Source organism: Paenibacillus lautus NBRC 15380, from assembly GCF_004000945.1.
GTDB classification, from domain to species: Bacteria; Bacillota; Bacilli; order Paenibacillales; family Paenibacillaceae; genus Paenibacillus_AQ; species Paenibacillus_AQ lautus.
On the sequence record NZ_BIMF01000025.1, the window covers coordinates 1 to 57671 of the forward strand.

The 57671-nt window shown below is 51.4% G+C and carries 53 protein-coding genes (1 of these 53 running past the window's edge); 38 read left to right on the plus strand and 15 right to left on the minus strand.

The window, feature by feature from the left end:
• The coding region (gene nadE / locus PLA01S_RS27785) for an NAD(+) synthase (RefSeq protein WP_246059890.1) at window positions 1–759 on the plus strand (759 nt) is incomplete at its 5' end.
• Window positions 760–828: 69 nt separating this feature from the next.
• Here the strand turns inward: nadE and PLA01S_RS27790 are convergent.
• Window positions 829–1380, minus strand: a complete 552-nt coding sequence (locus PLA01S_RS27790) for a dihydrofolate reductase family protein (RefSeq protein WP_127595120.1) — start codon at window positions 1378–1380, stop codon at window positions 829–831.
• Window positions 1381–1570: 190 nt separating this feature from the next.
• On the opposite strand from PLA01S_RS27790, the gene acpS reads away from it, so the two are divergent.
• From acpS to PLA01S_RS27805, 3 genes are all read left to right on the plus strand, one after another.
• Window positions 1571–1966: a holo-ACP synthase gene (gene acpS, locus PLA01S_RS27795; protein ID WP_100540174.1), complete on the plus strand. Its 396-nt coding sequence runs from the start codon at window positions 1571–1573 to the stop codon at window positions 1964–1966.
• Window positions 1967–1990: 24 nt separating this feature from the next.
• Complete coding sequence (gene mutY, locus PLA01S_RS27800) at window positions 1991–3139, plus strand: A/G-specific adenine glycosylase (RefSeq protein WP_127595122.1); 1149 nt, start codon at window positions 1991–1993, stop codon at window positions 3137–3139.
• A 65-nt stretch (window positions 3140–3204) separates the two neighbouring features.
• Entirely contained in the window at window positions 3205–4440 is a 1236-nt protein-coding gene (locus PLA01S_RS27805; RefSeq protein WP_127595125.1) for an MFS transporter, read from the plus strand.
• 135 nt (window positions 4441–4575) lie between these two features.
• Here the strand turns inward: PLA01S_RS27805 and PLA01S_RS27810 are convergent, their stop codons facing one another.
• Window positions 4576–5184, minus strand: a complete 609-nt coding sequence (locus tag PLA01S_RS27810; protein WP_071220888.1) for a superoxide dismutase — start codon at window positions 5182–5184, stop codon at window positions 4576–4578.
• 327 nt (window positions 5185–5511) lie between these two features.
• On the opposite strand from PLA01S_RS27810, the gene PLA01S_RS27815 reads away from it, so the two are divergent.
• The 9 genes from PLA01S_RS27815 to folE all read left to right on the plus strand — a co-directional run bounded on the left by PLA01S_RS27815 (window position 5512) and on the right by folE (window position 15995).
• Window positions 5512–8079, plus strand: coding sequence for a hypothetical protein (locus PLA01S_RS27815; protein WP_127595127.1), 2568 nt, complete (start codon window positions 5512–5514; stop codon window positions 8077–8079).
• Between the two features lie 27 nt (window positions 8080–8106).
• Window positions 8107–8874, plus strand: a complete 768-nt coding sequence (locus PLA01S_RS27820; RefSeq protein WP_127595129.1) for an ABC transporter ATP-binding protein — start codon at window positions 8107–8109, stop codon at window positions 8872–8874.
• Window positions 8875–8924: 50 nt separating this feature from the next.
• A complete protein-coding gene (locus PLA01S_RS27825) occupies window positions 8925–10220 on the plus strand; it encodes an ABC transporter permease (RefSeq protein WP_127595131.1) in 1296 nt (431 codons plus the stop codon).
• A gap of 33 nt (window positions 10221–10253) precedes the next feature.
• The gene (locus PLA01S_RS27830) at window positions 10254–11342 is read left to right on the plus strand and encodes an efflux RND transporter periplasmic adaptor subunit (RefSeq protein ID WP_127595133.1); all 1089 of its coding nucleotides are present in this window, start codon (window positions 10254–10256) and stop codon (window positions 11340–11342) included.
• Window positions 11343–11779: 437 nt separating this feature from the next.
• A complete protein-coding gene (locus PLA01S_RS27835; RefSeq protein ID WP_100540181.1) occupies window positions 11780–12205 on the plus strand; it encodes a GNAT family N-acetyltransferase in 426 nt (141 codons plus the stop codon).
• Window positions 12206–12406: 201 nt separating this feature from the next.
• Window positions 12407–13009, plus strand: a complete 603-nt coding sequence (lepB, locus tag PLA01S_RS27840; RefSeq protein ID WP_100540182.1) for a signal peptidase I — start codon at window positions 12407–12409, stop codon at window positions 13007–13009.
• A 43-nt stretch (window positions 13010–13052) separates the two neighbouring features.
• The gene (gene queG / locus PLA01S_RS27845) at window positions 13053–14900 is read left to right on the plus strand and encodes a tRNA epoxyqueuosine(34) reductase QueG (protein WP_127595135.1); all 1848 of its coding nucleotides are present in this window, start codon (window positions 13053–13055) and stop codon (window positions 14898–14900) included.
• Between the two features lie 141 nt (window positions 14901–15041).
• Complete coding sequence (locus PLA01S_RS27850) at window positions 15042–15278, plus strand: YneF family protein (RefSeq protein ID WP_009594912.1); 237 nt, start codon at window positions 15042–15044, stop codon at window positions 15276–15278.
• Window positions 15279–15401: 123 nt separating this feature from the next.
• On the plus strand, window positions 15402–15995 hold the full coding sequence (gene folE / locus PLA01S_RS27855) for a GTP cyclohydrolase I FolE (protein ID WP_071220880.1): 594 nt from the start codon (window positions 15402–15404) through the stop codon (window positions 15993–15995).
• A gap of 108 nt (window positions 15996–16103) precedes the next feature.
• Here folE and PLA01S_RS27860 read toward each other — a convergent pair whose 3' ends face one another.
• The 5 genes from PLA01S_RS27860 to PLA01S_RS27880 form a co-directional block, all read right to left on the minus strand.
• Window positions 16104–16376 carry a hypothetical protein gene (locus tag PLA01S_RS27860; RefSeq protein WP_076325903.1) on the minus strand — a complete coding sequence of 91 codons (273 nt, stop codon included), beginning with the start codon at window positions 16374–16376 and terminating at the stop codon, window positions 16104–16106.
• Window positions 16377–16408: 32 nt separating this feature from the next.
• Complete coding sequence (locus PLA01S_RS27865) at window positions 16409–17683, minus strand: lipase family protein (RefSeq protein WP_127595137.1); 1275 nt, start codon at window positions 17681–17683, stop codon at window positions 16409–16411.
• Window positions 17684–17751: 68 nt separating this feature from the next.
• Window positions 17752–18030, minus strand: a complete 279-nt coding sequence (locus tag PLA01S_RS27870) for a hypothetical protein (protein WP_076325901.1) — start codon at window positions 18028–18030, stop codon at window positions 17752–17754.
• Between the two features lie 467 nt (window positions 18031–18497).
• The gene (locus PLA01S_RS27875) at window positions 18498–19673 is read right to left on the minus strand and encodes a Fe-Mn family superoxide dismutase (protein WP_127595139.1); all 1176 of its coding nucleotides are present in this window, start codon (window positions 19671–19673) and stop codon (window positions 18498–18500) included.
• Between the two features lie 134 nt (window positions 19674–19807).
• Window positions 19808–20800, minus strand: coding sequence for an alpha/beta fold hydrolase (locus tag PLA01S_RS27880; RefSeq protein WP_127595141.1), 993 nt, complete (start codon window positions 20798–20800; stop codon window positions 19808–19810).
• Between the two features lie 220 nt (window positions 20801–21020).
• Here PLA01S_RS27880 and PLA01S_RS27885 point away from each other — a divergent pair, with 220 nt between their 5' ends.
• Complete coding sequence (locus PLA01S_RS27885; RefSeq protein WP_071220874.1) at window positions 21021–21761, plus strand: IclR family transcriptional regulator; 741 nt, start codon at window positions 21021–21023, stop codon at window positions 21759–21761.
• 215 nt (window positions 21762–21976) lie between these two features.
• Here the strand turns inward: PLA01S_RS27885 and PLA01S_RS32165 are convergent, their stop codons facing one another.
• On the minus strand, window positions 21977–22120 hold the full coding sequence (locus PLA01S_RS32165; RefSeq protein WP_164817527.1) for a hypothetical protein: 144 nt from the start codon (window positions 22118–22120) through the stop codon (window positions 21977–21979).
• Between the two features lie 183 nt (window positions 22121–22303).
• Window positions 22304–25021, minus strand: a complete 2718-nt coding sequence (acnA, locus tag PLA01S_RS27890; RefSeq protein ID WP_127595143.1) for an aconitate hydratase AcnA — start codon at window positions 25019–25021, stop codon at window positions 22304–22306.
• Window positions 25022–25337: 316 nt separating this feature from the next.
• Here acnA and PLA01S_RS27895 point away from each other — a divergent pair, with 316 nt between their 5' ends.
• The 13 genes from PLA01S_RS27895 to PLA01S_RS27955 all read left to right on the plus strand — a co-directional run bounded on the left by PLA01S_RS27895 (window position 25338) and on the right by PLA01S_RS27955 (window position 39177).
• Window positions 25338–26360, plus strand: a complete 1023-nt coding sequence (locus PLA01S_RS27895) for an amidase domain-containing protein (protein WP_127595145.1) — start codon at window positions 25338–25340, stop codon at window positions 26358–26360.
• A 45-nt stretch (window positions 26361–26405) separates the two neighbouring features.
• Entirely contained in the window at window positions 26406–27500 is a 1095-nt protein-coding gene (locus PLA01S_RS27900) for a D-alanine--D-alanine ligase (RefSeq protein WP_127595147.1), read from the plus strand.
• A gap of 98 nt (window positions 27501–27598) precedes the next feature.
• Entirely contained in the window at window positions 27599–27916 is a 318-nt protein-coding gene (locus PLA01S_RS27905) for a hypothetical protein (RefSeq protein WP_127595149.1), read from the plus strand.
• Window positions 27913–28914: a UV DNA damage repair endonuclease UvsE gene (gene uvsE, locus PLA01S_RS27910; protein WP_127595151.1), complete on the plus strand. Its 1002-nt coding sequence runs from the start codon at window positions 27913–27915 to the stop codon at window positions 28912–28914. Before PLA01S_RS27905 ends, uvsE begins: the two co-directional genes overlap by 4 nt.
• A 264-nt stretch (window positions 28915–29178) precedes the next feature.
• The gene (locus PLA01S_RS27915) at window positions 29179–30042 is read left to right on the plus strand and encodes an inositol monophosphatase family protein (RefSeq protein ID WP_127595153.1); all 864 of its coding nucleotides are present in this window, start codon (window positions 29179–29181) and stop codon (window positions 30040–30042) included.
• 62 nt (window positions 30043–30104) lie between these two features.
• On the plus strand, window positions 30105–30371 hold the full coding sequence (locus PLA01S_RS27920) for a hypothetical protein (protein ID WP_127595155.1): 267 nt from the start codon (window positions 30105–30107) through the stop codon (window positions 30369–30371).
• A 238-nt stretch (window positions 30372–30609) separates the two neighbouring features.
• Window positions 30610–30888 carry a hypothetical protein gene (locus PLA01S_RS27925; RefSeq protein ID WP_246059894.1) on the plus strand — a complete coding sequence of 93 codons (279 nt, stop codon included), beginning with the start codon at window positions 30610–30612 and terminating at the stop codon, window positions 30886–30888.
• A 74-nt stretch (window positions 30889–30962) separates the two neighbouring features.
• Window positions 30963–32225: an SGNH/GDSL hydrolase family protein gene (locus tag PLA01S_RS27930; protein WP_127595157.1), complete on the plus strand. Its 1263-nt coding sequence runs from the start codon at window positions 30963–30965 to the stop codon at window positions 32223–32225.
• Window positions 32226–32546: 321 nt separating this feature from the next.
• A complete protein-coding gene (locus PLA01S_RS27935) occupies window positions 32547–34379 on the plus strand; it encodes a cache domain-containing sensor histidine kinase (protein WP_127595159.1) in 1833 nt (610 codons plus the stop codon).
• The gene (locus PLA01S_RS27940; RefSeq protein WP_127595161.1) at window positions 34379–35698 is read left to right on the plus strand and encodes a response regulator transcription factor; all 1320 of its coding nucleotides are present in this window, start codon (window positions 34379–34381) and stop codon (window positions 35696–35698) included. The genes PLA01S_RS27935 and PLA01S_RS27940 overlap by 1 nt, the downstream gene beginning before the upstream one ends.
• A gap of 96 nt (window positions 35699–35794) precedes the next feature.
• The gene (locus tag PLA01S_RS27945) at window positions 35795–36730 is read left to right on the plus strand and encodes a carbohydrate ABC transporter permease (protein ID WP_127595163.1); all 936 of its coding nucleotides are present in this window, start codon (window positions 35795–35797) and stop codon (window positions 36728–36730) included.
• A gap of 1 nt (window position 36731) precedes the next feature.
• Window positions 36732–37598: a carbohydrate ABC transporter permease gene (locus PLA01S_RS27950; RefSeq protein WP_127595165.1), complete on the plus strand. Its 867-nt coding sequence runs from the start codon at window positions 36732–36734 to the stop codon at window positions 37596–37598.
• Between the two features lie 130 nt (window positions 37599–37728).
• Window positions 37729–39177, plus strand: a complete 1449-nt coding sequence (locus tag PLA01S_RS27955) for an ABC transporter substrate-binding protein (RefSeq protein ID WP_127595167.1) — start codon at window positions 37729–37731, stop codon at window positions 39175–39177.
• A 286-nt stretch (window positions 39178–39463) separates the two neighbouring features.
• On the opposite strand, the gene PLA01S_RS27960 is transcribed toward PLA01S_RS27955, so the two are convergent.
• From PLA01S_RS27960 to PLA01S_RS27980, 5 genes are all read right to left on the minus strand, one after another.
• Window positions 39464–40450: a DUF4367 domain-containing protein gene (locus PLA01S_RS27960; protein WP_127595169.1), complete on the minus strand. Its 987-nt coding sequence runs from the start codon at window positions 40448–40450 to the stop codon at window positions 39464–39466.
• Window positions 40401–41000 carry an RNA polymerase sigma factor gene (locus tag PLA01S_RS27965; RefSeq protein WP_127595171.1) on the minus strand — a complete coding sequence of 200 codons (600 nt, stop codon included), beginning with the start codon at window positions 40998–41000 and terminating at the stop codon, window positions 40401–40403. Before PLA01S_RS27965 ends, PLA01S_RS27960 begins: the two co-directional genes overlap by 50 nt.
• Window positions 41001–41295: 295 nt before the next feature.
• Window positions 41296–42168 (minus strand): aminoglycoside 6-adenylyltransferase, encoded by an 873-nt coding sequence (locus tag PLA01S_RS27970; protein ID WP_127595173.1) that lies wholly within the window; start codon window positions 42166–42168, stop codon window positions 41296–41298.
• A 172-nt stretch (window positions 42169–42340) separates the two neighbouring features.
• Window positions 42341–43657: a glutamate-1-semialdehyde 2,1-aminomutase gene (locus tag PLA01S_RS27975; protein ID WP_127595230.1), complete on the minus strand. Its 1317-nt coding sequence runs from the start codon at window positions 43655–43657 to the stop codon at window positions 42341–42343.
• Between the two features lie 81 nt (window positions 43658–43738).
• A complete protein-coding gene (locus PLA01S_RS27980) occupies window positions 43739–44812 on the minus strand; it encodes an LCP family protein (protein ID WP_127595175.1) in 1074 nt (357 codons plus the stop codon).
• A 156-nt stretch (window positions 44813–44968) separates the two neighbouring features.
• On the opposite strand from PLA01S_RS27980, the gene bcp reads away from it, so the two are divergent.
• Complete coding sequence (bcp, locus tag PLA01S_RS27985) at window positions 44969–45424, plus strand: thioredoxin-dependent thiol peroxidase (RefSeq protein WP_174819269.1); 456 nt, start codon at window positions 44969–44971, stop codon at window positions 45422–45424.
• An 89-nt stretch (window positions 45425–45513) separates the two neighbouring features.
• Here the strand turns inward: bcp and PLA01S_RS27990 are convergent, their stop codons facing one another.
• Window positions 45514–46374 carry a pirin family protein gene (locus tag PLA01S_RS27990; RefSeq protein WP_127595179.1) on the minus strand — a complete coding sequence of 287 codons (861 nt, stop codon included), beginning with the start codon at window positions 46372–46374 and terminating at the stop codon, window positions 45514–45516.
• Window positions 46375–46610: 236 nt separating this feature from the next.
• On the opposite strand from PLA01S_RS27990, the gene PLA01S_RS27995 reads away from it, so the two are divergent.
• From PLA01S_RS27995 to PLA01S_RS28040, 10 genes are all read left to right on the plus strand, one after another.
• Complete coding sequence (locus tag PLA01S_RS27995) at window positions 46611–47918, plus strand: polysaccharide deacetylase family protein (protein ID WP_127595182.1); 1308 nt, start codon at window positions 46611–46613, stop codon at window positions 47916–47918.
• Between the two features lie 270 nt (window positions 47919–48188).
• Complete coding sequence (locus tag PLA01S_RS28000; RefSeq protein WP_127595184.1) at window positions 48189–48659, plus strand: DUF1641 domain-containing protein; 471 nt, start codon at window positions 48189–48191, stop codon at window positions 48657–48659.
• Window positions 48660–48691: 32 nt separating this feature from the next.
• Entirely contained in the window at window positions 48692–49867 is a 1176-nt protein-coding gene (locus tag PLA01S_RS28005; RefSeq protein ID WP_127595186.1) for an NAD(P)/FAD-dependent oxidoreductase, read from the plus strand.
• A gap of 318 nt (window positions 49868–50185) precedes the next feature.
• Window positions 50186–51964 carry a sensor histidine kinase gene (locus PLA01S_RS28010; RefSeq protein ID WP_127595188.1) on the plus strand — a complete coding sequence of 593 codons (1779 nt, stop codon included), beginning with the start codon at window positions 50186–50188 and terminating at the stop codon, window positions 51962–51964.
• Window positions 51939–53492 carry a response regulator gene (locus PLA01S_RS28015; protein ID WP_127595190.1) on the plus strand — a complete coding sequence of 518 codons (1554 nt, stop codon included), beginning with the start codon at window positions 51939–51941 and terminating at the stop codon, window positions 53490–53492. Before PLA01S_RS28010 ends, PLA01S_RS28015 begins: the two co-directional genes overlap by 26 nt.
• A 140-nt stretch (window positions 53493–53632) precedes the next feature.
• Window positions 53633–54955, plus strand: coding sequence for an ABC transporter substrate-binding protein (locus PLA01S_RS28020; protein WP_127595193.1), 1323 nt, complete (start codon window positions 53633–53635; stop codon window positions 54953–54955).
• 30 nt (window positions 54956–54985) lie between these two features.
• A complete protein-coding gene (locus tag PLA01S_RS28025) occupies window positions 54986–55939 on the plus strand; it encodes a carbohydrate ABC transporter permease (RefSeq protein WP_127595195.1) in 954 nt (317 codons plus the stop codon).
• Window positions 55940–55970: 31 nt separating this feature from the next.
• Window positions 55971–56804 carry a carbohydrate ABC transporter permease gene (locus tag PLA01S_RS28030; protein WP_127595197.1) on the plus strand — a complete coding sequence of 278 codons (834 nt, stop codon included), beginning with the start codon at window positions 55971–55973 and terminating at the stop codon, window positions 56802–56804.
• 34 nt (window positions 56805–56838) lie between these two features.
• Complete coding sequence (locus PLA01S_RS28035) at window positions 56839–57045, plus strand: hypothetical protein (protein ID WP_127595199.1); 207 nt, start codon at window positions 56839–56841, stop codon at window positions 57043–57045.
• Window positions 57046–57102: 57 nt separating this feature from the next.
• Window positions 57103–57671, plus strand: the start of a protein-coding gene (locus tag PLA01S_RS28040; protein ID WP_127595201.1) for a helix-turn-helix domain-containing protein. Its footprint extends 982 nt past the window's final position; 569 of the gene's 1551 nt are visible here — the first part of the coding sequence; its start codon is at window positions 57103–57105; its stop codon lies beyond the right edge, outside the window.

Below are 57671 nucleotides of genomic sequence, written 5' to 3' on the forward strand. Positions count from 1 at the left end.
AATGTGGAGGAAGAGGTACGCAAGCGCGTTGATTTTCTGAAAACCTATGTAAAGAACTCGGGCACTTCCGGACTGCTGATCGCCATTAGCGGGGGGATTGATTCGGCCGTGGCTGCCGGTCTGTGCAAGCGGGCTACTGACGAGCTTACGGAGGAGATCGGTAAGGAATACAAGACACTCGGGGTGTTCCAGCCATACGGCGAGCAGGCTGATATTTCCGACAGCTACGCGACGGCGAAAGCCTTCGATTTGAAATATACCGTCGAGACCAATATCGAGGAAGCCGTGAACGAGGTTGCACTGGAGGTTGAGCACGGCCTGAAAAATATCGGCGTCCATAAGCATATGAGCATTCCCGGTAAAGGCAATGTGAAAGCCAGAGTGCGTATGGTGGTACAATATGCGCTGGCATTCGAACAGAATTTGATCGTTGTCGGCACGGATCATGCTTCCGAGGCGATTACCGGCTTCTATACCAAGTGGGGCGACGGAGCAGTGGACATTACGCCGCTGAGTTCCCTGAACAAGCGTCAGGTCCGTATGCTCGCATCCTATTTGGGGGTTCCGCAATCGATTCTGGACAAGGCGCCTTCTGCCGGCCTTTGGGAAGGTCAGACGGACGAGAAAGAGCTCGGAATCAGCTACGAGGATAACAGCGATTATCTGGAAGGCAAGACGATCAACCCTGATGTTCAGCAGAAGCTCGAGAGTTATTACGTCAAAACCGCGCACAAGCGCAATACGATTCCAGGCATCTAACATACGAATACCAGAAGCCAAGAGCCTTCCGGAGAATCCCCTCCGGAAGGCTTTTTGTTTAGCGAGGGACTAGGTATACATAATATTGTAGGTCGGTTTGAGAACGCCGTTGGCATATTGCTTCATATTGACCAGTTCGAGTCTTATCCGCGGCTTGACACTGCCGAACAACGGAACGCCGTCACCAACCATTACCGGATTCACCTTCAATACAAGCTGATCGATCAGTTGATGCTGAAGCAGGCTTCCTGCCAATTCTCCGCCGCCGCACAGCCACAGCTTGCCGTCTGTTTGTTGTTTGAGATTATGGATGTACGGGATGGCGTCCTCCTTGACTAATTCAACTTCATCATTGGATTCGAATTCTAATGACCGTGAGAATATATAATGTTTGAGTCCTTTGTAACCAGGCTCCCCCGGCTTAGCGCCCATTTTAAATCCAAATTCATACGTTTTACCGCCCATCAGCACAGCCTCAAACTCCTGAATGTCGGCCAAGAAGTCCGGAACATGTTCCCCGTCGAATAAAAAGAGGGTACGGTCGATTCTTCCATCCATCATGGCTTGATCGGCGATAAAAGAGTCAAGCGAAACGGCAACGTGATAAATCAATGAACCCATAACATGATTCCCCCTTAAGCTATGCTATTTTGTACAGTCTATATGGATAAAATTTGAAATACAACAAATTTATTTAATTCAAGGTGTTGTAACACCGTTGGTCTCGCGTTGACGTACATCGACTGATACAATAAGTAGGAGTATATTTTTTGGACAGGAAGACTGGACCCATGAAGGAGAGCGGACGATTGTGATCTACGGAATCGGACATGACGTGCTGGACATGAAGCGAATGGAGATGTTGATGACAGGCCCGCATGGCGAGAGGTTCATGAAGCGCGTGCTTACGCAGGACGAGCAGGTCATTGCGGCCGGCAAGGGGGCGAAACGGACGGAGTTTGTTGCCGGGCGCTTTGCTGCCAAAGAGGCGATATCCAAAGCCTTCGGCTCCGGAATCGGGGGTGTAATCGGGTTCCGTGATATCGAAGTGCTGCCAGGTGCTCTTGGCAGGCCTGAGACCCGTCTATCACGGGAAGCCTGGGACCGTCTCGGAATGGAAGAGTCCGCACATTATGCGATTCATCTGACGATTTCGCATCAGGCCACGCTGGCTTCCGCTTTCGCTGTGGTTGAGAAGATAAAGTAAGGATGACGAAGGAGATTTTTATAGATGCATAATACGGAACACAAACCATACTTCAGCCACGAGCTGCTGAATTGGTATGAGATCAACAAAAGGGATTTGCCATGGCGCAGGCATCGCGATCCTTACTATATATGGGTATCTGAAATTATGCTGCAGCAGACCAGGGTGGACACGGTAATCCCGTATTTCCACCGGTTTATCGAGCGGTTTCCAACGATTCAGTCGCTTGCGGATGCGCCGGAGGACGATGTATTGAAATGCTGGGAGGGCCTCGGCTATTATTCCCGGGCACGCAATCTTCAGGCAGCCGCAAGGCAAGTGACAGAGCAGTATGGGGGCGTTATGCCGTGCGGCAAAGATGAAGTGTCGGGACTTAAGGGCATTGGTCCTTATACCTCGGGCGCCATTCGCAGCATCGCATTCAACATTCCTGCCGCAGCAGTGGACGGTAACGTGATGCGCGTGCTGTCCCGCTATTTTTTAATTGAAGAAGATATTATGAAGGTGAAAACTCGCACCAAGATGGAGGAGCTGGTGCTGACGCTGGTTCCGGACGGTCGAGCCTCGGATTTCACCCAGGCGTTGATGGAACTGGGGGCGTTAATATGTACGCCAAAGTCGCCCAAATGTCTGGTATGCCCGGTGATGGAGCATTGTACAGCGCGTCTTGAGGGCAAAGAGGAGTCTCTTCCTATTAAGACGAAGGCCAAGCCGCCGCGTCCCGAATACCGCCTTACGGCGATCGTAGAGGGCACCGGCGTGCACGAAGGGAAGATTCTGATCCGCAAGCGTCCCTCGACCGGTTTATTGGCAGGGATGTGGGAGCTGCCGCATGTGATCGTATCGACCGAGGGGAGCGGCGTTCCGGCCGTGATGTCCGAGGAAACGGCAATGAGCCGCTTGAGGGATGCCTTGCTGGAGGAAGGAGTTCCGGTCCTGCCGATCGGCCATGTGATGGACGCCGAGCATATCTTTAGCCATATTCAATGGAATATGGGCGTGTACCGCTGTAAGTGGCAGGATGTGCCGCCGGCAGCCCTGCAAGCAGCAGAGAGTGCAGCGGCGTATGAGACAGGCGAAGAGAACTTTCGCTGGATTCACGTTCACGACATGGAACGCTACGCATTTCCGAATGTGTTCATTCGGATTTTGAACTCGTATTTCTCATCTTAAAGCCGTAATTCCCCTTGCAATGGGGGATATAATGAGGGAACGGCTCGTAAGGAGTAGTGGAGCTTTTGCATAGCTGGAAGAATGCGCTTCTTTACATTTTTGGCATCGGGGTGTCCAATCTGGGGAACTGGATCTATCTGGTTGCCATCAATTTGCTTGTCCTGCATATGACAGGTTCTCCTGCGGCAGTGGCTGGATTGTTTATCATCCGTCCGCTCGCAACCCTGTTTACCAACTCCTGGGCGGGCAGTATTATTGACCGGGCGAATAAGCGGAGGCTTATGATCACTACCGATGTGATCCGGGGGGCTTTGATTGCCCTTATCCCCTTCATGTCCTCGGTTTGGGCCATCTACTGTATCATGTTTCTGATTAACGTGGCGGGGGCTTTTTTCGGGCCTACGTCCATGACGTATATAACGAAGCTCATCCCGGCAGAGGAACGAAAGCGGTTCAACGCATGGTCCAGCTTTACGACATCCGGCGCTGTGCTGCTTGGACCCGCCATATCCGGTCTATTGATCGCTTATACGGACATTCGGATCAGCATCTTCATCAATGCTGTATCTTTCTTCATCTGCGCGCTTGTCATATACTTCCTTCCCGATGTGGATGGAGGGGAGAGGGCAGCCAATGGAAGGGATGCCATCACAATGAAGACGCTGCTTCGGGACTGGGCAGCGGTTATAGATTTCGGGAAAGCGGCGAAGTATTTTATGCTCGTATACCTGTTGTTTCAATCCGCCATGCTGCTCGGCTTCGCGCTCGATTCTCAAGAGGCCACCTTCATTAAACAGGTGCTGCTCCTCGGCGACGAGGATTACGGATTGCTCGTCAGCGTAGCCGGAGCGGGGTATCTGGCCGGCTCAGCGGCTGCGTCTCTAACTGTCAAATGGCTGTCATTGCGCATGTTTATCGGGGCGGGTGTGCTTCTGTCGAGTGCCGGGTATATGATCTTCTATGCCGCATCGGGCCTCCTGACGGCCGTTATCGGCTTTATCGTGTTTGGTTTCTTCTCTTCGTATGCGAATGCGGGATATACCACTTTTTTTCAAAATCAGGTGCCTATTGATCTGATGGGGCGCTTTACGAGCGTGACCCGCTTGCTGGAAGGGATGCTGCAGATTCTCTTAACGCTTCTGCTCGGTTTTGCCGCCGATGCCTGGCCGCTGCAGGCCGTATGCCTGATCGGTGCAGGTGCAGCCGTCCTGATCTCGGTCATCCTGCTGGTGGTCATTTATGCGCCATCCAAGGTCCGCCATTATGAGTCTGGCCCTGCTGCAGCGGTAAATAACACGTAACAGCATGATATAGATAGATATAGATATAGATATAGATATAGATATAGATATAGAAAAAGGCTGCTTTAGCGGTAGACAGGGTCTACAGCTGAAAGCAGCCTTTTTGGTATGATATCGGTTTTTAGTTAAGCGATATTATTTCGCGTTATCGTAACGTTTGCCGACTTCTTCCCAGTTAACTACATTCCAGAATGCGGAGATGTAATCAGGGCGTTTGTTTTGATATTTCAGATAGTAAGCATGCTCCCAAACGTCCAGGCCGAGAAGAGGAGTTTGACCTTCCATGATCGGGCTGTCTTGGTTTGGTGTGCTGGTTACTGCCAGTTTGCCGTCTTTAACAACGAGCCAAGCCCAGCCGCTGCCGAAACGGGTTGTAGCCGCTTTTGCGAAATCTTCCTTGAATTTATCGAAGCCGCCGAGCTCGCTGTTGATGGCATCAGCCAATGCGCCAGTCGGTTGTCCGCCGCCGTTTGGTCCGATTACTTCCCAGAACAGGGAGTGGTTAGCATGTCCGCCGCCGTTGTTGCGAACCGCTGTGCGGATGCTTTCCGGTACAGCGTCAAGGTTAGCGATCAGCTCTTCAAGGGATTTGCCTTGAAGCTCAGGAGCGTTCTCAAGAGCAGCGTTCAAGTTGGTTACGTAGGTATTATGGTGGCGATCATGGTGGATCTCCATCGTTTGTGCGTCGATGTGAGGCTCGAGCGCGTCGTTTGCGTAAGGAAGTGCTGGTAATTGAAATGCCATAGTAAAAACCTCCTGTAAATTTAGTTTTTGGTTATGATGAAAGGGTCTTCCTTCATCAGGAAGTCTTTATCATCCCGGAGCAATGGAATATGTAATCCGGCTACACTACATATATTAAACCGTTTTGGGTGATTAAATCAACTTTTATGTTTGAAAAGTCCGAGAGGGCTGATTTATTGCATGATGGAAAGTTGTTTCGTCGTAATGAACATTAATGGAAAACTTTTCTGTGAAACTTGTCGTTATATATATAGTCTTGAATAAATCTATGATTGAAACGTCGATATAGAAGAGTTATATCGAGGTAGAAAGGAGTCGGTACATAATATGAATAGTACAAAGCTCAGAGTGACTGCCATTCTGATGGCTGCCATTCTGGCTGCGGCACCTCAAGTGGAAGCTGCGGCATCTAAGACGCAGCCATCGCAAATTGCGAAGTCGACTGCTCAGAAGGGTGCAGCGCTCGCCTGGAGCGTGAAACTTGGCAACAACGTCACGGCAAAGCTTGACCATGCGGACGTATGGCAGCAAACCGGCACGAATGTGGCGGTATTTACACTGACTTATAAAAACGGGGGTAAAAGCGCAGCGCGCCTCGTATCTTATTTTCCCAAGGTAGTGCTTCCCGGCGCTTCCGTGACGGCAGCCAATCCCATTTCCAAGGATCTGGCCAAGAAGAAGGTAGAGCCCGGGCAAAGCTTGAGTGTAACCTACTATGCGAAGACCGATAGCAGCTCCTTGTCCGGCATGAAGCTGGTGATGGACGTATGGAATCCGCAAGTCAAAGGCTACCTGCAGCGTGTCGGAACGTACAGAATGCCGGCCAACTATTCAGCAGCCGTACCATCTGGTTCGAGCTCCAAGCTGCAACTGGGCGGCAGTCCGGTCACAGTGCAGGCGGAATCAATGGAGATCATCAAGTACGACGGTAAAGTCATCGCCAAAGTCGGGATGTATATGACGAACCATGGTGGAAAGGTATGGAATGACCGGGGCTTCGAACCGTATTTGGTGACAGCAACCGGCAGTTCTTTCCTTCTTCGTCATGAGGCAGGGGCCGAGGGTGTGCCTGTTCAGCCGAAAGAAAAGAAACTGGTTTATTACATAACAGAAGTTCCCTCCTATCTTAAAACGACCGGTTTACGTTTCTTGTGGACCGAAAACGATGAAACGCTGAAGCTGTCGTTGCCGGTCGCATCCTTCAAGCTGCCTGCGGCAACAGCTCCAAAGTGGGATGTTGCGGCGGGCGCGGCCAAGAAGTTGACCATCAAGGGGATTCCGGTCGATGCCAGAATTCGCCAGGCTTCGCTGCGTGCCTCAGGGGGGCAGGGCATATGGAATATCGAAATGGCCTTCAAGAACAAAGGAAAAAAATCGGTGGAGGTTCCGGCCTACGAGTATGCAATTAAAGCATCCGAAGGTTCCTTCCATCCTTACACTCCGGATAACAAAGCGGGTTTGACGCTGCGTCCCGGGGAAGAGAAAACGATGGTGATGGAAATCACGCTTCCGCTTGATCTCAAGCAGGACCGGTTGAAGTTGCAAATGATCGGGGCATCTGGCCCAGTCAGCTCATCCAATCCGCCGGCGAGCTCGGGTGAACCGGGCAGTGAGACGACCGCCGAGGTCCAGGAGTCATTGACCTTGCCGATTGCATACTTTGCCATCCCTTACCAAACGGAACGCAAATCATCTATCGGCGTGGAGTACGACGCGCAGACGGCCAAAGGATTTGCATACACGCTGGAATCCATGCAGCGTCTGCCATGGCAGGATCAGGATCTGATCGTTGCGAAGCTGCGTCTGCGGAATACTCAGGAATCTAAATCGCTGCCGCTGCCTGAGCTTAAAGTGAACGTCACAGCGGACGAAAAAACGAGTCTGGCCGGTTCGGAGGTTATTGCGGAGGAGCAGGGTTCCTTGATTGCCCCGGGGTCATCCACTGAGGTATATGTCATGGCGCGGATTCCTTATACCAAGGATATCCGTTCGCTCCGCTTCGAGCTGTTTACGCAGCAGGACACGGCCAAAACGTCGTTCCTTACCATGACCACGTCAGGCATGACACAGTCGATCAGCGTTCTGGAGAAAGGGAAGCCGTATACGGTTACCGCGATTGGTAAGCGCGCAGAGGCGCAGGAACGGCGGACGGTCATCTATGAAGGCGTGGACTCCGACATTGTCTATTCCGAGTTCTTGCTGACCAGCAATGAACAGCGCCGCGTTCAAGCAGCGGTGCTGAAGGGGTATTTCCAAAGCACGGATGGAAAGATCTATGAAGCGGAAACCATTCAGCCGGAAGCCTCGCTTCAGCCGGGGTCCAAGCAGTCGATCGTCTTTTGGGCCAGAGTGCCGAAGGGGGCTGCAAGCGAATTGGGGCTTGCTCTGGGTACGGCGATGACCGGAGGCAAGCTTGCGGAAACGGGGAAAGACGCTACCGGTGTCATGGGCGTGAAAAAATTGATGCTGAATCCGATCAGACCTGCCGTAAGCTCCGGCCTGACAAACCTCGATTGGTATCCTTACCACGTTTCGGTTACGAAAGCGGTAGGACATCTGCAGGAGGGCAGTTCTTCCATTCCGCTGAATATCACGTTTGATGTAAAACGCAGCGAGAGCATCATTGCGGCGGACTCCGGCCACAAGCTGATTTTAATCATCAAGGACAGCCTCGGGCAGACACAGGAGCGTACGCTCACGCCAGGAACCGATATTCAGGTGCCGGGCACCCGGTCGGTATCGATCGAGCTGTCGGATGAGCAATACAAAAAACTTCGCGGCGGTTGGTTTAACTTAACCCTGGTGGATGAATTCCAGAATGAACGGATCACGCTGGGCAGTCAAAGCTACAATCTGATATTCACGCCTACTGCAGTTCCTGACGAGGAGAGTTAAATTAAGAACCGGAAAGGAATAGCGAACATGTTGCGTTTGGAAAATGTATCGCACAGCTTTAAGAACGGTAACGAAGTATTAAAAGTGCTCCATCATATCCAGTTCGAAGTCCAGAAGGGTGAGATGATTGCCCTGCTGGGCAGTTCCGGGTCGGGCAAGTCCACGCTGCTCAACTTGATGGCAGGACTAATGAAGCCGACGGAAGGCCATATTTATATTGCCGATCAGGATATTGTCAAATACGGGGAAAACAAGCTTGCAGTCTTCCGGCGCAAGCATATCGGATTTATTTTTCAGGCCTATGAGCTGATCCCGACGCTTACGGTTCGGGAAAACGTGGAGCTTCCACTGGTCTTTCAATCCGTTTCTCCGTCCAAGCGCCGCAAGAAAGCGATGGAGCTGCTGGAGATGACGGGGATCGGCGATAAGGCTTCATTGTACCCGTCCCAGTTGTCAGGCGGACAGCAGCAGCGCGTCAGTATTGCTCGCTCATTGATTACCGAGCCTTCCGTTATTTTTGCGGACGAGCCGACGGGGAACCTGGACACCAAGACGGAAGAGGAAATTATCCGAATCATGATGGCGCTGAACGAGTCCATGAAAACGACATTTGTCATCGTTACCCATGAGATGGAAGTCGCTGCTCAAATGAAAAAAACGATTATGCTCCGTGACGGTTATCTGGTTCAGCCGGAGGACTATACAACGCCAGCAGCAGGTCAACGGGGGCCAAACGCCCCTTCGCCCCTGTCTGGAGTCCCGGTTCATGCGGAGGAGGCAGGTGAGGTCAGCTGATAATTTTAGACAGCATACGGCTGGCATGGGGACAGATTAAACGCCGTAAAGTGGTGACAGCCCTGTGCATGACCGGTATTTCGATTGGATGCGCGGCTATTATCGTAGCGATCAGCATTGGCAACGGCGCCCAGAATTATTTGGAGACGGAAATTATAGGCGGCATGAAGCTTGACGAAATTACGGTGACTCCGCAGGGCTCAAGCGGGCAAGGTGAAGGCAGCGGCCCCACGGTCGGAGCTGACCGGGGATTGCTTACGGATGATAAGGTTCAGGTGATCCAGGGCTTTGATCATGTCAAATCCGTTATAGCCACCAAGCAACTCGGGTATTTTAGAGCCATTTCGTCCGACAACCTGATCAACGACGGCTTCAACGTTGTGGCCGTGGACCTGTCAAAGCTCAAAGAGCAGGGTAACAGGTTCAAGGAAGGCGGTCCGCTTGATCAGATCGGTGCTATGGTGCTCAATTACGGAGCAACAACCGGATGGAAGGATGCAGAGACGAGCGAAAGATTGATGAATATGATCAATACCGATCCCAACAATCCGAAGATATGGGAAGAATATCAGATGTATGAGAGCACCGTATCGGAAATGAACGGTAAAAATATTCAGCTGGAGCAGATGGACGCTGACAAGAAACAGCTTAGCCCGCAGCTTTATGTTGGAGGCGTGCTGGACGTGCCTACGGGGAGAGATGCCCAGTTTGCGATCTACGATCGTCAGGCCTATATTTCCTTTGATACGGCGGAATGGCTAACAAACAGTTTGAACCTGCAAAATGGGACAGCTTCGAAACAGCGGGTATACGATAATCTAACCGTCAAAGTGGATGATCTGCAGAATATTAAACCGCTCGAGGATTTGATCTCAAAGCTTGCGCTTAATGCGAGCGACAATCTGGCCATGCGTGATCAGGTCGCTTCCCAATTGGATACATTCAAAGCGATCGCTCTCGGGATCGGCGTATTTATCCTGTTATTGGCCTCGATATCGATCATCGTAGCGATGACGATGTCAACGCATCAGCGCCGTAGACAAATTGGCATCATGAAGGTCCTGGGGGCGAATATGCCGCAAATCCGCAACATGTTCATCGTAGAAGCCAGCCTGCTCGGTTTGCTTGGCGGATTGCTTGGCATCGTATTCGCATTTTTGATCATCAAGGGACTGAATTCATTCATTATGGCTTCGGCGGGTATGTCTGGGCTGCAAATTGCGGTTACGCTGGAGACACTGCCTATCGGCATTGCATTCGCTGTGATGACCGGAATCTTCTCAGGGATCTATCCGGCGATCAGTGCAGCTAGAACGAATGCACTTCTGGCCATCAAGCGGGATTAGGATAATGAGTTTCGGAAAGGAAGCTAAATCGGTATGATAAAAAAAATCATAAAATGGACGGTTATCGTTGCCGTGCTGGGCTTGGTGGGATATTGGGGATATGGACAGGTGAAACCGAAAGAACCCGAGATTCCCATGATGGAAGAGCCGCAGGTCATCTCATTTCCCGTCACCGAGGAAACCATCGTCTCGACCGTGCAGGTCAAGGGAACGTCCGAATATGGGCGAGAGACCAATGTGTACGCACCTTTTGAAGCGAAAGTGGAGTCATGGAACGTAGAGAACGGCCAGCAGATCAAGAAAGGCGATGCTCTTTTTAAATTGGAGCAAACGGCCATTCGCCAGCAGCTTCAGCAGAAGGAAGCCGAGCTGCAGAAGCGGAAGCTGGAGCAGGAGCTAAAGGAGTTCACGTTAAATCAGGACCTCGATAGCGCCCCGGCGTTAGCAACAGAGGCCGAGCGCCTTAAAATGCTGGCAGACCAGGAAAATGCTCGGCTGAGCAGTCAGCTGGACGAGGTTACCAACGATATTGAGCGCCAGACGCTGGCCGACTTGAATGACAGGCTGATGAAAGCTACATACCTATCACCTGCAACAGGCCTATTTCTGTTCGATCCGACGCAGCAGCGGCCGCAATCAGTGACGGCGAACCAGTATATCGGCAAAATCGTCGACCTGGATTCTCTTCGATTAGTGGCATATGTCGGGGAAAACGATATATTCAGCATTAAGCCGGACATGGCGGTTGAGGTAAAGCTGCCGTCCATCAAGGATCTAAAGCTGAAGGGAAAGGTGCTGGAAGTGGCCAAATTTGCCGAGACGACGGCTCAGGAGAAGCAAACTTCCCAGACACCACAGTTTAAGGTGATCATCTCGCTGCCGAAGGAAGAACGTTTGATCGGCGGGCTGACGCTAAACGGAGATATTGTAACCAAACGGAAGGATAAGGCGGTTGTCGTTCCTAAACTTGCCGTCATGACGGACGGAGGCACCTCCTATGTCATGGTGGACAAGGGAGGCGGCCAGATTGAACGGCAGGATATTGAGACCGGCTTGCAGACGCTGGATAAAGTCGAGGTTTTGTCAGGGCTGAAAGTGGGCGACACCGTCGTTCTCCAGTAGATATCATGAGCGAAAACACAGCGTTCCTCAAAGGCACATTGCCGAGAGAACGCTGTTGTTTTTTTGCTTGCTTTATCAACGGCAGGACTGGGAAAGTCTGGTCATTTTATTAAAATGTAGATCTCAATCAGGAAGAAAAACCTTGGGAATTAATGGGTGTAATTTTAACAGTGAGCTAATGGTTTAGTGGCAGGAAACAAACCTATCATTCAACAAAAAAATGGAATATTATCCAGCTAAAAAGATGAAAACGCTTCATATAAAGCGCTTTCAGAAGAAAACTCGTGAATTTACGAGAAAGATGTGGTTTAATGGACAAGGAAAGAGGATTTTCGGGTTTTTTGTAGTAACCTAAATGTCAGGTTTGCGTTAACGGAATACTAGATTTTTGTAAACCGGGTAAACCGCATCATGCTAACGAAAAGGGAGATTTTGAAATGCATGTTCGTTCCTTTCAGTTGAGTGACTGTAACCCCGTAACCGAGCTACTGCAGATTGCTTTATCGGAAGAATGCTACGAAAACACGATGGAGCCCTTCTCCAGGCAGCTTGCTTGGGACTCCGATCTGATTATGGTAGCTGAAGAAAACGGTGAAATCGTTGGTGCCTTAATCGGTACGATCGAGCGCAATCATGGTTGTTATTACCGCATTGCCATTCATCCCGACTATCGCAGAAAAGGGATTGGCAAAGCCTTGATTTCGGCAATGGAACAGCGTTTTCAATCACGAAAAGTCAGTCGGATCATGGTAGCCGGAGACGAGCACAACGCCGCAGCCATGCCATTTTATGAAGCCATGGGATACGGTGCCAGCCAAATCCTGCGGTCGTTCCAGAAGCTCAGTATCCTTGGTCAATCGTAGTCATGACAAAAGCGGTACATACGAGCGACGCAAACGGCGGCTTTAAGCTTCGACAGAGATAAGAAACGACATTTTTTCGATATGAAGCATATCTTTCAGCCGTTGCAAATGGGTGGGAGATATGCTTTTCTATTAATGTACCTTTTTTGAAGGTGCCGCCTTTGGTACCCGAAGGCGAAATCGAAGTAAAGTAGGTGTAGCATGGGACAAGTGATTTCTCCGGATTCAACTGAGCATGGCGAGAACAACGGACCTCAGAATCAACCTGGCAAGAAGAACGGCTGGGCTGCCGAGCTTTGGGATTGGGTAAAGACGATTGCGATTGCATTTGTTATTATGGTGCTTCTAAATATGTTTGTGTTCAACCTTTCTATGGTTAAAGGTGAATCTATGCAGCCGACGCTGGTAGCATCGGAGCGGCTGTTTATTAATAAAGTGGTATATCGCTTTTCCGAACCGAGCCATGGCGATGTGATTGTGCTTAAGGACCCGAGTGATGGCCCGGATAAGAAGGAGTTTCTTGTAAAGCGTGTCGTGGGCGTACCTGGGGACACCATTGAGGTAAAGGACCAGAAGCTGTACGTGAACGGAGTTGCACAGCAGGAAGGGTATACCGATGTTCCGATCGAGGACCCGGGCTTTGAGCCCATAACTCTGGAAGAGGGCCGCTACTTCGTTATGGGAGATAACCGCCATCTTGGAAAGAGCAAGGACAGCCGCATGTTCGGGAGCGTGAAGGAAAGCGACATCGTCGGCAGGGCGGAATTTATTTTCTGGCCGTTGTCCGAGATCAAAAAGCTGTAGCTGAAAAGACAGAACATCATCCCAGGAAAGGAGGCGCTGGAGAATGACCTACACACTCGGCTCGTACGCTCCTCCGCCTTCGGTATGGGAGGAGCTCAAGCAGGAGCTCAAGGCCGTTGCGCCGGAGCTTGGCATTGATGATATTGGCTTCGCTTCGGCAGAGCCGTTCGAATCCTTGAAGAGCATTTTGCAAAATCATCGGGATAAAGGGTATGAGTCGGGCTTTGAGGAGTCGGATCTGGATAAGCGGGTTACTCCGGCCCTTCCCGGTACGGAGCCGAAGTCCCTGATCGCCATTGCCATAACGTACCACTCCAAGATGGAGAACCCGCCCAAATCGGAGCCTGGCAAGTACAGGGGGATTATGGCGCGGTCCGCTTGGGGAAGGGATTATCATCATGTGCTCCGGGAGGCTATGAGCCGTCTGGAGGAATATATTAAAGAACGCGTGCCGGATGCGAAGCTTGAAAGCATGGTGGACACGGGCGCGCTTGTCGACCGGGCGGTTTCGCAGCGAGCCGGAATTGGCTTTAGCGCGAAGAACTGCGCCATCATCTCTCCGAAGTTCGGTTCCTGGATATTCCTCGGCGAAATGGTAACCAATATCCCGTTTCCGCCGGATACGCCGGTAACCGAGGACTGCGGGGAGTGCACCAAGTGCATTGACGCTTGCCCAACCGGCGCGCTTGTCGGTCCCGGGCAGTTGAATGCCCAGCGCTGCGTTTCTTTTCTAACCCAGACCAAAGGGTTACTGGACGAAGAAGCCATGCGCAAGATCGGTAACCGGCTGTACGGCTGTGATACCTGTCAAATTGTTTGTCCGAAGAACCGGGGCAAGAATTGGACTCATCAAGAGGACTTCAAGCCCGATCCTGAAAAAGCCAAGCCACTGCTCCTGCCCATCCTGGATATGAGCAACCGGGAATTCAAGGAGGCATTTGGAGATACGTCGGCCGCTTGGCGCGGCCGAAAGCCGATTCAGCGCAATGCTGTCATCGCGCTTGGCAACTTTAAAGATAATTCAGCTGTGCCGAAGCTAAGCGAGGTACTGCTGAAAGACCCGCGCCCGGAGCTGCGGGGAACCGCTGCATGGGCTCTGGGCCGTATTGGAGGCGAAGAAGCGTTGAACAACTTAGAGAAAAGCATGAAATCAGAAGGGGATTCCCAAGTACGAAATATGCTGCAGCAAGCCTTGAATAAACTGAAGTCTGAACCAAATGAGAATGAGTCATCTGCTGGAGCGCAAGCCGCCGCAGACGACAATAGCAACAAAGTGTCTGATTCTTCGAATGGGGGAACGAAAGTCCAGCCTGAAAGTCCTGTAATTCAGGGAGTCGAGCCTATGGCCATTCCTGAAGGAGGACCGGAAATGTTGTATTACGATGAAATTCAATCACCGATCGGACCTTTGACGGTCTGTGCAACGGAGAAGGGCCTTTGTCTGATTGAATTTGGCAGCTTTTATGTGAAGGAAGCGGTCATCCAGCAGTGGTCGCGGACCTGGGCCGGTAATGGGGGTTATCAGCGCGATGAAGCAAGATTAGCTCCTATGACATCGCAGCTGAAACAGTACTTTTCCGGTGAGTTGAAGGAGTTTGACATAAAGCTGGATATGCGCGGAACGTCATTCCAATTGCAGGTATGGGAAGCTTTGAAATCCATCCCTTATGGAAATGTTTGTTCTTATAAGGATGTAGCGGAATCCATCGGTCGTCCGAAAGCCGTTCGGGCGGTAGGCGGTGCGAACAACAAAAACCCGGTGCCGATTGTGGTGCCGTGTCATCGGGTGATTGGTACTGACGGTACTTTGATCGGATATGCCGGCGGACCGGAGATCAAACGCATCCTGCTGACCCTGGAAGGGGTTATGCCGGGACGGAATGGGCAATAAATGATCAAGGTGCATGATTGGGGCGGCTTGCTGCCATGTATCCGTTATTTTCATTTGCTGTGGCGAAAAGGACATGCTATGATAGGTTCGTGTATGCGCCATTAAATGGTAGATATTAGTATAGTAGAAGGTGGTCAAGTGATGGATATAGTCATTCCGATTATTACATTGATCGTGGGTCTGGTTGGCGGATTTTTCATCGGCGTATTCTATCTCCGCAAGCAATTGGAGAAGATGCAGAACGATCCGCAAATGCTGCAGAAGATGGCAAAACAAATGGGCTATAACATGAACAGCAAGCAAATGCAGCGCGCACAGCAAATGATGAAAAATCAGCCTATGCCGGGTAAAGGGCAAGGCCGTAAACGCAAATCATAATGAAAAAAGCCCGCTCCCGTCTAAATGAAATGACGGAGGGGCATTTCTATTTAAAAAGGCCGCTAACAGCGGCTATAAGTTAACCGTTTGCTTTTTCTATGGAACGAAAAAGGGGGATGAACTGTGGCGGGTGTAAAGGATTATGTGAACAATAAAGTCGGCGATAACCGAGAGCAGATCGAGTATCATGTAGAGCAAATATTGAAACTGATCGGTGAAGATCCCCAGCGTGAGGGGCTCCTTGAGACACCGGCCCGTGTGACACGGATGTATGAGGAGATCTTTGCGGGATACGAAGTCGATCCCAAGGATGTTCTCGGGGTTACCTTTGACGAGAATCATGAGGAATTGGTCATCGTGAAGGATATCGTATATTACAGCCAGTGCGAGCACCATATGGCGCCGTTCTTTGGGAAAGTCCATATCGGTTATGTCCCTAGCGGCAAAATCGCCGGCTTGAGCAAGCTGGCACGTCTTGTAGAGGCGGTTACCCGTCGCCTTCAGGTGCAGGAGCGCATCACCTCGCAAATCGCGGATATTATGGTGGAGGCGCTGCAGCCAAACGGCGTGATGGTTGTTGTGGAAGGCGAGCATCTGTGCATGTGCGCGCGCGGCGTGAAGAAGCCGGGCAGCAAGACGGTGACGTCAGCTGTACGCGGTACCTTCCAGAGTGATTCTGCACAGCGTTCGGAATTTCTGTCTCTGATTAAAGACTAAGCAGGATCCAGATAATTGAAAAAGGCTTCGCCCACGGAGGCGAAGCCTTTTTATGTGCTTAATAACGAAGGTGGGCTCATATGTTAATCGATGCAAGGCAAGGGCTTCTCAAGAAGCGCCATCCACTTGTTTCATATACTGCACATACTGGATGAGCGCGTGTTTTTGCTCCTCGATATCCCGGATGCGGCGGGACATCTCCATAAAGAAGGTTTCAATCTGATCGCGCAGCACATTGGCGGATTGTCCCTTCCAATCCTGCAGACGGGCGTACATGACCCGTGCCTCCTGTTCGTCAGCCCGAATGGCTGCCAGCAGTCCTGACAGCTCACGTTCGGCTTGAAGCAAATCATCAAGCTCCAGCAGAATCTCTCGACTCATCTCCATCCCTCCCGGTAGTTTCGTATTGATGTTTACCCGCTGTTGTCTGTCCGTTCAAATAAATCCGCCTTGAATTTAATATATTGAACGATGTCGGTGGTATGCTGCAGATGCCATTGACTCATCGACATGATGGATGTATCCAGCTGCTGAACAATCGGCTGCAGACGTCTGCTGTGGCTGGAGAACATATATTTGGAGAGACGCTGCCGGATTCCTTGGATTTCGGCATCACTTTGATGGGCGTGTGCTCTCCATTTCTCAGCTACGCTTCGCAGCTCGGCAGGGGTCACCTGAATGGTTCCGGAGGAGCCTCCTGCAGAACCGGCTATAGCTGCTAGCGAGCCGCCTAAACCTAAGCCCAAATGGCTCATCGGACTACCCAGGCCGAACAAGAGACTGCTATGGGCAGGTATTCTGGGCGAATCAACGGCTTTGTCGGTAGCGCCGTCGTACAGAGGATTTGAGATGTAACCATCCTCGAATCGATAGCGGTCAAGCTGATGATAATTGGGGCCGCCTAGTGTATTATCAATTTTTTCCTTTAAACTAAGCCCGTCATTGGCGTCTTTATAACTGGAGTCTATGTAATAGGTTGAACCGACGTGGCCATCGAAGCCGCCGAGCGCACCGCTGCCAATAATGTCGCCAGGATGGACGAAATTAGTGATTTGAGAGTCAAATTCCCCGTTCTCTGCCTTTCTTCTGGCTTCAGGGGAGAGGCTCCCGATGACCGACGGAGCACTGAAGGTGACAGCCGACATGCCCGTATAGGCGGCAGCATATTGCGCATTGGCTCCCCCCAGGGAGTGCCCCGTGAGGGTGAAATCAACGCCCTTGTATTTCTCCTTCATTTCCAGCGCATAATCCTCGGCTTGATACAATTGGTTGGTTCCTAATATATCCGTTTTTTTATCGATTTTCCTCGATTGTTCACCGAACCAATCCGTGACATCGTTAATCCCCGTGGCTTCTTTGACTTTGTCTACATGGTCCGCCCAAGGTGGCCGAAATTCCGGAATCTTTCTTTTGATCTCTTCAAAGCCAATATCCGCATCGGCTAAATAATCGGGGAGAGCATGGGATAAGTCTTCACCTGCCTCGGTGCCCCGGTATGCGATAACGGCCTGATTCGTTTCCTTGTTGTAGAAAGTTACCGCATCAAAACCTGATATGCTGTTGCTCTTATAGTCCTCAAGGACCTCCCATCCAGGCAAGTCCTCAACGGTATCTTCTTTTTTCAGATCGAGATAAGCCGCTTCTGACATCAATCGGTATGTCTCGTCATCCACTTGCGGTGAACTCAAATATACTCCCTCCTTAACATTCAGTAGGATCAGAACCTGTAGCTACAGCCAAAAGGCAGCTCAACCCATCACTCACCCTTAATCGCTTTTCTGAGCTCCGGGTTCATCACGAAGTTGGATGTCTCGCCTGTGTTGAAATCAACGGATATTTTAAAGGTTTGTTCAGGATGATCTACGACAAACCCCTCGAGGTTGACCTTGTCCGCTACGATAGAAGGCATCATCTCTTCCTTGGTAATTTCTACATCCAAGTTGTATTTCTCTTTAAAATGCTGAACGGCTGTGGTTTTAGCCTTCGTTATGACTTCGTCCGAGCTGTCGTCTGTAGTGGCTTGGTTATTGTTCACTGGCTGGCATCCTCCAACAATTAAAATGATAAGCACAAAAGCAAAAATGAAAACACGTGATTTGAATCTACTGTTCACACTGACCCATCCCTTCAGTGGTGATGTTCTGCTCTTACAGGCATGCTGAATCTTGCAGTCTTAACATGGAGCCATAATTTCTCTTCGTTTCGCCTTAGGCCATGCAGAGACTGCTTATCAAGCTTACTGTCATATCATAATCCAGCATATGGGAGCGTTCAACCGAATAAATAACCAGATATGTGGTAAAAAAGACCTAACAATAGGCTCGGGTTACTCCTTAGCTTGAATAATCTTGTCCAATTCGGGGCTCATGACCAAGTGCCCGGTTCATGAGTCACCCCCTGAATATTGATAAACCCTCCTTGAACTCCATAAGTGAAGTAAGGAGGGCTATAGACATCATACCCAATATTAACCAATATGAAGCAGCCCAGCAAGGCTTTGAATTAAAAAGGCTTCCATTTCAGCTTACTGGCATGCTTGAAGCGCTCCGCAACCGCTGGCCAGTAGACCACGTTCCACCAATCCTTGATGTAATCCTTGCGTTTACTTTGATGTTTGAGGTAGTAGGCGTGTTCCCATACATCCAGTGCCAGAAGAGGTACGACGTCCCACTGGGAGAGGTTCTGATGCTTCTCGGCCTGCAGAATTTCCAGTCGATGGCTGCGCGGACTCCAGACGAGGATCGCCCAGCCGCCGCCTTCCACTTTGTCTGCAGCTTCGGAGAAGTGCTTTTTAAAGCGATCGAAGCTTCCGAAATCTTTCTTGATCTGCTGGGCAAGCTCCCCGCCCGGTTCGCCACCGCCCTGCGGGTTCATAATGTCCCAGAAGATCGTGTGCAAATAGTGGCCGGCACCATGAAAAGCCAGCTCGCGTTCCCAATGCTTCACCAGCTCGAAATCGCCGCTTTTTCTGGCCGCCTCCAATTTTTTCTCTGCTTTGTTTAAACCGTCGACGTAGCTTTGGTGATGGATATCGTGATGAATCCGCATGGTTTTCTCGTCGATATGAGGCTCCAGCGCATTATAAGCGTAAGGCAGTGGAGGAAGGCGATGTCCGCCAATCGGTACGGCCTTGCCGCTGTCTCCCATGCCTTGAATGGACAGATCAGCCTCAGAGCGAGATGGCGGAGGGGAGGAGGCCTCGTGAAGCGTCATCGATTGCATCGGCATCTCTACATCCATGAATCTCTCCAGCGCTCCGGCGGAGTTGAGCGTCTCGAGCGTGTTCAGGAAGTATTCGGACTCCCGAATCACATGATGCAGGACCGTGCCGGCGAGCGGCACTTTCCGAACAGCTTCACTATTCTCCTTCAATCCGTGGAGCTGGCGGATGAACTCTCTGGATTGCTCGCAGGAAGCGCGCAGCAGCTGCTCGACTTGGGCCAGCACTTGAGACGAAGGAGGTCCGTCATAACGGAGAATGTGACGCAAAAGTTCGTCTGCTGCTTTTTCCGTATCGGCGAACACCACCGCCCATTGATCCAGCATGTTGACATAGACCGGCTCCAGATCCGGCGCAATGGCTTTGATGAGCCCCGTATGTTTCCTTTCCTGATGCTTCCAATAGCGAATCTCTTCGAGTAATCGTACCGGGAGCTTCGCTCCGTAAATAAATAACATGTCCGTTCCCTCCAGTATCAGGTTCACTAAACACACTATATTCATATAGCGGCCTGTATTATGAGGGGGAAATAAAAATACCCCCGCTGCATCAAAGCAGCAGGGGGGAGATGGATCGTATGATGACTAAAGCATCAGGATTCATCCGGAGTTTCGAGTTTGCCTAGAAAGGTGGATACTCTGCGCAGATATTCTTTAGGGTGCTCACGGAAGATGAGCTCATGATACGCCTCCTCTACAATCCAGGAATCCGAATCCGTATGGGTTTGATTGGAAGCAATCTTCTCGGCGATCGGGTAAGGTGCCTTGTCGTCTTTCGTTCCGTGGATGAACAAGGTCGGGAACGGATAATCGTGCTTTTTCACCTCATTGTACGGGATCTGATCCAAGCTTGTGCCATTGAGCACCGGGAAGAGCAGCTCCAGAATCTCCAGGGAAGGATGGCGCGGGAGATTAATCTGGTTGTGAATATTGTGATAAAGCGTGTCCGGCTCCAATAAAAAGGCGCTGTCCAGAATCATGGCATCCACATCCTTGGTCTCAAGCCCTGCCTGCAGTGCGGTGCCAGCCCCCATGGAGAAGCCCCAGACGACAATTTGCTTCGCGCCGCGCTGCTTCACATGTTCAATGGCTCCAAGAAGCTGGCGTTTCTCCTCTTTGCCACCGGTCGCCACTTCCTTGCTGGTCTGGGAGGCAAAACCGTAATCAAACATGAGCACATTAAAATTCATGTTGTGTGCGTAGTGGGCGATATCGTACATCGGTACCCAGGTTTCCTCTCGGTTGGCGCCGTAACCATGGCTGAGCACGATGGTTTTCGAAGAATTTTCGGCCGGTATATACCATCCATTTATATTTCGTTTGCCGTCAATGGAGTGGAACGTGACATTCTCGTAATCCATATCTTTAGCAAGCTTGGGATTGGAATAGAGCGGTGCAACCGTCGGATTCGACAAAACCCAAGCAATATAGGCATGAAGCGAAATAAAACAGAAAACGAGAAAAAAAACGACAGATAATAACAATGCTAATATAATATGCTTTAAACGAACCAAGCCCGTCGACAGCTCGGCCGGCGTGTCATTTAATTGGGAGAGTGGGGCGTTACTACCAGTCGTTGTGCTCATAAGTGGCCCCTCCTTACCATATAGTCTGGATATGTTTCGTTAACATGAAAGAGTTGAAATTATAATAATCGTATGCCCGGAAGCCTATAAAGTCAATGCAAATCCATAGATTGTAAGACAACTGTAAAGTCCCTGTCTCCATGGTTTACTTTTGAGAAGAATTCTCATATAATTCTTGTAACCAGGTTTCATAGAATGAAACAGGAAGGAGCTGGTCGGGATGGAAGACCGTAAATTAACGGTGCGTGCTGTAGAGCGGGCACTTGATATATTGATGTGTTTTACGAAAGACAGTGAACTTGCCCTCACGGAGATTTCTACCCTTATCGGATTACATAAAAGCACCGTCCATCGACTGCTAACAACGCTGGAAGACAAAGGATTCGTTGTACGTAACAAAGAGACGGAGAAATATCGGCTCGGCTTGAAAATATGGGAGCTGTCCATGCATCTGTCCCAAAGCGACGACCCGGCGATTCGCCTTCTGCCCGCAATGGAAGCCTTACGGGATCGGCTTGGGGAAACGGTGAGTTTGTATTTAAGAGACGGTTCGGATCGTCTTCGGATTCAAGCGGTTCAGAGCAACCAGGGCATTCGGCGGGTCGCCCAGGTCGGAGTAAGACTGCCGCTGTCCGTGGGTGCCTCCAGCAAGGTTCTGGTGGCCTTTGCGCCACCGGCCGATCAGGAGGAGCTGCTGAATGCGCCGGATTGGCCGGAATCTGTCGACCGCATCGTTTACCGGCAGCAGCTGGCCGAAATATTGGAGAAGGGATACGCGATCAGCATCGAAGAGCGCGAGCCTGGGGCCGCTGCGGTATCGGTACCGATCTTTGACCGGAATGGTCAAGTGGCGGCAGCACTGTCGATGTCAGGGCCAGTCACCCGCCTGTCAGCGGAAACGCTCCGCGAACATGCGCCAATCCTGATGGAGGCGGCACGTGAAATGGGAATGATGATATAATATTCATTCTATTGCCGGAGTGCGGACAGCATCACTATAAGTTATTGAATGACCGGGCGGCTCCATGTGATACAGCTGCCCGGTCATTTTTTATGCGGGGACGACTGTTCGAAAACGAGCAAAAAGACCGTACCCATGATCTTGGTGATCGTAGGAACGGTCTTTTTGCCGTGACGGCATCGCTATATAACAGGCAAGGGCAATTTAAGTCAGCTTCAAGTTCTTTCCTTCATTTTCTGATTGAGGATCTCATGAAAGGTGAGGGGTTTATCCTTCGATTCCTCTCTTTTGGGTGCAGCCACCGGCTGCGGCCGCTGGTATTGATAATGGAACGAAGCCATCGTATGTATTTTGATCATAGGTACCTTCCTCCTAGATATAGATTTCCGTGAATGTTTTTTACCAATTAACCTCCATGGCATCATTCGAAACGGAATATCCATTATTCAGGAAAGAAGTACCGGATCATAACAAAATCCCCATCATCCATTAGTGGATGATGGGGATTTGTTCCTAAGGCTAAAGCGCCTATAGGGAGTATCTTATTGGTTCGATGCGATCATTTGACGCAGTACCGTTTGGAGGATACCTCCATTATGGTAGTAGTCCACGTCCACCATGCTGTCAAGACGGGCGATGGCTTGGAACTCGAATTGGGTTCCGTCTTCGCGCGTAGCGACAACCGTCAATTCCTGGCCTGGCTTCACGTCGTTGCTGAGGCCTAGAATATCGAATGTCTCGCGGCCGTTCAGACCAAGGCTCTTCCAGCCATGACCTTCCTGGAACTGGAGCGGAAGAACGCCCATGCCCACAAGGTTGGAGCGGTGAATACGCTCGAAGCTTTCAGCCAGTACAGCTTTGACGCCGAGGAGATACGTACCTTTTGCCGCCCAGTCACGGGAGCTTCCTGTGCCGTATTCTTTACCTGCGATAACGACGAGGTTCTGTCCGCCTGCTTGATAATTCATCGAAGCATCATAGATGGACATCACTTCTTCCGTTGGCAGGTAAGTGGTTACGCCGCCTTCCGTACCTGGAGCTACCTGGTTACGGATCCGGATGTTAGCGAAGGTACCGCGCATCATGACTTCGTGGTTACCACGGCGGGAGCCGTAGGAGTTGAAGTCTTTGCGTTCAACGTTGCGGTCGCTCAGATATTTGCCCGCTGGGCTGTTCGTTGCAATGTTACCCGCTGGGGAGATATGGTCCGTTGTAACGGAATCGCCCAAGAGAGCAAGCACGCGCGCTTCCTTGATGTCCTGGATGTCGTTCAGGCCGTTGGCGAGGCTTTCAAAGAATGGCGGGTTCTGGATGTAAGTGGATTGATCGTCCCACTCGTACAGTTCGCCTTCAGGAACAGGAATCTTGTTCCAACGCTCATTAGCGGTGAACACATTCTCGTACTTCTCACGGAAAGCGTCAGGGCTAACGGCTTGACCGATCGCTTCGCGGATTTCCGCACTCGTTGGCCAGATGTCTTTCAGATAGACGGGCTCGTTGTTCGGATCGTAGCCGATCGGATCGTTCTGCATGTCGATGTTCACTGTGCCAGCCAGAGCGTAAGCAACAACCAGCGGCGGCGAAGCCAGGTAGTTGGCTTTGACTTGAGCATGCACGCGGCCTTCGAAGTTACGGTTACCCGATAATACGGCGGCTACCGTCATGTCGTTGTCGGCAATCGCTTCGCTCACTTCATCCGGCAATGGGCCGGAGTTACCGATACAAGTTGCGCAGCCATAGCCTGCTACATAGAAGCCGAGAGCTTCCAGGTAGTGCAAGAGGCCGGACTTCTCAAGGTAGTCGGTTACGACGAGGGAGCCTGGAGTCAAGCTGCTCTTCACATAGCCGGGCTTTGTCAGGCCGCGTTCAACGGCTTTCTTGGCCAGGAGACCCGCGCCAAGCATAACGCTTGGGTTCGACGTATTTGTACAGCTGGTGATGGCTGCGATAACAACCGCACCCGTACCCATCTCGCTGGTAGAGCCGTCTTTATGGTTGACTTTAACGGTTTCTGCGATTTTCTCATCGCTGAGGCCGTATCCGCCTTTATCGATCGGCGTGCGGATAATATCGTTAAAGTTTTGTTTCATGTTGGTAAGCTCGATACGGTCCTGCGGACGCTTCGGTCCAGCCAAGCTCGGTACAATCGAAGCGAGATCTAATTCAATCACGTCGGAGAACTCAGGGTCCGGCGTATCTGCCGTACGGAACATGTTTTGCGCTTTGTAGTAGCTCTCCACGAGTTCAACCTGCTCATCGGAGCGGCCCGTATTGCGGAGATAAGCCAGCGTTTCGCTATCAACCGGGAAGAAGCCGATGGTAGCGCCGTATTCCGGAGCCATGTTGGCCACAGTTGCGCGGTCGGCCAGACTGATGTTAGCAAGGCCAGGACCGTAGAATTCTACGAATTTGCCTACAACGCCTTTCTTGCGGAGAAGCTCGGTTACCGTGAGGGCAAGGTCGGTCGCTGTTGCGCCTTCCGATAGGCTGCCTGTCAGCTTGAAGCCGATAACTTCAGGTGTTACAAAATACAGCGGCTGGCCAAGCATGCCGGCTTCCGCCTCGATACCGCCTACGCCCCAGCCCACGACGCCAAGACCGTTGATCATGGTTGTATGGGAGTCCGTACCTACGAGGGAATCAGGGAAAACAAGCGTTTCGCCGTCAACCGTCTTCGTAGCTGCTACGGAAGCAAGGTATTCCAGGTTAACCTGGTGAACGATACCTGTTCCCGGAGGAACCGCACGGAAGTTGTTGAATGCCGTTTGAGCCCAGCGGAGGAAGCGGTAACGCTCTTCGTTACGCTCAAATTCAAGCTTCATATTCGTTTCCAGAGCTTGGTCGGTACCAAAAGCGTCAACCATGACGGAGTGGTCGATAACGAGGTCAACCGGAACGAGAGGGTTGATCTGTTTAGGGTCGCCGCCGGATTTTTTAACGGTGTCACGCATAGCCGCAAGGTCTACGACGACCGGAACGCCCGTGAAGTCCTGCAATACGATACGGGCAGGAATGAACGGAATTTCCTTGTTGTTGTCGCGTGCTTCATTCCACTTGGACAAGAGTTTTACATGATCTTCGGTAATTGCGCGTCCGTCGAACTGACGCACGGCTGCTTCCAGCAGTACCCGAATGGAGAAAGGAAGCTTGGATACACTGCCGTATCCTTGCTCTTCGAGCGCCTGCAGGCTGAAATAACGGTAACTTTTACCGCCCACCTCAAGATTGCGAGAGATGGAGAATTGATCCTTTGCTGGCATTGATGAACCTCCTTAAGTCATTTCATAAATCGAATAAAAACAGTTTGAGTTAAATCCTCTGTGGTTTCACTAGATGAAACCTAATTTCATAAATTAACTACCTTAAGTATACCGTTTTCAACTCGCTGCGTAAAGCATTTTTTATAGAAGAAAAGTATTTCAAAAAGGTGAAAACAAGCCCGTTTTTTACCCGAATGCTGTCGCTGTAATCCCGGTGTTTCTGTATTCTCTTGACCGAAGTTCATAGCCTGAAGATTTTCTTCATATAGTTGTGATAGGGAACAGCGTGAAAGGCAAGGTTAGAGGAGGAGAGTAGATGAACAGTCTGAAGCAAGCAGAGAAGCCTTGGAAGCAAGCTCTATATATTTACGTCAATCAATATAACCAAAATCGCGTGGACTATTCTTCAGGCCTGAAAGAGCAGATTGTAGCGGATCTGAATTTCCTGGTAGAGAGAGGAGAAAGGCAGTTTCGGCTGCAGTCGTGGTATGCGCAGCGGGAGGTTACGCCGCTAAAGAGCGAGACTCGTGCCCGCCTCCTGCGCATTCTGAGGGAAACGGAGGATGATGTGATCGCGGACGTGCGGCTCCACAGCGTATTTTATTATGAAAAAAGAGGGATGACGCACCGGGAAGATACGGTTTTTAGGGAGCGACTGACGCTGATTCGGGACGGAGATGCGTGGTTGATCGTTGGCATCGAACGTCTGCAGGATGAACGCCATCCCCTGCAAAGAACCGATGTTCCGGCAGCAGGCGCGGAGGGGGCCGGAAGAGAGCCGTCCATTCCCTTTATGAACGGCCGCGTATACGCCGCCGGCAGCAGCCCGCGGTCCGGCCGTTACGAGCGTGAAGCCGCAGCTGCTTATGCCGACCGTTGGTGGGATTCCGGGAATCCGGAGTTTGAGGAATTTGACGTGGATTGCACGAATTATATCTCCCAGTGCCTCTTTGCAGGCAAAGCCCCAATCCACTATACTGGTAAAAGAGAAACGGGATGGTGGTACAAGGGATACGTAAACAAACGGGAATGGTGGAGCTACAGCTGGGCGGTATCGAACAGCTTTGCGCATTATTTGAACGCCAGTACCTCGGGGCTGCGGGCCGAGCGGGTGGAGCGTCCCGAGCAGCTGATGCTGGGGGATGTCATCGTGTACGACTGGGACGGTGACGGCGCGTTTCAGCACAGCACCATCGTGACGGCGTTTGACGCGGGCGGCATGCCGCTGGTTAATGCGCATACGGTGTCCAGCCGTCATCGCTATTGGGACTACCGGGATTCCTACGCTTGGAACGATAACACCGAATATCGGTTTTACCATATCCCCGATTATTTTTAAGATGACAGCATGTCATGCTGCAATACGGACAAGAGAGAGGTTAACATGGGACAGGATAAATTAACGGTAGGTTTAGTATACGGGGGGAAATCCGGCGAGCATGAGGTATCATTATCCACGGCATTCGCGGTCATGAACGCTTTTGATTTTGATAAATATGAGATTGTTCCGTTTTATATTTCCAAGCAGGGTACCTGGAGAATCGGCAGCAAGCTGTCGGCTCCTTTTGCCCAGTTGGAAGAATTGAAGCTGGCTGAAGGGGAAGGCACGCAAACAGCGCTGAACGCCGTGTTCAGCAGATTGTATGGCCAAGAGACGCAGGCGGTGGATATTATGTTCCCGCTGCTTCACGGGACGTTCGGCGAGGACGGAACGATTCAGGGACTGTTCGAAATGGCGGACATTCCTTATGTGGGAACCGGTGTGCTTGCGTCGGCAGCGGGGATGGATAAAGTCGTGATGAAGAAGCTCTTCGCCCAGGCGGGATTACCGCAATGCGAGTACTGTTATTTCAATCGTACCCAGTGGGAGCGGAGCCAGCATGAAGTGCTGAAGGATATCGAGGACAAACTCGGATTCCCGAGCTTCGTCAAGCCGGCTAACCTGGGTTCAAGCGTTGGGATATCCAAGGCTAAGGACCGGGAGCAGCTTAAGGCGGCGATTGAATCCGCGCTCCGGTTCGATGACAAGATCATCGTTGAAGAGTTCGTGGATGCGCGCGAAGTGGAGGTCAGCGTGCTCGGCAATGATGAGCCGATGGCATCCGTTCCGGGTGAAATTGTTTCTTCCAGTGAATACTACGACTATGCGGCTAAATATACGGATGGACAGTCACAAATGCAAATTCCGGCCGAAATCGAGCCGGATACGGCTGATCGTTTGCGCGACCTCGCCATTACCGCGTTCAAAGCGATTGAAGGCGGCGGCATCACGCGGGCCGACTTCTTTGTCCGCCGCTCGGACGGCGCGATTCTGATCAATGAAGTGAACACGATGCCGGGCTTTACGCCGTTCAGCATGTACCCGCTCTTGTGGCGGGAAACGGGCGTATCCTACCGCGAGCTGCTTGACCGGATGATCGAGCTGGGCCTTGAGCGGTACAACCGTAAGCAATCCCTAATTTATGAGAACCAGGCGTAAGCCGTCACAATAGGATATGAAACACCAGGGGGAGTCCGCGCTATTCAATACGGCTCCCCTTGAGTCTAATATTTTGGGATGAAAGGAAGATACGTGATATGGGATTTCAAACCGAGTTCAATTCCGTTTGTAAGTTTAAGAGTGAGCAGGAGCTCTATGAGCTGCTGGAATACGGCCGCGGCAAAATGCTGAAGGATGGCCTTCGGGTATTTCCGACAGGACAGAAGGTCATTGCTTATACGCCGGATAACCAGGCGGTGGCGATCGTCCTGATCACCGCATGCGTATCGGAGATTAACTTCCAGGGCCGCGAGGTCACTTCAGTCGAGCTGCAGCTGATTCGCAAATTGACCGATGAGGAAGCACGCGTACAGACAGCACTCGCTCAAGAAATGTTCTTTGGAGACCATGCATGATTGTTCGTTTCGGTTATGTAGCCATGTCCACGGTTGTGCAGAATGCTTCACCTTCCAAGACGATGACCATGAAGAGTTTTATGAAGCTGAATGACCGTGAGGCCGGCTTGCACAAACTGGAGCGGATCGCGAATGAGAATCTACATAATACCCTTCGGCTTCTGAAGCATAACGCGGCTCACGATATCAAGGTGTACCGCTTCTCGTCCAAGCTGATTCCGCTGGCCACGCATCAAGATATGCAGGATTGGGATCCATTCCCGGCTTTGCGGGAAGGCTTTCAGGCCATTGGGGATTTTGTGAAAAAGCACGAGATGCGGGTATCTTTTCATCCGGATCATTTCACGGTGCTGAGCACACCGCGTCCTGAGGTGCTGGTCAACTCGATCCGTGATCTGGAGTCGCACGTCCATATGCTGCAGGCGATGGAGCTGCCTGCTTCCATGAAAAATAACATTCACATCGGCGGCGCCTATGGAGACAAGCCTTCGGCCTCGGCCCGATTCGTGGAACACTTCCATGAGCTTGAACCGCATATTAAGGAACGGCTGACTCTTGAAAATGACGACAAAACCTTTACAGCGCAGGAAACGCTGGCCGTATGCCAGCAAACGGGGCTGCCCATGGTGCTGGATATCCACCATCAGTGGGTCAATAACGATGGCGAGGCGCCTTGGGAACTGTGGCCGGATATTCTTCGCACCTGGGAGATGCCGCTTGCGCAGGCGGATTCGGACGAGGCGCAGCCGCTGCCGCCCAAGATTCACGTATCCAGTCCCAAGAGCCCTACCGATATCCGCAGCCATGCGGATGGGGTGGATGTCGTGCCATTGCTGGCGTTTTTACGGAATATTGCGGGGGCTACGCCGAAGGTGGACGTTATGATTGAAGCAAAGATGAAGGACGGCGCTTTGTTTGATCTGATGAAGGATTTGGGAGATTATACGGCAGAGGGCGTAACCATTCTCGACGGTGCCTCCATCCAAGTGAACCCTTAACCCGATAAGATGAGCTTGTTAACACTTGCAAGTTGATGGATTTTGGGTTACGTTGGAAGTATCCAAACAGAGATTCCCCTTAACACATGACATCGGATAAAAAAGTTCGTTCTCGCCAAGCATTCAGGTGCACAGCATAGGACGGACTTTTATTGAAATAGGCGGAAATTTCGCTTAGCTGCCCTTTCGATTACAACAATGACTGAATAGGATGTAGGGATTGTCAAAAATCACTAGATTTATATAGAAAGTAGAGTGAGTGCTTTGAACGAGAATGAAAAGATTCCTTATGTTGTCAGCAGTAAGAGTTACACCGCAGTAGCCATTAATTGCGCCGCCAAAGCGGGAGAGTGGATTAAGAGCAAGCTCGGTACCGTCAAGCAGTTGAGCACCAAGTCTTCGGCACAGGATATCGTAACCGAGGTGGACAAAGGTGCCGAACAGATGATCCGCAAGCTGATTTTGACGCACTTTCCGGATCATGCGATTCTTGGAGAAGAAGGGGTTGCCCCGGGTACCGATGCCTACAATAAGGCACTCGAGGACGCCAAGGACGAAGAGTATCTCTGGATTATCGACCCTGTGGACGGAACGACGAACTATGTTCATGGATTTCCGTTTTACTCCGTGTCGATTGCACTGGCTCATCATGGAGAAGTCATTGTCGGCGTTATTTACGACCCTTCCCGGGACGAGTTGTTTGTTGCGGAAAAAGGAAAAGGGGCCTACGTTCACGGCAACCCTACCTATGTTTCCAAGGAAGATCAATTGTCGGACAGCTTGCTGGCCACGGGCTTCCCGCTGGACAGCACGGTCAACCTGCCGCTGAATATGGCGGAGCTGCAGGCGCTGCTGCCGATGGTCCGTAATGTAAGAGCCGGCGGATCCGCTGCGCTTCATCTTGCTTATGTGGCTGCCGGCCGGCTCAGCGGATACTGGGAGCACGGCTTGAGTGCTTGGGACGTTGCCGCAGGCGCGCTATTGGTTCAGGAGTCCGGCGGTAAAGTAACCGATACGGAAGGAAAGTCATACGACCTGTCGGTCCGTCATTTGGCGGCAACCAACGGGCTGATTCATCAGCGTTTTCTGGATACACTAAAGGACGCGGGCGAAGCTTTGGTTCGCTAAAAGCCCGGGACAACAGAGGATGCAGATCACTTACAACCGCTTGATAAAGGAGTGTGCTTACGATGAATGAGAAGTCGGATCAGGATTTGGAGCGCCAGCTCAGCGAGATGTTAACGGACGGTGAAATGCAGAAGAAGGATCGGGAGAAGGAGGAGCGCAGGCTTCTCTCTCCGAAATACGAGATCCGGATTCAGACGCAGCTCGATCCCATTGTGGAAGAGACGCAGAAATACCGCAGCATGGCGAAGGAAGTGGATGGTCGCTATGACAAGTACATGGAGAAGGCAGTTAAGAAGGATAAGCCTGAGGATTCAGGTGAAGAAGCTTGATAGCGCTTTAAGGGATGATTCCGAAGCGGGCGCATATCTATTCATTAAATGCCGAATCAGGAATGGACAGCATAGAGTGAGCTGTCCATTTTTTTTATGATAACTAGCCGAGATAACATTGTTTAAGCTGGCTCAAGTTGGTGTGACTATGGTTGACCTTGTCCACATAGGGGGGAGATCGGTACGAGTTCGGCTTCAAATTTGTCATGTTCTGGGAGGCGCATCAGGGGCAGCCTCCATGTTGCTATGGTGCATCCTTATCTTCTTCAACCCATATTCCGATGAGATCAGCTGGAAACCGGCCTTAACTACGTTTGTTATGCTGTTTCTTCCAGGCAGCTTGGCGATGCTCGGGGTGATGTATTCCTATCGGTTGCTGCTGCTGGTTGCTTTTGGATGGTCGATACTGCCAAGCCTGTATCTGGCAGCCACGCCTGGGATATTTGCTTGGTTTGGTGCTACATCCCTCGGCTATTTATTCACTTATCTTCTCATGAAACCTTATCGTCCTGGTTGATACGGTACCATTCGCAGGTTGCCGGTGGTAAAATAAGGCTGTATCAAGATAATTGAAGTTAAGGGAGTGAAGGCATGTTCAAACAATGGAAGAAGGGGCTGGCGGCAGTAACCGGCACCTTGACGCTCGCGGTGGCACTGGTTGGACCGGGCGTTGCGCCGGCTTATGCCGATGAAATTACAGCCAAGGATACATATCATATTGTAGCGCTGGGGGATTCGCTGACCGTTGGGTATGAGCCGGGAATGGATCTGAACAGCAAGCCCTACGGTTTTGTTGACCGGCTGTATGAGCAAGGTTTGTTCCACGGCCGGACCGAGGTAACGAATCTGGGGATCGGCGGCCTGAAAACCGATGGGCTGAATAATTACGTCAAGGCCGTCTTGGATGAACGCTCGATTACGGCGGAGCAACTGCAGCCGGGGCTCAGCGGCATCGATCCGCGCACCAAACAGATTGGCGCTGACGCAGCGAAAGCCAAGCCGGTTATCGCCAATGCGGATCTGATTACCATTACCATCGGCGGCAATGACATGATGAGTCTGGTCAGTACCGTGGAAACATTAAGCGACGAACAGCTGAAAGCAAAGATGCAGGAACTGTTCAAGATCTATACCGATAATGTCTCATCCGTCATTACCAACTTGCAAGCCATCAATCCGGATGCCGCAATCGTGGTGGCGGACCAGTACAACCCGGTGCCCAAAGTCGCTGACGAGGTCGCATACGCTAAACTGCTTGCAGCATCCGGAGAGTTTACGAAGCTGGTGGAAGGCGTAGCTGACAGTTTTGCAGCTCAGGGCGTGGATATCAAGGTAGCCCATGTTGCGAAGAAATTCGTGGGCTCCGAGCTGACGATGACCCATATCCTGAAAGATGATATTCATCCGAACCAATATGGATACGAGACGATGGCCAGCGTGTTCGCAGAGACGATCTGGGGCAGCTACAAGAATCCCGCTGTTCAAGAACAGGGGCAGCCGATGCGTATCATCGTGAAGGGGCAGGAGCTGAACACGCCGTATAAGCCGATCCTTCGCGATAACCTGAATTACGTAGCGATACAGGATATCGTAAATGCAGTGGGGGCGACGACCAAGTGGGAAAATAAAACGTCCAGTGCAACGATTACGTTCGGAGATCAGACGGTGGTGGTGAAGATCGGTGCCAAAACCGTTCAAGTTAACGGAACGGCTGTACCGATCGATACGCCGGCTTTCCTGCAAAAAGTAGGGAAAGAAGATAAAACCTACGTTCCGCTCGCCGTGATTGCATCCGGTCTAGGTTTTGATGTTCAATACAGCACCAAATTGCGTACCGCATTCATTAACCTGTAATCCCATAAGCAAGCTGCACCGGCTGGAAGGAGCCGATGCAGCTTTTTTTGTGATTACCGGTTGCGGTGATGGACTGCGAGAGAAATCCATTGGTTTTTCCCGCATATGAACACCCCTATGTTGGCTCCGATAGGATCCACCATGGGGGTGTATTCAATTTGGATGGTATGCAGCAAGCAGGAAAAAGCCGGTCCCGAGGCTAATAGTTGAATTTGTGACTTCCTGCCTCATCGTAAAAATACGCATCATTTGCGTAGAAATGACTACGCTGGTGCCACTGGATTGTTGCTATGCTTGAGAAAGCCGGAGGTGCAAGGACCGATGAAGAACCGTTTTAAAAATCCGCTGGGACGCATGAATATCAAACAGCAGATGATTCTGCTGTTCCTGGTGCTGGTCATCCCGTTGTTTGCGCTAAATGCCTACGGGAATTCCATGGCCGGTCAAATCCTGAAGCGTCATGTGACCAATGCTTATATTGAACTGAACAAGCAGAACTTCAAGCTGATTAACCGTGATATTGAAACCGTTAACAAAGTAACCTCCACGGTCATCCAAAATTCGCAGATCCAGCAGCTGGATCCCTTTGCCGAGGGCACCGTTCTGGAGCGCGTCAAAAACTACGAGCGGCTTGAAAAGATGCTGTTGTCCTTCTCCCAAGAGACGGATGAACGCGAACCGGTCTATTACTCGCTCTATGTGTACGACCCGGACAACAGCTACTTCTTTGCTCCCTATTACCCTGACCGCAGAAAAGCGGGGGTGTATTTTTTTTCCGACGAGAAGGAGAAGCCGGCATGGTTCGATGAAGCCGTGGCAATGAAAGGGAACGGGTATCTCAAGCGCATAGCGAATTTGTCACCGCCGGTACAAGGACGCCAGGACCAAGAGACCTTAAGCTATGTGCGGGCCGTTAACAATATTTATCGGGGCGGTACCATCGGCGTTTTGGTGGTAACCAATCTGGACGCGCGGATCGGCGAATCGTTATCGACGGTATCGATACCAGATGGGGAACTGTATTTTACCGATTGGAACGACCATATCCTGACTTCGTCGGTACGAGGCATGGCAGGAAGGCTTGAATTGCCGCCTGAAGCGGATCCGGGCCATTCCACCATCGGTGTCATGGACGTGATTACGTCGGATTTTATCTATGTCATCGATTATAACTACGTGCTTCAGCAGAAGCTGGTCTACAAGGTGCCCGTCAAAACGCTGCTCGCCCAGCAAAGCGAGATGAAGCGCGTCATCCAGGTTATCTCCATCGCTTACTTTGCCGTGGGGCTCATTATCGTTTTTTACTTCTGGCAGTCGCTGATGACGCCGCTCCAGAAGCTGGCGCATTTCGTGAGAAGGTACGAACCGGGGAACGTCGTGCCGGAAACCCCCTATCGGCGCAGAAAAGATGAAGTTAGCGTCCTCATCTCTACGATCTATGACATGGCCCGCCGATTGAATGATCTGATCCACTACAAATACCGTATGGATCTAAAGCAGAAGGAAGCGCAGCTGCAGCTGCTTTATCAGCAGATTAACCCCCATTTGCTGTACAACACCCTGGAAAGCATTTATTGGAAGAGCACGATGGAAGGCAATACCGAGTCAGCCGAGATGATCAAGGATTTGTCCAAATTGATGAAGATCAGCCTCAGCCGGGGCCGGGATCTTATCACGCTCGGGGAAGAGCTCGAGCATGCGGGGGCTTATATCAATCTCCAGCTGAACCGTTACGACTATCAGTTTACCGTCCGCTGGGAAGTGCCCGAGTCCTTGCTGGTGAACCATGTGCCGAAGATTACGCTGCAGCCGCTGCTGGAGAACGCGATTATTCATGGCATTAAAAATATGGGCGAGGATGGAATCATTCGGATTTCAGGACATCTGGAGGATGGACACTGCCTACTCGTCATTGAAGATAACGGCTTCCGCCCCGTAAACTACGAGTCCATCCACAGGCTGCTCCATAGTGAAGCGCCGGACCCTTCGCTGGGCTACGGCATCCGGAATATCCAGGAGCGGATCCGGCTGCATTTTGGAAGCCGCTATGGGCTGGAATATGAACGGAGAGAAGAAGGGGGAACCCGTGTGACCATTACGATCCCCCGAACAGAAGTTGCAACCATTACCGCAACCGGACAGGAGGTTTCCTGATGTATAACGTTTTGGTGGTAGATGACGAACCTTTGATCTGCAAGGGCTTAGCCGGGCTGTTAACGTCCTCGGGCCTAGCCATCGATGGGATTACTACGGCCTACAGCGGGCAGGAAGCGCTGGATTACATACGGATGGGGGATATCGATCTGCTGGTTACCGATATCCAGATGGGCGAGATGAACGGCATTGAGCTGATGCAGCAGGCAAAGATCGTGAAGCCGTGGGTTCAGACGATCATTATTTCAGCCCATGAAACATTTCAATATGCGCAGCGGGCGCTCCAGCTCGGAGCCAAGGATTATTTGATCAAACCGCTGAACAGCGAGCAGTTTCTGGATTCGGTCCGCAGCGTATTGCTCAAGATGGAACGACCGGCACCTCAGGTGGAGCATTTTCTCATGGCCGATAACGAGCATTTTCGGATGGAGGAGCCTCCGTCCGAACGAATAGAGCGGCTGAACCAGCGGCTCTCCACGGAGCTGGTTCAGCCGGAACAGGCCGGACTAGACGAGTCGGAGCTGGGCTTGATCGGTCCTTATTTTGCGGTGATCAAGATGAAGCTTGGCCTAACGAAAGACAGCGGGGCTTCTTTTTCCAGGCAAGATCTAAACCTGATACAATATGCTGCGCTGAATATTGCCAAGGAGCTGCTGGAGCAGGAGCCGCACACCTTCGTATTCTATTCGCCGGAGCGGGACATCAACATCATCCTCCAATGGGGCGAGCAGGAGATGGAGGAGAATGCGAGCGGCAAGATCCACCATCTGGAGATGATTGGCCGGAGCCTGCACCACCATGTGGAGCTGTATCTGAAACGAAGCTGTACCGTAGGGATCAGCCAAATATTGAGGGGGCCGGAATTTTTGAGCGTGCTTAGCCGTCAGGCGGACAAAGCAATGCTGTGGAGCGAGCAGCTGCATGATTTCCACGTGTTTTATTATGGGGATTTCAATTGGCATAACTATGCCCAGGAGACGTCGCAGGAGGTGCTCTCGAGCCAGAGCAACCGGATCGTGGAGAATACGAGGCAATATATCGAGGAGCATTACCGCCAGAAGGGATTGACGATTCACGAGGTAGCCAAGAACAATCATGTAAGCCCGAACTATTTGAGTTATCTGTTCAAAAAATATACCGGCAGCAGCCTGTGGGAGTATGTCGTGAAGCTGCGGATGGAGGAGAGCAGGTCTCTGATCCTGAGCACGGATCTCCGCCGATACGAAATCGCGGAGCGAGTCGGCTATGAGTCCCCGGAGCATTTCAGCAAAATCTTCAAAAAATACTACGGCGTCAGCCCAAGCGAGCTAAAGAAGTAAGAACGGTTATACTTCACATAGTTTTAGACATGTTGTAAGACTCCCTGCCTTTTTACAATTAAAGCTGGACATTTAATAAAGGAATGAGGGAGTCAGATGGAAGAAACGGCCATGCTGCAAGGCCAGGCTCGGATCGAGCCCGGTCATCGCACCCGAAAGGAACATAAGCGCAAGCCGCTGTGGAAGAAGTATTTATGGGGGTATTTGTTCCTTGTTCCGGCGATTGCGATCTTTATCGTCTTTTTGTGGGTGCCGATCTTTAAAGGGATCTTTTACAGCTTTTTTCATATCGATTTCGTAAAAGGAAACACCTTCGTCGGGTTTGATAATTATGCCAACGTTCTGAGCAATCCCGACCTGCTGCTTTCCGTTCGAAATACATTGTATTTCATGCTGTTAACGCTGGTCATCGGCTTCTGGGTGCCCATCGCGGCCTCCATCGCCATCTCGGAGCTGAAGCTGTTCCAGGGCTTCGCCCGGATTGCGGCGTATCTCCCGTTTGTCGTACCCGGCGTCGTGCTCTACGGCATGTGGAGGTGGATGTATGACCCGGTAGGTCCGATCAACGCCCTGTTCGGCTTCTTCGGGGCAGAACCGGTATCGTTTATTTCGGATAGCCGTTTCTCCATGGTGTCGCTTGTCGTGATGGAGACATGGCAGCAATTCGGCTCGGCGATGCTGATCTATCTGGCCGGCGTGCTCAGCATACCGAAGGATTGGTATGAAGCCGCCGAAATCGACGGTGCGGGTGTATGGGCCCGGATTAAATACATTACGCTCCCCTCGATGCGCAATTTGATTATGCTTATGCTGATTCTGCAGCTAATCGGCACTTCGCAGGCGTATCAGTCGCAGCTTGCGATGCTGGATGGCGGACCGAACAAGGCCACGCTCACCTATGCTCTTCTAACCGTAAAATACGCGTTTAACCAGCTGGATTACGGGGCAGGAACCGCCATGGGCATTTTGATGTTTCTGGTGCTGAGTTTGCTGGGCATCCTGCAATTCAAGATGAACAGGGAGGAGTACTAGGATGAAAGAGAGAGGCATACTGTCCGCTTCGGATTTGAGAAAACCGTGGAACAAGGCGGTATACGGGTTTATGGTGCTGTGCATCGCGGTGATGGTCTTTACGATGCTGTACCCGATCGGCATGACGATGTTTAACGGGCTGAAAAGCAATCAGGAGATCAACACGTTTCCGCCGCGCTTTTTCCCGTCGGAATGGCATTGGGGTAACTTCCCGAAGGGGTGGGAATACATCGATCTGCCGATGTTTCTGAAGAATACGCTGCTTATTTTTGGCGGCAATCTGCTGGTGACGATTCTGGTACTGGGCTTGGCGGCATTCAGCATATCTCGGATCCGGGTTCCCTATCACCGGGCCATCTATTTCTTTATTCTCATGACCTTGTTTATTCCGGCGTCGAGTTACATGATTCCGAACTTCGTCAATTTGAAGGAGCTTGGGCTGCTGAATTCCTATTGGGCCTTCTGGCTGCCTGCCGGAGCGAACGCATACTTCTTCCTGCTGATCAAAAACTTCTTCGATGGCATTCATCCGGAGATCTTCGAGGCAGCGCGCATTGACGGCGCTTCGGAGTTGAGCAGCTTCCTGCGGATTGCCGTTCCGCTGTCCGTTCCGATATTCGCAACGCTGGCAATCTTTATTTTCTCCACGGCATGGAATGACTGGTTTTGGCCGTCGCTGGTCATGCAGACGCAGGACAAGTACACGCTGGCTACGGCCATCTACAAATATGTCATTAACGCAAGGAGCCTGGACAGCAGCATAAAATTTTCGATCCTGTTCATGGTGATGGTGCCGCCGATTTTCGTATTTCTGGTGTTCCAGAAATTCATTATGCGCAGCGTCAGTCTCTCGGCCGTTAAAGGCTAGGGCAGCGTGTGCAGCATCGTAGCCCTGCACATGATCGTCATATGAATGCACATCGTCCTTTCCGGGTTTCGATTCTATGATGGAGATAAGAAAGGACGCTATTATTTCAATAAGGAAAAGGGGAGTATCCATGCGCAAGTTCTCAGCACTACTGATCTGCCTTATGCTGTTCAGCTCCTTGCTCGCCGCATGCGGCGGCGGCAAAGCAGCGCCGGAGGTCGGCAATAAAGACGGAGGGACCGCCAATTCGGGCGGAACGACTACAACGCAGACAGAGAAACCGAAAGAGGATATCGCGGATCAAAAGATAACGATTAAAATCCACTATCCGCTGCCGGATGACACAACGCTGCGTGAGCAGGAGGATGATAAAATCGCCCGTTTCCAGGCGAAATATCCGAACGTGACCATCGTGAAGGATGACTGGCAGTACAGCGTCAACGAAATTGGGGTCAAGATGGCTTCAAACGAAGCACCGACGTTTTATAACACTTGGGCTACGGAAGCACAGCTGCTCGTGGAGCGGGGCTGGGTGGCCGACATTACGGAGTTCTGGAACGACTGGGAGTACAAGGACGACATGAATCCCGTGCTGCAGGATCAATTCATCGTGGACGGCAAGGTGTACGGCGTTACGCAGAACGGATACATCACGTCAACGATCGTGAACAAGAAGCTCCTGGATGCGAAGGGTGTGCCCGTTCCGCCAATGGATTGGACATGGGACGACATGTACAACACAGCGAAGGGCGCCGCAGACCCGAAGGCCGGCATTTCCGGAATCGCGCCGATGGGTAAAGGCAATGAAGCGGGTTGGAACTGGACCAATTTCCTGTTTGAAGCTGGCGGGGACATTGAAGTGAACGAAGACGGTAAAGTGAAAGCGGTGTTTAACTCGGAAGCCGGCGTGAAGGCACTGGACTTCTACAAGAAGCTGAGATGGGAAGCGAATGCCATTCCGCAGGACTGGGCCCTTGGTTGGGGCGATGCCGTCAGCTCGTTCCAGCAAGGACGTACGGCAATGGTCATTGCTGGCGCATTTGACGTGATCCAGCCGGCATTGAATGAGGGCGGCATGAAGCCTGAGGATGTGCTTGCGTATCCGATGCCTGCGATGGAGAAAGGCGGAGCGCATCACGGCATTTTAGGCGGCAATTACTTGGTCATCAACCCGAATGCCACGAAGGAAGAGCAGGAAATGGCATTCCGTTACATCACGTTTGATTATTTTACGGATGATGCGCTGAAATCGGTGGAAGATACGATTAATGCCCGTAAAGCCGAAGGCAAATACTTTGTACCGACGCCGCTGGAATATTTCAGCGATGATTCCGAGTATGCCGCGAAGGTGAAAGCCATCTACGATAAGTACGATAACGTCTACAAATATGATCCGCAGCTCTTCAGCCTGTTGGAAGGCAAGCCGGAAGCCCAATTCGGCACCCAGGATTATTATGCCGCGATGTCCAATGTCGTGCAGGAATCGTTCTCGAAGGAAGGCACGGATTCCAAGAAACAGCTGGACGATACGGCCAAGCTGGTTCAGGAGAACTTCTTCGATAAGATCGAGCAGAAGTAAGGGTACTGCCCTCGGATGGGATTGGGGAACATGGCAGCACAAAAGAGAGACGCCGGAGCGGCGTCTCTCTTTGCTTTTTCATATCCTTGGTTATAGTTGCTAAAGCCGGGCGAAAGGTCAGCCCTTCTCAAGCACGGCCGCCTGATTCGTGTCCGGATCCCGAGACCGCCACAGGCGACTTTTTTTGTATTATCTTTCATTTTCACAGCGTTCCTGCGAAAAAAGAGCCATATTGGTATAATGATTGGCTATTATGACAGCCTTAAGCCAAGTAACATCACGCTGCTTACTTGGAATCCGCCTTTGGAATGATCGTCTTGGCGATGCGGATCAGCTCTTCGACAGCGATGTCGCCCGTGGTAGAGTTGAGCGAAAGCATGTAGTGATGTCCGGTGGTTGGTTCTTCATAGACCCAGTCCAGCTGTGCCAGCTGTGCCGAGTTTCCGCCGTTCCACGTTTTTTGCACCACATCCTGCCCGTTGATCTCGATTTTCCGGCTGGTCATGCCCGTGCTCTCATCCCAGTAGGAGGTCACGCTTCCGTGGTCCCCGTTATTCAGAATGGTAAGGGAGACTTTTTTGTTGCCGCTGGCATAATATAGCGTCGAAAGCCAGAATTGATCGGTGAACTTCACCGGCATCAGGGCATAGTCCTTCCCGGAGGCTCTGGCTTTCTCAAGCAGCTTTTTGGCGATGTCGGCTTTTTCCTGCTCGGTCAGCGGGTTCGCGTCAGTCTCGCGCTCCATGTGCACGCTGGCGTTTTTGAACGTATATGTACCCGAACCGGACAGCTCCTTGGCCAGCGGTAAACCGGGTACATTCACCATGCTTTGCAGCTTGGCGAAATCCTTGACGGCATGTGGAGTGGATTTGATGTCGATGGCATGCTTCGGATTATCCGGTACGACATAAATGATGGCGGCTTCGCCCGGCTTGATCTGTTCGTCCCAGATGGTGTTCATCAGATGTATACGGTTCAGTTCCTCTTTTGAATAGCCCTTACGCGAAGGCGCCTCTACGTTCGATTTCTCCTCATAGACTACCTCTCCCTTGCCGTTGGTTAAAGAGTGGTACTTTACTGCTGCGAAACCGGTCGATGCGGTAAGCAGCATGCCGGTAATTAAGAGAATGCTTACTTTGTTTTTCACGAAAAATCGCTCCCTTTTAAGATGTTTTTCCCGAATTTGGTTCATGACGCGTTCCTGAAGGGCCGTCCCGAGCGGCTCAACCCTTTGAAAGAGTGGTTTCAGGTCCTGGTCGTTGTCCATGCTCATTCGTTTCTTCCCCCTCGGCCATGGCATAATGTTTGCGGAACTTGGCTGCGGCCCGCTGAAATTTTTTCCTAAGATAGGTCGTGCTTTGTTGCAAAATAAGGCTGATCTCGTGATAGCTCTTGTCCTCGACGCAGCGCAGGATGAGCAGGCTTCGTTCCTCGGCGGTCAGCCTGGCCAGCGCCCTGAGCACGGACGGATTGTAGTATTTGTGCTCGATGACCTGATCGACATGCCTGTTATCCTGATCCTTCTGATACAGAAAGGGGAGGTATCGGGATAGCTTTCGCTTGCGGAGGTAGTCGATGCACTGGTTGGAGGCGATGCGGTACAGCCAGGCTTCGAAGGGCTTGTCCGGTTCGAATTTAGATAGATTGCGATAAGCTTTCAAAAAAGCTTCCTGGGTGCAATCTTCGGCTTCGGCATAGTCGCCAAGCATGTGATAGCAATAGTTGAAGATGGCTTTGTGGCAGCGGTACATGATCAGCTCATATTTGTCGATCTCTCCCTTCAAAACATCAGCAACGATCTGATGGAATGCTGGTTCATCCAAGTGGTTTCACCCCTTTACAATCTGTATTACGTTTGGGCACAGCACAAATGTGACAACCGGATTCAATAAATCTTGTTCGCAGGAGAATGCATTCGGTAAAATCGGGTTGAGTAAGAGTGCCGCTGCCCCGGATGGGATTTGGGAGAGTTCTGCAGCATAAAAATAGAGACGCCGGAGCGGCGTCTCTATTTGCTGATTCATTTCCTTAGCAATCAGAACTTCATTTGGACAAGTGGTCAACCCTCTTCGAGCACAGCGTCATTTGGAATCAAGCGAACGGCAGCTTCCCGCAATCTTAATAGATCGCCTTGGCATCCGCCGGCAGCTGCCGGACATGCTGCAGGAAGGAGGTCACGCGTTGATCCTGCCCCATATCGTATTCAAAGCCCAGCTGTTCAGCGACATCCAATGCGGTACTGCGGAACAGAGCTCCCATCATAAACAGCGCCTCCCACACCTCTTCGTAGGTTCCGCGAGGGTAGGTGGACATCAGCTCGTTCCAACTGTCCGATGGCAGGTAGCTTTTCAAGTACTTGCCGTTCTTGCCTATGCTGAGCGAGAAATCGGTCTGGGTACCTACCTGCCACCCCAGCATTTTCATCAGCATCGGACGCATGATGTTGTGAAAGTGGTCTTGGGCATACAGTATTTCTTCCCGCCACAAGCCCTTGGCTACATACGTGGATACCCACCAGAATTCATTGCAGCAATCCTCGAAAAAGGCTGCCGACGGGCGCTTTACCCAGAAATCCTCGTCGGATGGAGCAGAAACCTTAGGGAAGGTCTGATCTTTATCCATTAAGATCTGGATCAGTTTGTCTTCTCTGCAGTATTTCTCTTTCTCCTCAATGGGAATCAGGGTCATGTCAATCCTGTTGCCGTCGGTAAATAACATCAGGTACGAGAACCAGCCTCCAAGATCCGGGGGAAACAAGGCCATGTCTTCCGGCGTCTGCAGAATCAACCGTTCCCCGAAAACGTCAATCCAGTTCGGATCCTGAATAAAGCTGTCCATGTCCGTTACGTGGAAGCTGATATCGTAATCCTGGAAAATATCCTTCGGCACGTTGGGATTCGTTCTGGAGCCCTCCAGGGTCACGGCCCGAACCCGTTCGTCGCGGGCTGCGTAGCCCAATACCAAATCCATCATTTCTTGTTCGCTTCTCATGTTATCCAGCCTCCGCATTCATATTTAGATGACTCAGGTTTCGAATCGGACAGGTCAGGAGGTCCACGAATCCGGACCGTAGAAGCATGGCATGGATATGGAGCATGTTATAACTTGTTCAAGCGCTTTTTCATGGGGAAAACTCCTTTTCGTGATTTCTAATATATCTAAATTAATTCTTCATGGCCTTAAAAGATTCCTCCGCAGCTTCAAGCGTAGCCTCGATGTCGTCATCCGTATGGGCGGTGGTCATGAACCAGGCCTCGTATTTGGAAGGAGCCAGATTCACGCCGCGGTCCAGCATATGGCGGAAGAATGCGGCAAAGGCTTCGCCGTCGGTGTCCTGCGCTTCATCATAGTTCGTGACCGGATGATCGCAGAAGTGAGTGGAGAAGGAACCCCGGATGCGGTTGATCGTGAGCGGAATGCCGTGGCGGTCAGCGGATGCCTGCAAACCTTCCGTCAGCTTGATGGTCAAGCGCTCCATTTCTTCATATACGCCTTCACCCTGCAGAACCTCCAAGCAAGCGATTCCGGCAGCGATGGAGGCGGGATTACCCGCCATAGTTCCTGCTTGATAAGCTGGGCCGAGCGGTGCGACCTGTTCCATCACGTGTTTACGGCCGCCATAGGCGCCGATAGGCAGACCGCCGCCTATGATTTTGCCAAGAGCCGTAAGATCCGGCTGAATCGCTTCATGATTGGCCAGACCCGCATAGGTTTGGGTAGATCCGTAGTGGAATCGGAAAGCGCTGATGACTTCGTCATAGATGACCAGCGAGCCGTTGTCGTGCGTCATTTGGCATAAGCCTTCGAGGAATCCCGGTTTCGGCATCACCATGCCGAAGTTGCCAACGATGGGCTCCACCATAACGGCAGCCACATCATCGCCCCATGCGTCGAGGGCAGCGCGCAGGCCTTCCAGATCGTTGAACGGAACGGTAATGACTTCCGTTGCAATGCTTGCCGGGATCCCGGCACTGTCCGGAATGCCGAGCGTGGAAGGGCCGGAGCCTGCAGCTACGAGGACAAGATCGGAATGGCCGTGGTAGCAGCCGGCGAACTTGATGATTTTGTTGCGCTTGGTGTAGGCGCGGGCCACCCGGATCGTGGTCATGACCGCCTCGGTGCCGGAATTGACGAAACGCACCTTATCCATGGACGGGATGGCGGCCTTCAGCATTTTGGCCAAGGTGATCTCAAGCTCCGTCGGCGTCCCGTAGAGGGTACCGTTTTGAGCTGCCGACGTGATGGCAGCTGTAATATGCGGATGGGCATGTCCGGTTATGATCGGGCCATAGGCTGCTAAATAATCGATATAGCGGTTGCCGTCCTCATCCCAGAAGTGGGCCCCGTTCGCACGTTTCATGAAAACGGGGGCACCGCCGCCTACGGCCTTGAACGAACGGGAGGGGCTGTTTACGCCGCCTACGATATGCTGCAGCGCTTCTTGATATAGAGTTTCGGAACGCTTTCTGGATGTTGACATCATAGTTAAACTTCCTTTCTTCATGAAGCAGGACAGGAAGCTAAAATGACGTAGCGCCCTGTCCTGATTGCTGTATGTGTATTAGTTACGATCCGTTGTTGCAGATGGAGCAGTGGAGCTTTCAGCGTCGCTCTTCTTGGTATCGCTGTTCTCGGAATCACCTTCCGTGCCTTTGCTGCCTTCGGTCTCAGGGTCAGGCGTTGGCGGATTTAATATTTCCTGGATATACTGTTTCAGCGTATCCGGATTGCCGACCGTTAGAACGGCAGCGCCGCCGATATGTTCTTCCTTCAGGAGTTTCATAGGAGGTACTTGTTCGCTGCCGCTCATGTTACTCTTGTAGGCAACGTTCGCAAGCTTCCACATATCCTCGACATCGAGATTGGTATCAATATACGGGCTGACGGACTTCAAAATGTCCGGAAGCTTCATAATGGAAGTGGTGGTCTGCATTTTCTTGGCTACGGCCTTCAAGAGCTCGCGCTGACGCTCGGTGCGGGTAAAGTCGCCCATCGCATCATAGCGGAACCGGACATATTGCAGCGCCGCGTTGCCATCCAGATGCTGCATGCCTTGCTTCAATTCGATGTCGTATTCGTTTTTGTCTGCTTTACTGGCATAATTCATGTCCTTCTCAACATAGAAATCAACCCCGCCGACGGAATCAACCAGCTTCATGAAACCCTGGAAATCCGTATAGACGTAGTATTGAACCGGAATGCCCAGCAGATCGCCTACCGCCTTCATCGCCGTATTCGGGCCGTGCGTGATGGCCGTATTGATTCGGTTTCGGTCATATCCGGGTATTTCTACGTAAGTATCGCGCAAAATAGAGAATAAGTGCATTTTTTTCTTCACCGGATCAATCGAGGCAACAAGCATGCTGTCGGAGCGAGGAATTTCCCCTTCCTCAAAACCGCGTGCATCCACGCCCATCAGCAGAATGTTAACCGTCTCTGTTCCTTCCCACTCGGGCGGTGCCGGCACTTTGGCATCTACCTTTTCAATTTCACGAAAAGGAGAGGATTCACCTGATTTCTGAAGACTTTGTAAGCCGTCGTAGAACGATGCCGCATAATAAATGCCATAACCAATAATAGCGGCGAGGATGAGGCTGACACTCCATATAATCGTCTTCTTTGTTTTTTTGGTCATTGTGTTCTTCCTTTCGGATTACGCTGATGAATAAATTCGATAGAACATTTGAACATTCGACATTCATTCTATTATAATTTTTTTCGAAAAGACAATCAATTTTCGGGACTAAAGTCCGTAAAGTAGGAGTGGAGCCTTATCGCAGATCAAACACAGTTGACAGTCGGAAGCCAAGTGCCGGATTTTTCACTTCCGGCTTCGAACGGGGAGAAGATAGCTTTAAGCGATTTTCGTGGACGTAAAGTCGTGCTGTTCTTCTATCCGAAAAATATGACCCCAACCTGCACCGAGGAGGCTTGCAGCTTCCGTGACCATTACGGAGCCTTGGAGCAGGCGGGCGCAGTCGTGATCGGGATTAGCCCGGATCCGCTGAAATCCCATGCCAAATTCATCGATAAGCATAGCCTGCCCTACTTGCTCTTGTCTGATGAGGAGCATAAGGTTAGCGAAATGTTTGACATCTGGCAGATGAAGAAGATGTTCGGCCGCGAGTATATGGGTATTGTACGCTCTACCTTCTTGATTGATGAGCAGGGAAAGCTGGCAGGCGAGTGGCGGAAAGTGAAAGTGAAAGGTCATGTCGAAGCGGTTCTCGCAGCCGTGCTGTCATAGCTATATGAAGAACGGTCCCTCAGCATGCCTGGAAAGGCATGATAAGGGACCGTTTTTTTAGAGAAATAAGACCAGAGGTATAGGCCGGCCTAGTTGGATGAATGCTTCAAGAACGTGCCATTCCGATACTCGCGAAAGGCTTCGTTCACTTCTTCCTCCGTATTCATGACGAAGGGACCGCGGGCCGCTACGGGCTCTCGTACCGGTTCGCCCGCATATAGGACAAAGCGAAGAGGCTCCGTCGCCGTTGCCTGTATTTCGCTTAGCTGACCATTGATTCCTGCGCCCAGCCGCAGCACCTGGCTTTTAGCCGCGTTCACGCCGTTGCTCCCAAAGGTTCCGCTGCCCTCTAGAATATAGATGAAGCCGTTATAACTGCCGGGCAGGTCTTGCGTGATGGAAGCGCCAGATTCCAGGGACACCTCAACCATGGTGACCGGAACATGATTTTTAGTGGGGGATGCGACATCGCCGGAAGAACCGGAGAAGACTCGAACGAGCGCACCCTTTTCTTGTCTGACCGGCATATCGGTTCCCTTCAGGTTTTGGTAGCGGGGAGTTGTCATTTTCTGCTCGCGTGGCAGATTGACCCAGAGCTGCAGGGTGTGAGCCGTTATTCCCTCTGACGGCACTTCGTTGTGAATGACGCCGTTTCCGGCTGTCATCCATTGGACATCTCCGGGTCCCAGCATCCCGCCTTGCTCGGAGACGCTGTCATAATGCTCGATAGTCCCATCGATAACATAGGTAACGGTCTCGATTCCCCGATGGGGATGGTCGTCGAATGAACCGGCCTGGAACTTGTCTTCCATCATGCCGAGAAACGGATCGGATTGGCTCCAGTTACCAAATTCGATGACGGGTCCTGCGGCATGGATCCGGCTGTAACGCCGAAGAATGACATCTTGGACGTCGGTAATATCACGCTTGATGAGAGGTTGGTGATTCATCTGTTCTATCATCCCTTCCAACTGTGTAATGGGTGAAGAGGGCAATTCGTATAGTGAAGCTCCAAATACAGCTATTTGAACATGATAATGAATGAAGGAATTGAATTCAGTTTACTAGTAATGTGAAGATAAATCAAGGACAAAGAAAATATCAAATCCTAGTCTTTTTTTGAAACGCCCTCCATATAATCTATCAGGAAGCCGAACTCATAGAAATGATGGAGGTAGAGTTGATAATGAAAAATATGGTGCGGGTAACATCAATAGCGGTATTTTTCGGCGTATTGGCATTGCTGATTATGATCGGTATGGGGCTTGAGGTCCAGCGGCCGATAGACATATATGTGGAACAGGCTCCTCTGGCATCGCCGCCAATGACAGTAACTCGGCAGGATGTACAGGTGCAGCCGGAAGAGGCAAGCAAGCCAATCGTCACGACTGCATTCAAGAATACATCGGCCGTGAACGCCGCACCTGTTCAATATAAGAAACCAAGTGACAAAACGGCATACCTGACATTTGATGACGGACCATCGGATTTAACGCTCGACGTGTTGGATATCTTGAAGCGGGAAGGAATCAAGGGCACGTTTTTTGTACTGGGCAAGGAGGCGGAGACCCGTCCCGAGATTATTAACCGCATCTATGAGGAAGGCCATGTGATCGGGAATCATACATATGATCATCGTTATGACAAGCTCTACGGGCATTTTCAGGATTTCTGGGGACAGATTAAGAGAACGGAGGAAATCATTCGTTTAATTACGGGTGAACGGCCGCAGCTGGTCAGAGCTCCCGGGGGGACGGCCGGGCATTTCGACGAAGCCTATTTTCAATTCATGAAGCAGGGGGGATATCATGTATTCGATTGGAACGTCGACAGCGGCGATTCCAGGTATCGAGGTGTCCCGGCTAAGGACATCGTAAAGGGGGCGACCACGAAAGTGAACGGCAAGGAGGCGATCGTGCTTCTCCATGACGGTAAAGGCCATGCCGAAAGCGTGAAGGCTCTGCCGGACATTATTTCTTATTATAAAAAGCAAGGCTATGTCTTTGACGTACTCTCTCCGGATACCGAGCCCGTTCAATTTCGTGCTCAGCAGACCGCCCGCAAGGCTTCACAGCCTTCACAGCAGTGGATTCGCGAGCATGTCGCAGCCAACGCCGCACTATTTGAGACTGGGCGAACGCTGGCCGTGGAATTCGGAGGAATGGAGACTGCGTTTGCGGCAGGGGAATACAAAATGGTGGACGGCCGGTTGATGGTACCGCTGCGTTCCCTGGTGGAGCGGCTCGGTGGAAGCGTGTCTTGGAAGTCTCACAACAAGACCGTGCAGGTGACACTGGCAGGGAATCGCTGGGAAGCAGATCCGCTTAACGGCTTGCTATTCCCCATGCAAACAGGGGGCAAACCGGTGTCTTCGGATGTTCATTTAATCGGCGGCACCGCTTGGATTCCGCTTCGGGAAGCGCTTGACTTTTCCGGCCGACCTGTTACAAGAGTGACATATGAGGAAAGCGAGTATCGCGTTCTAACTTTGTAGTCGAAAATTGCATTTTATGTTTGTAATTATGCTTCACAAGTTATAGACTAGTACTTAGAGATATTTATCACAATCCCTAAGATTGTTTCAGATTAAAGGAGGGGGAAGCTTCCCCCTGCTTTATTTTTGGCGATAGTGAGTCACCCATAAGTTCGCACTTTTGTAAGTGATGCATAATAGATACCGGTTATCCCAAAATTAAAGCTAGCCGGTTCGATCGTCGCCAAGTCCATCTTGGGAATTCACTTAAAGAAAAGGAGGCAATTCTTTATGACAGAAACATCTTCTCCACAGCCGTCCGAAACTCCGGAAAATGTTGTAGGAAACCAAGAAGCTGCGGCGTCCAGCCGTCCTGATGTGCTGCTCGAACAACTGCTCAAGCCCGAGGTTCAGGAATCCCTCACAACTCTCGTGGACAATCTTCCAAAACTTACGGAAATGCTGACCGTCATGACTAAGGCTTATGACTTCGGTAAATCCGTAGCTACGGATCCCGTGCTTGCGGAAGACACCATGGCTTCCCTTAGCGGATTCGCGAAGCCAATCACGACAGCAGCAAAAGGCGTTGCATCTGCAGCCATCGAAGCCGGAGACCGTGTACACGCTCAAGGCGACCAAGGTCAGATCGGCGTATTTGGTCTGATGAAAATGCTGAAAGATCCTCAGGTTCAAAAGGGTCTTCGCTATGCTCAGGCTTTTTTGGACGTTCTTAACGAACGTGACCAACAAAACAAGCGTTAATCCATAAATCATACGAAGAACGGAGGATGGTCATGTCTAAACATATTTTAATTTTGGGCGGAGGCTATGGCGGCTTGCTTAGTGCGCTTTCTGCACGCGAGCATTTTGGTGCTGCCGCACAAATCACGCTGATCAACCGTTTCCCAACCCATCAGATCATTACGGAATTGCACCGTCTGGCAGCAGGCAACATCGCAGAGAAAGCAGTAGCTTTGCCGCTTGACAAGCTTCTGCGCGGCGCGAACGTTGACCTGCGCATCGGCAACGTTAAGGAAATCAAGCCGGATGAGCGTTCGGTATCCCTCGATGACGGCGGAAACTTCACATATGATGCCCTGGTTATCGCACTGGGCAGCGAAACGGCATTCTTCGGTATTCCGGGATTGCAAGAGAACAGCTTCATTCTGAAGTCCGTTAACGATGCGAATCGTCTGCGTGCTCATGTGGAGTCCCGCATTGCGGAATACAGCAAAACGAAAAACAAAGCGGACGCTACCATCGTGGTTGGCGGCGGCGGTTTGACAGGCGTTGAGCTTGTTGGTGAATATGCCGATATGAGAAGCGAGCTGGCTCGCAAATACGGTATCGACCCACAAGAAATCACGCTTTATTGTGTTGAAGCAGCTCCTTCCATTCTGCCAGGCTTCCCTGCTGAATTGGTTGACCGCGCGACAACAAGCCTGCAGAAACGCGGCGTGAACTTCCTGACCGGATTGCCGATCACCAAAATGGACGGCACGACCGTTGAACTGAAAGACGGCAGCACGCTCGAAACCAGCACCTTGGTATGGACTGGCGGCGTACAAGGCAACTCCGTTGTAGCTAACTGCGGCATCGAAGTCAATCGTGGACGTGCGGTTGTTAACGAATTCCTGCAATCCGCATCTCACCCTGATGTTTACATTGCAGGCGACAGCGCGGTGGTCATGGGACCAGAAGGTCGTCCATACCCGCCAACTGCACAGCTGGCATGGCAAATGGGCGAGCTGATCGGCTACAACATCTTCGCTCAATTGAATGGCGGCGCACAAGCTTCGTTCACACCGGTATTCTCCGGTACGCTCGGCAGCTTGGGACGTAAAGATGCCATCGGTACCATTGGTGCTAACAAGACTCAATTGAAAGGTCTGCCTGCAACCTTGATGAAAGAAGCAAGTAACATGCGTTACCTGTCCCACATCAACGGTTTGTTTACACTGGCTTACTAAGCCTAGAAGGCGACATTATATCAACATATAAATAGATGGACCCGGAGTTTTTCGGGTCCATCTTTTTTTTTGCGCAGCCAAACATAAGCAGATGGACTTAGGGACATCGACATGAAAACATAATACGATGATTACACCCGGGAGCGAGGGAGGCAATATGATCTTCAAACGCGTGCTCCGGAGCGGGATGTTAGAGAAGGAGGTAAGGGAAAGGCAGAAGGTGAGAGTCCAATTGGTAGAAGAAAGAAGGGTAAACAGTTATGTAAGCGCTATCGTAAAAGGGTCGTAGTTTTCATTTTATGAACGGAGGGAGCATGTATGCGGGGATATCATCGTCTTCATTCCATTGTCATTCAACTGTTTTTGTTTTTTTTCATCGGCACAACACTCCCGGTTCTCATTATGGGGTTCCTGTCGTATAACAAATCGGCCTCAATCGTGGAGGAACAGGTCAGTAAAGTGGCTTCCCTCACCATCACCCAAGTCAGTGACAAGCTGAATATGTTCTTCAAGAAACTGGACGATTCCTCGATGATGGTGCTGAACAGCAAGGTGGTTCACGGCATTCTGGAGGATCAGGATATCAGTAAATATGACCTGACGTTGAAGGTAAAGGAGGGGAAGGACCTGCTGACCTCCATCATGATTAACTCGCCGGAGATATTGGACGTGTACGTGTTTGACGTGCAGCGGAACAATTCGGTCCTGAGCGCCGATTCCTTGATGTCCATCCCGGACCAGTGGGATTCTTCTTGGTATCGATCGATACTGGAGGCGAATGGGCAGGCAGTATGGTTCGGTTTGTCCGATACCTCCTACCTGAAGCAAACGGGAATGGGATTTCCCGTGTTCGGGCTGGGCCGGGCAATCCGAAGCTGGGATACGGGGGAGATTGTCGGGGTGATGTTTATCGAGATTATGGGAGACGTCCTGATCGATGAATTAAACCATGTCCAGTTCGGCGACACAGGGTATATGTACGTGGCCAATGACGAGAATCGTTACTTTTATCATCCCGATCCTTCAATGTACGGGAAGCAGTCCCGGATCAAGCTGCCCTCGGGTTTGACGGAATATAACCTGAACAACAAAAAAACGCTGATGATCCCTTCGCGCCTGAACAACGGCTGGCATGTGGTCGGCATGGTGCCGCTGAAGGAACTGACCGCGGATTCGGCGAGCATTCGGAGTTTCACCGTCTGGATTGTATTCGGATCGATCCTGGCCGCGATCGGCATCGGTTATTTCATGACGCGGAGGATTGGCAATCCGCTCGTTCATTTAAGCCGCTTGATGCGCAGAAGCGAAGCAGGCGATTTGTCGGTCCGCAGCAAGAATGTGGGGCCCAGTGAAATCGGCCAGCTGGGCCGAAGCTTCAACAAAATGATTGAGCAGATCGATTTGCTCATCAGGCGAATCGCCGCGGAGGAATCCGAGAAGAAGAAGGCGGAAATCCGTGCGCTGCGGTATCAGATCAATCCCCATTTTCTTTACAATACATTGAATTCGATTCGCTGGATGGCCAAGCTTAATCGGACGAATGACGTGGATCGATCGGTCACGGCCCTTGTTCATCTGCTGGAGGGGAGCCTGGAGCGAAACGGCGTGTTTATAAGGCTTGGAGATGAACTTGAGCTGCTTCGGAAATATATGATTATCCAGAATTACCGCTACGACCATCAAATTGAGCTGAGGATCGACTGCCCCGAGGAAATGGAGGACCTCTATGTTCCCCGGATGCTGCTGCAGCCGATTGTGGAGAATGCAATCTTTCACGGGATTGCCCCGCTTGATGAAGCCGGCGTCATTACGATTCGGGTAACTTCGCACCAGCAGGATGTCATGGTTCGAATCGAGGACAATGGAATCGGCATCAAGCCTGAACGAATAGAGGGACTGCTGTCGTATGAACAGGATCACTCCAAGCACGGCATGACCCGCATCGGGCTGCGTCATGTTCACCAAACAGTCCAGCTGTATTACGGCAGCCGCTATGGGGTATGGGTGGAAAGCCCGGAAGGCGGAGGAACGCGGGTCACGATAACGTTTGCGAGGCAAAGGGGTGACGATTATGTACAGAGTGCTGCTCGTGGATGACGAAGCGATCGCACGTACAGGACTGCGCTCGACCTTCGACTGGGAGAAATATGGTTACCGGCTTGTGGGCGAGGCCTCCAATGGACAACGGGCAATGAAATGGATTCTGAACGGGGATCTGGACATTCTGATCACGGATATCGCGATGCCGGTCATGGATGGCTTGGAACTGACCCGCCGGACAAGAGAGCTTTGTCCTTGGGTGAAGGTGCTGCTGCTCAGCTGTCATAGCGATTTCGCATTCGTGCGCGAAGGCATAAGGCTTGGCGCTTCGGATTATATTCTCAAGCCGACGCTGGATGCGGACTCTTTGGGTGCTGTGCTGGATCACATGCGTTCGAAGCTGGAAGAGGAGAAGCAGATGCAGCGGATTCTGACCGAGCATGAGCACCAGCAGCGTATGAATCAGAAGAAAGCCGCCGAGAAAATCCTCTTTCAGGCGCTGTCCGGAGAACCGGGTGCAATCGCCAATCTGGAAGCCCAAAATCTTAACGGCGAATATATGCTGGCCGTGCTCCAGCTTGATTCTGATTCAGGGGCTGGTGCGGCCGGGGTGCAGCCCAAGGATTGGCATGACGAGATCGAGCGATTGATGGGACTGTTATATGACCAGGTGCCGGAAGCGCTGGCAGTTCGGCTGGAGACGGACCGGATCGCTGCCTACGTGCCTCTACGGCATGCAGGAAGGGTGCCTGCTTCAGAGCATGAAGCAGCAATCCATCTGCCGACCCGATGCACCATGGGGCTCAGCAGGAGATATAACGGCATGGATAAGCTGCAGGAAGCGTTTCGAGAAGCTAGCGAGAGCCTGGAAGGCCTCTTTTTTCATAAAGATAAACAGATACTGCGGGCAGAGGAGCTCCCCCTGACCAATGCCGATTCGGCTCAGGAGAGGCCGGCCGCCGAGCTGCATGCCCTAAGAGCCGCGCTGACGGTCGGGAACATGGACATAAGCGGAGAGCGTCTGCAGTCCATCATGCTGCGCTGGCAGCCCGGAAGGATGAAGAAACGGGCGGTCCTCCGAGAAGCAGAGGAGCTTCTGAGCTTGCTCGCTATGTTTCATCTTCCCGGCGGCCCGCCGCTTCCACAGATCGGGGAAGTGGGCAAGCTTCGCTCGGTGGAGGAAGTGAAGGAGCTGGTCCTTCAAGGCTTCCATACGCTGCGGGATGAGGCCATGCGTCACCCTGTACCGGAATCTACGCTGCATGAGCGAATCGTGCTGCAGGCCGTTCAATATATTAAAGCGCGCTTTACCGAGCCGATCTCCCTGCAGGAGGTGGCGGACGAAGTGGCCGTCAGCCGCAACTATTTTAGCGAATTATTTAAGCGTGTCACGGGACACAACTTCATCGACTATGTGATTGATCTGAGATTGAAACGGGCTAAGGAGCTGCTCTCCACGACATCGCTGCGAGTGTATGAAGTGGCGGACCGCTCCGGATTTAATGACGTGAAATACTTTAGCAAGCTGTTCAAGAAGATGGTAGGCATGACGCCTGCGGAGTACCAGGGACAGCAGCGGAAATAATGGAAATTCATAGGATCGGAAAAGAATCCACTTTTTCGGAACATAATCCGTTCAAAAGCTTTTTGTCAAAATTTTATAATTAAAGCGTTTACAAGAGCTGTGCCAGCGAGTCCAAATCTGGTTTGAATGGAGGAAATGAAATGACAAGGAAACAGGTGAGAGGGTCATTGCTTGTAATCATTCTTCTACTATCATCCATACTCCAAGCGTGTGGAGGCGGCGGAACATCAGAGGGTGGGGAGTCCGGAAGCGGTGAGAAGGTCAAGATTAAATGGGCGACCTGGGGAAATCCCGGAGAGCTTAGCCGCTTTCAGGAGCTCACGAAGGACTTTAATAAGAAGCACTCGGACATTGAGGTCGAATTTATTCCGATTCCGGGCGAGTATGATCAGAAAATATTAACCCAATTAACAGGTGGGACCGCCCCGGATGTCTTCTACGCAGGGGACGCCCTGGTCGTGAAACTGATCGAGAATCAGAGCATTGAGAATTTGACGACGTATATGGAAGCACCGGAAAGCGTGATCAAGAAAGAGGATTATTTTGAAGGCTTGTGGGGCGCAGCCGTGCGGGATGGTCAGACCTTCGGGGTACCGGTGGACTGTAATCCGATGGTGCTGTGGTACAACAAGAAGGTGCTGAAGGAAGCGGGGATCACCGAGATGCCGGCCGATCTTCAGGCGAACGGACAGTGGACCTGGGACAAATTCAAGGAGATGTCGGACAAGATCCGGGACAGCAAAAAGTACGGCTACGTGCTGGATAACTCTTGGAACAGCTACCACAGCTGGGTTACTTCCAACGGCGGCCGGGTGTACGACGACGAAGGGAATTTCGTGGCAGCTTCGGATCCGAAAGCAATGGAGGCGTTCCGCTTCCTGTACGACAACGTGAAATCCAAAAACATCACCTTCTCCGGCACGCTTCCCAAAGGGCAAGGCGGAGATGCCATGTTTATGTCCAACCAGGTCGGATTCGTTGCTGCAGGCCGCTGGTACCTGCCGTTGTTCAAGAAGAATCAAGGACTTGAATATGACGTGGTCACATGGCCAACCAATACCGGCAACAAAATGGAACCTGCCGGAATCCCGACCGCATACCTGGTGATGAACAAGGCATCGAAGAATAAGGAAGCGGCATACACCTTCTTCTCCGAGTACGTAAGTAAAGAGGGTCAACGCTTCCGCCTGCAGGGCGGCGGCAATGCCGTCCCATCGGTACAGGGCACGGACGAGGTGGTGCTGGAAGGGAATCTGCCGGAGCATGCCCAGCTCTTCCTGGACGCGCGTGAAATCGGGTATTCCCTGACTCCGTTCGAGGCCGGCATTCCAGGCCTTAGCCAGGATATTACGTCCAAGTTCGAGGCACTGTGGCTGAAAGATCAGGATCTTGAAAGCTCCTTGAAGGATATTCAGGATATGGCCAACAAGAAAATTCAGGATTATAAGAGCGGCAAGAATTGAACCTGCTCTGGGGAGGAACGGTGAGATGAAATGAAGACGCAGCCTGCAGGAAGCTCCGGAGCCGCTCCTTCTCCGGAGCGGCTTCCGGAGAGGAGAACGACCGCCTTAAAGAGCAAAACATCCGACGGTTTATGGGGTTACTTTTTTATCTTCCCTCAAATGATCGGCCTCATCGCCTTTTCACTGGTTCCGCTGATCTCAGCCTTTGTCATCAGCATGATGAACTGGGACGGCATGGGGGCCAAGAAGTTTATCGGGCTCCAAAATTTCGTATCCCAGCTTCAGGATGAGGAGTTCCATATCGCTTTGGTGAACACGGTGTATTACACGATTCTGTCGGTTCCGACAGGCATCGTTCTCGCCATGCTGGTGGCGGTAGGCTTAAACCGGGTTCGCGGGAAAATTCTGTACCGGCTGATCTACTTCATGCCCAACATTACGATGTCCGTCGCCGTTGCCGTTGTGTTTATGTGGCTGTTCAACGCCGATTTCGGCCTTATTAACATGTACCTGAAGCAGTGGTTCGGGATAACGGGCCCTTCCTGGCTGACGGATTCCAGGTACGTGATGCCTTCGATTGCCCTGCTGAGTGTCTGGATGGGGCTGGGAGGCAACATGGTGCTGTTCCTGGCCGGACTTCAGGGCATATCGAGAAGTTATTACGAGGCGGCCGAGATCGACGGCGCCGGCAAATGGCAGCAGCTGATCCATATTACGATTCCGCTGCTGTCGCCGACGACCTTTTTCGTAACGATCATGTCCATCATCGGTTCCTTCCAGGTGTTCGACCAGTCGTTTGTCATGACCTCCGGCGGGCCGGCGAAGGCCAGCTATACGCTTGTCTATCACATCTACGAGACGGCCTTCGCGGACTTCACCTTTGGCAAAAGCACGGCGTCGGCGGTCATCCTGTTCGTGATGATTCTGTCGCTCACCTTGTTCCAGATGAAAATGTCCAAGCGGTGGGTGCATTACGAAGACTGACGGTCGAACCTTTAGGAAGGAGGGAAAATGAATGATACATCGGGGATTGAGGATGTCCACCGTGGTGCTGCATATCGTGCTGATCATAGGCGCCTGCATGATGGCGCTGCCGTTTGTATGGATGGTGCTCAGCTCGCTCAAGGATTTGTCGCAAGTATTCGTCGTGCCGCCCAAATGGATTCCGGACCCGTTCATCTGGTCCAATTATAAGGATTCGCTGACGGCGCTGCCGTTCGGGCGTGCGTATTTCAACAGCTTCTACATCAATATAATCGTCGTGGTTTCACAGCTGATTACCTGCTCCATGGCGGCTTATGCTTTTGCCAAAATCACGTTCCCGTTCCGGGAGCCGCTGTTCATTCTGTTTCTGGCAACGATGATGGTCCCGGGACAAGTGACCATTATTCCGCTTTATCTGATCATGAAAAATATCGGATGGCTGGATACGCATCTGGCGATTATCGTCCCTTCCGCACTGCTGAACGCCTTCGGGGTATTTCTGCTCCGGCAATTCTTCAGAGGCATTCCGAAGGAAATGGAAGAGGCGGCCATCGTGGACGGCGCGAATCGCTGGACGATCTACGCCCGGATCATGATACCTCTAATCAAACCGGCTTTATCGGCACTCGGGATTTTTACCTTCCTCGGGATGTGGAACAACTTCTTTAACCCGCTGATTTTTCTCAGCAGCACGGATAAGTTTACCGTGCCGATGATGCTGAATTTGTACCGGGGCATGTATGCAACGGATTGGACGCTGATGATGGCGGGGGCTGCCATTGCGCTCATCCCGGTTCTCATCGTGTATATCATCGGGCAGAAATATATTATTGAAGGTGTTACTTTATCCGGGATTAAGGGATAAGGAGTTTGGATAACCCGTAGACGGGATTCCTTGAATGAGGAAGCCGTTTGCGGGTTATTTGTGTTCTAACCGGGATAAAGACGAGGTTCAAGCAAGGTATATACGCTTTATGTTCATGATCTGCCAACTGAAGAACGGCTTCAATTCCAGAAGAGGGTCATGGCTGAGGGGGAAGGAGAACTGTACCCATATGAAAGAAGCGGAGCTGCAGTATATTCTCACGGATATACTAGTATGGTAGTATGAGGTAAAATGAGTGCGCTTACATAATAACGCTTTATGAAGGGGGACAAGGACGATGTTCAATGTGCTTCTGGTGGATGATGAACCATGGGTCTTGGAGGGACTGAGAACGATGATCGACTGGGACCGGTTTGGATTTCAAATATGCGGAGAAGCCCTGAGCGCTACGGAAGCGCTAAAGTTAATGGAACAGTTGAAACCCGAATTGGTGATGACGGATATCCACATGCCTGTCCTGAATGGCCTGGAATTGATTGAGCACAGCAATCGGACACTGCCTCATCCTCCAAAATTCGTTATTCTGAGCGGATATGATGATTTTGGATACGCGCATATCGCCATGCGCCAACGGGTCGCCGAGTATTTGCTGAAACCGATCGACGACGAGGAGATCGAGGCTCTGCTCGTCAAGCTCAGCCGCGAGATCCGTGACGAGTTTGAAACGGAACGCAGCTTTCGGCAGAAGGCGGGACTTGCCGTCCATTATTTATTGAACCGGTTAATCCGTGAGGGGGTTAACGTCGATTTAGCGGACCAAGCCTGCAAAGCGATGCAAATCCAGGGTGAGCCGCTGCTGCAGTGCCTATTGATTGAACCGGCGGGGGGGTTCGGGGGGAGCGTGGA

Excerpts from the sequence above, each read along its gene's own strand:
- PLA01S_RS27790 (WP_127595120.1), bottom strand. The coding sequence starts at position 1,380 with ATGGGTTCATTGATTTATCACGTTGCCGTTTCGCTTGACTCTTTTATC.
- mutY (WP_127595122.1), top strand. The coding sequence starts at position 1,991 with ATGCATAATACGGAACACAAACCATACTTCAGCCACGAGCTGCTGAAT.
- PLA01S_RS27810 (WP_071220888.1), bottom strand. The coding sequence starts at position 5,184 with ATGGCATTTCAATTACCAGCACTTCCTTACGCAAACGACGCGCTCGAG.
- PLA01S_RS27815 (WP_127595127.1), top strand. The coding sequence starts at position 5,512 with ATGAATAGTACAAAGCTCAGAGTGACTGCCATTCTGATGGCTGCCATT.
- PLA01S_RS27820 (WP_127595129.1), top strand. The coding sequence starts at position 8,107 with ATGTTGCGTTTGGAAAATGTATCGCACAGCTTTAAGAACGGTAACGAA.
- PLA01S_RS27830 (WP_127595133.1), top strand. The coding sequence starts at position 10,254 with ATGATAAAAAAAATCATAAAATGGACGGTTATCGTTGCCGTGCTGGGC.
- PLA01S_RS27835 (WP_100540181.1), top strand. The coding sequence starts at position 11,780 with ATGCATGTTCGTTCCTTTCAGTTGAGTGACTGTAACCCCGTAACCGAG.
- lepB (WP_100540182.1), top strand. The coding sequence starts at position 12,407 with ATGGGACAAGTGATTTCTCCGGATTCAACTGAGCATGGCGAGAACAAC.
- queG (WP_127595135.1), top strand. The coding sequence starts at position 13,053 with ATGACCTACACACTCGGCTCGTACGCTCCTCCGCCTTCGGTATGGGAG.
- PLA01S_RS27850 (WP_009594912.1), top strand. The coding sequence starts at position 15,042 with ATGGATATAGTCATTCCGATTATTACATTGATCGTGGGTCTGGTTGGC.
- PLA01S_RS27860 (WP_076325903.1), bottom strand. The coding sequence starts at position 16,376 with ATGAGTCGAGAGATTCTGCTGGAGCTTGATGATTTGCTTCAAGCCGAA.
- PLA01S_RS27875 (WP_127595139.1), bottom strand. The coding sequence starts at position 19,673 with ATGTTATTTATTTACGGAGCGAAGCTCCCGGTACGATTACTCGAAGAG.
- PLA01S_RS27880 (WP_127595141.1), bottom strand. The coding sequence starts at position 20,800 with ATGAGCACAACGACTGGTAGTAACGCCCCACTCTCCCAATTAAATGAC.
- PLA01S_RS27885 (WP_071220874.1), top strand. The coding sequence starts at position 21,021 with ATGGAAGACCGTAAATTAACGGTGCGTGCTGTAGAGCGGGCACTTGAT.
- PLA01S_RS32165 (WP_164817527.1), bottom strand. The coding sequence starts at position 22,120 with ATGATCAAAATACATACGATGGCTTCGTTCCATTATCAATACCAGCGG.
- acnA (WP_127595143.1), bottom strand. The coding sequence starts at position 25,021 with ATGCCAGCAAAGGATCAATTCTCCATCTCTCGCAATCTTGAGGTGGGC.
- PLA01S_RS27895 (WP_127595145.1), top strand. The coding sequence starts at position 25,338 with ATGAACAGTCTGAAGCAAGCAGAGAAGCCTTGGAAGCAAGCTCTATAT.
- PLA01S_RS27900 (WP_127595147.1), top strand. The coding sequence starts at position 26,406 with ATGGGACAGGATAAATTAACGGTAGGTTTAGTATACGGGGGGAAATCC.
- PLA01S_RS27905 (WP_127595149.1), top strand. The coding sequence starts at position 27,599 with ATGGGATTTCAAACCGAGTTCAATTCCGTTTGTAAGTTTAAGAGTGAG.
- uvsE (WP_127595151.1), top strand. The coding sequence starts at position 27,913 with ATGATTGTTCGTTTCGGTTATGTAGCCATGTCCACGGTTGTGCAGAAT.
- PLA01S_RS27920 (WP_127595155.1), top strand. The coding sequence starts at position 30,105 with ATGAATGAGAAGTCGGATCAGGATTTGGAGCGCCAGCTCAGCGAGATG.
- PLA01S_RS27925 (WP_246059894.1), top strand. The coding sequence starts at position 30,610 with ATGTTGCTATGGTGCATCCTTATCTTCTTCAACCCATATTCCGATGAG.
- PLA01S_RS27930 (WP_127595157.1), top strand. The coding sequence starts at position 30,963 with ATGTTCAAACAATGGAAGAAGGGGCTGGCGGCAGTAACCGGCACCTTG.
- PLA01S_RS27935 (WP_127595159.1), top strand. The coding sequence starts at position 32,547 with ATGAAGAACCGTTTTAAAAATCCGCTGGGACGCATGAATATCAAACAG.
- PLA01S_RS27940 (WP_127595161.1), top strand. The coding sequence starts at position 34,379 with ATGTATAACGTTTTGGTGGTAGATGACGAACCTTTGATCTGCAAGGGC.
- PLA01S_RS27945 (WP_127595163.1), top strand. The coding sequence starts at position 35,795 with ATGGAAGAAACGGCCATGCTGCAAGGCCAGGCTCGGATCGAGCCCGGT.
- PLA01S_RS27950 (WP_127595165.1), top strand. The coding sequence starts at position 36,732 with ATGAAAGAGAGAGGCATACTGTCCGCTTCGGATTTGAGAAAACCGTGG.
- PLA01S_RS27955 (WP_127595167.1), top strand. The coding sequence starts at position 37,729 with ATGCGCAAGTTCTCAGCACTACTGATCTGCCTTATGCTGTTCAGCTCC.
- PLA01S_RS27960 (WP_127595169.1), bottom strand. The coding sequence starts at position 40,450 with ATGAGCATGGACAACGACCAGGACCTGAAACCACTCTTTCAAAGGGTT.
- PLA01S_RS27970 (WP_127595173.1), bottom strand. The coding sequence starts at position 42,168 with ATGAGAAGCGAACAAGAAATGATGGATTTGGTATTGGGCTACGCAGCC.
- PLA01S_RS27975 (WP_127595230.1), bottom strand. The coding sequence starts at position 43,657 with ATGTCAACATCCAGAAAGCGTTCCGAAACTCTATATCAAGAAGCGCTG.
- PLA01S_RS27980 (WP_127595175.1), bottom strand. The coding sequence starts at position 44,812 with ATGACCAAAAAAACAAAGAAGACGATTATATGGAGTGTCAGCCTCATC.
- PLA01S_RS27990 (WP_127595179.1), bottom strand. The coding sequence starts at position 46,374 with ATGAATCACCAACCTCTCATCAAGCGTGATATTACCGACGTCCAAGAT.
- PLA01S_RS27995 (WP_127595182.1), top strand. The coding sequence starts at position 46,611 with ATGAAAAATATGGTGCGGGTAACATCAATAGCGGTATTTTTCGGCGTA.
- PLA01S_RS28000 (WP_127595184.1), top strand. The coding sequence starts at position 48,189 with ATGACAGAAACATCTTCTCCACAGCCGTCCGAAACTCCGGAAAATGTT.
- PLA01S_RS28005 (WP_127595186.1), top strand. The coding sequence starts at position 48,692 with ATGTCTAAACATATTTTAATTTTGGGCGGAGGCTATGGCGGCTTGCTT.
- PLA01S_RS28010 (WP_127595188.1), top strand. The coding sequence starts at position 50,186 with ATGCGGGGATATCATCGTCTTCATTCCATTGTCATTCAACTGTTTTTG.
- PLA01S_RS28015 (WP_127595190.1), top strand. The coding sequence starts at position 51,939 with ATGTACAGAGTGCTGCTCGTGGATGACGAAGCGATCGCACGTACAGGA.
- PLA01S_RS28020 (WP_127595193.1), top strand. The coding sequence starts at position 53,633 with ATGACAAGGAAACAGGTGAGAGGGTCATTGCTTGTAATCATTCTTCTA.
- PLA01S_RS28025 (WP_127595195.1), top strand. The coding sequence starts at position 54,986 with ATGAAGACGCAGCCTGCAGGAAGCTCCGGAGCCGCTCCTTCTCCGGAG.
- PLA01S_RS28030 (WP_127595197.1), top strand. The coding sequence starts at position 55,971 with ATGATACATCGGGGATTGAGGATGTCCACCGTGGTGCTGCATATCGTG.
- PLA01S_RS28035 (WP_127595199.1), top strand. The coding sequence starts at position 56,839 with ATGAGGAAGCCGTTTGCGGGTTATTTGTGTTCTAACCGGGATAAAGAC.